Consider the following 56120-nt stretch of genomic DNA (forward strand, 5'->3'; position numbering starts at 1 on the left):
CAGGCCATCCTGGGTACCGCACTGGTGTTCATCACGATGCTGGTCGTCTACAAGACCGGCGCCATCAAGGTCACCCCGAAGCTCACCAAGTGGATCATCGGGGCCACCGTGGCCGCCGCCGGTCTGATGCTGGTCAACCTGCTGCTGTCGTTCATGGGTGTCGACTTGGGCATCCGCGGCAACGGCCCGCTGGCCATCGGCGTCAGCCTGCTGTTCATCGGCATCGCGGCGTTCAACTTCCTGCTCGACTTCGACATGGCGGACCAGATGATCCGCAGCGGCACCCCGTCGAAGTGGGCCTGGTACGTCGCGTTCGGCCTGATGACCACGTTGGTCTGGCTGTACCTGGAGATCCTGCGCCTGCTGTACATGCTCAACAGCAGCGACTGATCCAGACAGACAAAAGGGGCGCCCCGGCCAAAGCCGGGGCGCCCCTTTTCGTGTCTTAACTCAAGCGCTCCAGGACCATGGCCATGCCCTGGCCGCCGCCGACGCACATCGTCTCCAGGCCGAACTGCTTGTCGTGCCACTGCAGGGAGTTGATCAGCGTGGTGGCGATGCGGGCGCCGGTCATGCCGAACGGGTGGCCGATCGCGATGGCGCCGCCGTTGACGTTCAGCTTGTCCTCCGGGATGCCCAGGTCGCGGGCCGAGGGGAGGACCTGCGCGGCGAACGCCTCGTTGATCTCGAACAGGTCGATGTCATTGACCGTCAGACCCGCCAGCGCCAGCGCGCGCTTGGAGGCCTCGACCGGGCCCAGGCCCATGATCTCCGGCGACAGGCCGGACACGCCGGTGGACACGATCCGCGCCAGCGGGGTCAGGCCCAGCTGCTTCGCCTTCGTGTCGGACATGATCACCAGGGCCGCGGCTCCGTCGTTGAGCGGGCAGCAGTTGCCCGCGGTGACCCGGCCGTCGGGGCGGAAGACCGGCTTGAGGGTCGCGGTCTTCTCGTAGGTGATGCCGGGGCGGGGACCGTCGTCGGTGTCGACCACGCGGCCGTCGGGCAGGGTGACCGGGGTGATCTCGCGGGCCCAGAATCCCTCCTTGATCGCCTTCTCGGCCAGGTTCTGCGACCGCACGCCGAAGTGGTCCATGTCCTCGCGGGTGACGCCCTTGAGCAGGGCGAGGTTCTCCGCGGTCTGGCCCATCGCGATGTAGGCGTCGGGGACGATGCCGTCCTCGCGCGGGTCGTGCCACTCGCCCGCGCCGCTCTCGGCGACGGTCTTGGTGCGCGCGACCGCCTCGTCGAAGATCGGGTTGCGGGTGTCGGGCCAGGAGTCGGAACTGCCCTTCACGAACCGCGACACGGTCTCCACGCCCGCGGAGATGAACACGTCACCCTCGCCCGCCTTGATGGCGTGCAGCGCCATCCGCGTGGTCTGCAGCGACGAGGCGCAGTAGCGGGTCACGGTGCAGCCGGGCAGGTGGTCGTAGCCGAGCAGGACCGAGACGATGCGGCCCAGGTTGTTGCCCTGCTCGCCGCCGGGCAGGCCGCAGCCGAGCATCAGGTCGTCGATCTCGGTCGGGTCGAGCGCGGGCACCTTGTCCAGGGCGGCGCGCACCATCTGCGCGGTGAGGTCGTCCGGGCGGATGTCGACCAGCGACCCCTTTCCGGCGCGGCCGATGGGGGATCGGACCGCTGAGACGATGACTGCCTCTGGCATGGCGGGACTCCTTCGCGATAGCCGGTTCCACACCGAAGGTTACTCCTGGGTAACCACGGTGCCGGGCCGAGGCGCGAGGCGGAGCGCCCGCGCTCAGCCGCTTATCGCGAACTTTTCCACACACCACCCGCCGCGCACAGCGGGGCGAGCATCACGCCCGCGGCGAGCGCGTAGCCGTCGCCGTTGGGGTGGAAGCGGTCCGGGCTGAAGTATTCGTCGGGCCGGTCGCGAAACCACGGCCCCAGGATCGCCGCCATCGGCACCGACGTCGCCTCGGTGCGGTTGAGCTCGCGGGTCTGCGCCCGGGCCAGCGCCCGACTCCAGTGCTGCGCGAGCGTGCGCAGCGGCTGCGGGATCGGCCGGATCGTGCCCAGGTCGGGGCAGGTGCCCACGACGACAGCGGTGCCCGCGTCGGTCAGCCTGCGCACCTGCTCGGCGAGCAGCGCCGCCGACGTCCCGATCCGCATCCGGGCGGTCACGTCGTTGCCGCCGATCATGACCACCGCGACGTCCGGCGGGTCGACCAGCGCGGCGTCGATCTGCGGGATGAGGCCGGTGGTCCGCGACCCGCTCACCGCGTGCGTGACGAGACGTACCGGCCTGCCGGACTCCTCGGCGAGCGCCCTGGCCAGGACCACGCCCGGCAGCCGGTCGGGCGATTCCGCCCCGAGGCCCGCCGCGCTGGAGTCGCCGAACATCGCGAACCTGAGCACGTCGGTGCTGGACAGCGCCACCGGGCCGGTGCCGTCCGGGCGGTACACCCCGTCGGCGTTGAACGGCAGGTCGCGGGGGACGCCGATGATCGTTCTGGCCTGTCGTGACTGGGTGTTGAGCAGGGTGTAGGCCACACCGGACAGGCCGCCGACCGATCCGGCCGTCATCGCGGCCACGCGCAAAGCCCGAAGTCCCACCATCGCTGCCTCCTCCCGGTCCTTAAGAGACGTATCGCACAAGTCGGAAGTTCCTTACGCAAGCGCGGACCGCAACCTCGCGGATGGATGCACGCGGGCGGATAGGCTGGCGTGCGTAGTTTGAGTGAGACCCCACAAAGGAGCTCCGGTGCAGTACGTCGACCACATCATCGACCTCGTCGGCGACACGCCGCTGGTCAAGCTGAACTCACTGGCCAAGGGTCTGGCTCCCACGGTGCTGGCCAAGGTCGAGTACTTCAACCCCGGCGGCAGCGTGAAAGACCGCATCGCCGTGCGGATGATCGACGCGGCGGAGAAGTCCGGCGCGCTCAAGCCCGGCGGCACGATCGTCGAGCCCACCTCCGGCAACACCGGCATCGGCCTGGCCCTGGTCGCCCAGCGCCGCGGCTACAAGTGTGTCTTCGTCTGCCCGGACAAGGTCAGCGAGGACAAGCGCAACGTCCTCAAGGCCTACGGCGCCGAGGTCGTGGTCTGCCCCACGGCCGTCGCCCCCGAGCACCCGGACTCCTACTACAACGTCTCCGACCGCCTGGTGCGCGAGATCGAGGGCGCCTGGAAGCCGGACCAGTACTCCAACCAGGAGAACCCGCTCAGCCACTACTACTCGACCGGCCCCGAGCTGTGGACGCAGACCGAGGGCAAGATCACCCACTTCGTCGCGGGCGTCGGCACCGGCGGCACGATCTCCGGCACCGGCCGCTACCTCAAGGAGGTCAGCGACGGCCGGGTCCAGGTGATCGGCGCCGACCCCGAGGGCTCGGTGTACTCCGGCGGCACCGGCAGGCCGTACCTCGTCGAGGGCGTCGGCGAGGACTTCTGGCCGACCGCGTACGACCGCGACGTCGCCGACGAGATCATCGCCGTGTCCGACGCGGAGTCCTTCCACATCACCCGCAGGCTCGCCCGCGAGGAAGGCCTGCTGGTCGGCGGCTCGTGCGGCATGGCCGCCGCGGCCGCGCTGCGCCTGGCCGGCCGCCTCGGCCCGGACGACGTCGTCGTCGTGCTGCTGCCCGACGGCGGCCGCGGCTACCTGTCCAAGGTGTTCAACGACTCGTGGATGGCCCAGTACGGCTTCCTGCCGCCCGAGCATTCCGGCGCCACCGTCGGCGACGTGCTCCGCCGCAAGAGCGCGTCTGGCCACTCGGTTCCCGAGTTCATCCACGCCCACCCGGGCGAGACCGTGGCCGACGCGGTCGCCGTGCTGCGCGAGTTCGGCGTCAGCCAGATGCCCGTGGTCAACGCGGAGCCGCCGGTCATGGCCGCCGAGGTCGTGGGCGCGGTCAACGAGCGCGACCTGCTCGACGCCCTGTTCACCGGCAAGGCCGCGCTGGCCGACCGGGTCGAGCAGCACATGTCCCCGCCGCTGCCGACCATCGGCGCGGGCGAGCAGGTCAGCGCCGCGATGGGCGCGCTGTCCTCGGCCGACGGCGCGCTGGTACTCGTCGACGGCAAGCCCGCGGGCGTGGTGACCAGGCAGGACCTCTTGGGTTTCCTGGCAGGCCGTTAACCGATTGTGGACGTAACCGACGCACTTCCGGCGTATCCGATAGCGTTACCGGCGATGCAATCTGACATTCCAGGTCAAAAGGGGTGGGAAACCCGATGAGTGCTCCCCAGCCGCCGAACGAGCCTTGGCAGGGCCAGCAGTGGCCTGGGCAGCCCGGCCCGGATCAAGGCCAGGCCCAGCAGCCCGGGCAGGGCTTTCCGCCCCCGCCAGAGCCCGCCGAACAGTACTCGGCGCCACCCGGTGACAACACCGGTGCCGACGGCGTCGAGCGGACCCAGGCCATCCGTCCTGGCCAGCCCCTCCCGAGTGCGAGCGGCGACGACGACAGCAGCGACCGCACCCAGGTCGTGCGGCCCGGACAGGGTGCTCCGTCGGGCAACCCCAACCAGGCCGAGGCGACCCAGATGGTGCCGCCCGGCTCCGTCCCGCAGTCCCCGCCCTACGCCCAGCCCGGCGCCCAGCAGTCGCCTCCCGGCGGCTTCGGGCAGCCCGGTCAGCCGGGTCAGTTCGGTCAGCAGCAGGGCTTCCCGCCGCCGCAGCAGCAGCATGGCGGGTTCCCGGGGCAGCAGCAGGGCTTCCAGCCCGGCGGCTACCCGCCGCCCGGATTCGCCCAGCAGGGCGGACTCGGCGGCCAGCCGAACTTCGGCGGTCCCGGTGCCAACACGGCGATGATCTCGATGATCCTGCTCGGTGTCGTCGCGGTGCTCGGTCTGATCAGCGCGATCATCACGATCACGCTGTGGTCCGACATCGGCGGTGCGGCGTCGTCGGAGGTGAGCAGCGGCTGTTCGAGCCTGCCCGCAGACCTTCAGGCCGACTGCGAGCGGGCGGCGGAGCGGTTCGCAGAAGAAGTGAAGATCCCGTTCCGGTTCCACCTTTACATGATCATGTTCTTGCTGGGCTCGCTCGCGGCCATCGGTGGCGCGGCGCTGCTCTTCCTGAAGAAGAACCTCAACATCGCGCACTTCGTGGTGCTCGGCGGTGGTGCCCTCCTGGTCCTCACCTCGATCATCATCGCGATCGAGGGCGGCATGCCGGGTCGGGTCGTCACGCTCCTGATCTTCGGTCTGGCGATCGCGGGCGCGGGTGCGCTGGCGTTCTTCCCGCAGACCAAGGGCTACCTCTACGGCAGCGCGCCGCTGGGTGGTCCGGGCGGCGGATTCGGCGGTCCGCCGCAGGGTGGATTCGGCCAGCCGCAGCCTGGTTTCGGGCAGCCGCAGGGCTTCGGCCAGCCCCAGCAGGGCTTCGGCCAGCAGCCGCAGCAGGGTTTCGGTCAGCAGCAGCCGGGTGGCTACGGTCAGCCGCCGCAGACGCCGCCGCCCGGATTCCCGCCGCCGCACCAGCAGCAGCAGCCCGGTGGCTTCGGCGGTCCGCCGCCGCAGCAGGGATACGGCCAGCAGCCGCCTCCCGGTGGACAGCAGCAGCCGCCACAGCAGTGGTGAACTAGCGACGGCGGTGGTTTCGATTCGTTCGAAACCACCGCCGTTTTGCTGTCCGACGAACTGCGCGTGATCCAGACAGCCGCATCGTGGCCGGCCGTTTTCGGCCAGGCCCATCGTCATTTCCGATAAGGTCTCGCCCCAACCGACCGTTGGGGGAGTGCACATGACCTATTCGCCGGGATATCCGCAAGCACCGGGATATCCACCCGCACCGGGATATCCGCCCCAGCGAACCGCGCCGTCCGGCCTGGCGGTGTTCGCCGCGGTCAGCGCTCTCGTCAGCGGTGCCGTCCTGCTCTACCTGGTTGTGGACGCCGCCGTCCTCTTCGGCGACTACGGCTTCGGCAACCTGCCCACGGAGCTCTACGTGATCCTGGGCTGGCAGCTGCTGGCAGGCCTGCTCCTCGAACTCGGTGGCGTCCTGACTATCGCGCGCAAGAGTGCCGGGCCGACGCTCGTGATCATCGGGGCACTCGGCGCCCTCAGTGCGGTGGTGATGGAGCCCGTCCTCCTCCACCTCGACTTCGGTCGCTTCTTCGCCTCGCTCTTCAACTTCGGGCACCTGCGGTCGATTCTGGTCGTCATCGCGCTGGTCGAGGCCGCGTCCGCGCTGCTGTTCGCGATGATGCCCGCGACGAGGGAGTCGACCCGCGCCACGCCACCGGCGCCCGCCGGGTATGTGCCGGGCGGACACCAACCGGGATGGTGAACGGCGAGGTCGGACGGACAGGACGGGCGATGGACTACCCGCGGGGATTTTCGAGCGAACCCGCCATGGGGTATCCCCCTGTGCGGCCCGCCACCCCGGTGACCGCGGTGCTGGCGGGCGCGTGCGCGCTGGCCACCGCGGGCGCGCTGCTGGTGGAGACCGTCAACGTCACCTCGACGTTCGCCGAGATCGGGTTCCGCGATGTCCCGGTCAACGTGCTCGGCATCGTGGTCGGCCGGTTCCTGGCCGCGCTGTTCCTGGTCGTCGGCGCGGGCCTCATCTTCGCCCGCAAAGACGCCGGTCCGGTGCTGACGATCATCGGCGCACCCTGGGGTGTGGCGTCGATCCTGCTCGAGCCGCTGATCATCGAGGTGCCGCTCGACCTCTACCTCGGCGTCCTGTTCAGCTTCGAGCTGCTCGACCCGGGCCTGCTCGCCTTCTCGCTGATATCGGCTCCGATAGCACTGCTGCTCACGCTGCTGCCGTCGACGTCGCGGTGGGTCCGGGGTGGCGGGCCGCGCCCCCGGCGGTGAGTGGTCGTAGCCTGGACCCATGGCTGACGACTCTGCCCGCTGGGGCTTCGAAACCCGGGCTATCCACGCGGGGCAGGACCCCGACCCGCGCACCGGCGCGGTGATCGTGCCGATCTACCAGACCTCGACCTTCGCCCAGGACGGCGTGGGCGGTCTGCGGGAAGGCTACGAGTACTCGCGCACGGCGAACCCGACGCGCACCGCGCTGGAGACGGCGCTGGCGTCGCTGGAGGGCGGCGCGCACGGACTGGCGTTCGCCTCCGGCATGGCCGCCTCCGACGTCGCGCTGCGCAGCATGACGCGTCCCGGTGACCACGTGATCCTCGGCAACGACGCCTACGGCGGCACGTTCCGGCTGATCGACAAGGTCATGACCCTGTGGGGCGTGGAGTACTCCGCGGTCGACCTGTCCGACCTGGACGCGACCCGGGCGGCGCTGCGGCCGACCACGAAGGTCATCTGGTCGGAGACCCCGACCAACCCGCTGCTCGGCATCGCCGACATCGCCGCGCTGGCCGCGATCGCCACCGAGGGCGGCGCGAAGCTGGTCATCGACAACACCTTCGCCACCCCGTACCTGCAGGCGCCGCTGAGCCTGGGCGCCGACGTGGTGCTGCACTCGACGACGAAGTACCTCGGCGGCCACTCCGACGTGGTCGGCGGCGCCCTGGTCACCTCGGACTCCGAGCTCAACGACCAGTTCGCGTTCCTGCGCAACGCCGCGGGCGCGGTCCCCGGCCCGTTCGACTCGTGGCTGACCCTGCGCGGCGCGAAGACGCTGGCGCTGCGGATGGAGCGGCACAGCGACAACGCCGAGCGGATCGTCGAGACGCTGCTGCGCAGCGACAAGATCAGCAAGGTGTACTACCCGGGCCTGAGCGACCACCCGGGCCACGAGATCGCCGCCAAGCAGATGCGCCGCTTCGGCGGGATGATCTCGTTCTCGGTGGCCGGGGGCGAGCAGGCCGCGCTGGACCTGGTCTCGCGCACCAAGCTGTTCACCCTGGGCGAGTCCCTGGGCGGCATCGAGTCGCTGATCGAGCACCCGGGCCGGATGACCCACGCCAGCACCGCGGGCTCACCCCTGCAGGTCCCCGCCGACCTCGTCCGCCTCTCCGTAGGCATCGAGGACAGCACCGACCTAATCCAAGACCTCGTCTCCGCCCTCTAACCGGCCGCGAGTCGCCCCTTCCAGCAAACGAGTCGCCCCCTCCGGCAAGTGAGTTCAACACTCCGGCAACTGAGTTCAACCTTCAGGCAGGCGAACAGAGTTTCGGGGTCGCCGAAAGTGCGGCGAACCGCTGCGCGAAGGTTGAACTCACTTGCCGGAGTGTTGAACTCACTTGCCGGAGGGGGCGACTCGTTCGCCGGAAGGGGCGACTCGCGCGTTAGGGGGCTTGGCGGAAGGGGTCTACGCCGGGGGTGGCGGTCGGCGCGGGGGCCGGGGCGGCGGGGAGGTCGGCGGGGTTGAGGCAGCCGCCGACGAGTTCGACCTGGTCGCCGGTGGCGACGAAGTGCCCGGGCTCAGCGCAGGCGGCGGTGCTCACCGTGAACACGGCCACCCCGGCCAGTGCCGCGGCGGCGCCCATGGCGGCCGCGAGCGACGCGACACCCGTTAGCCGGGTTCCGAAGGCCATAGCGCTGTCTCCCCACTCATATTCCGCGCCCCGAGGGTACCTGCCTCAAGCGAGTGATACCTGAGGAGCAGCTGAGTGTGGCCCCCATCCGACGCCGTTGTCGGATGGGGGCCACAGTCTTCAGCGGGTTTTACAGGTTGCCCCGGCGCTCCTGCTCGCGCTCGATGGCCTCGAACAGGGCCTTGAAGTTGCCCTTGCCGAAGCCGAGCGAACCGTGCCGCTCGATCATCTCGTAGAAGACCGTCGGCCGGTCGCCGATCGGCTTGGTGAAGATCTGCAGGAGGTACCCGTCCTCGTCGCGGTCGACCAGGATCGCGTTCTCCTTGAGCAGCTCGATCGGCACCCGGACCTCGCCGATGCGGGCGCGCAGCTCGGGGTCCTCGTAGTAGGAGTCCGGGATGTCGAGGAACTCGACGCCCGCGGCGCGCATCGCGGTGACCGTGGCGATGATGTCGTTGGTGGCCAAGGCGATGTGCTGGCAGCCGGGGCCGCCGTAGAACTCGAGGTACTCGTCGATCTGCGACTTCTTCTTCGCGATCGCCGGCTCGTTGAGCGGGAACTTGACCCGGTGGTTGCCGTTGGAGACAACCTTGCTCATCAGCGCCGAGTACTCGGTGGCGATGTCGTCGCCGACGAACTCCGCCATGTTCACGAAGCCCATGACGCGGTTGTACCAGTCGACCCAGTAGTCCATCTTGCCGAGCTCGACGTTGCCGACACAGTGGTCGATGGCCTGGAACAGCCGCTTCGGCGCGTCGGCGGGCTTGCGGTAGGAGCCCGTCTTCGCGACGTATCCGGGCAGGTAGGGCCCGGTGTAGCGGGACCGGTCCACCAGGGTGTGGCGGGTCCGGCCGTAGGTGGCGATGGCGGCGGTGCGGATGGTGCCGTGCTCATCGGTGACGTCGTTGGGCTCTTCGAGGATGATCGCGCCTTCGGCCCGGGCGTGCTCGACGCACTTGTCGACGTCCGGCACGGCCAGGGCGAGGTCGACGACGCCATCGCCGTGCTCGCGGTGGTGGTCGAGCAGCGGGCTGCCGGGGCGCACGCCGCCCTTGATGACGAAGCGGGCCGATCCGGACTTCAGCACGAACGACTTGTGGTCGGTGTTGCCGGTCTCCGGGCCCGAGTAGGCGACGAGCTCCATGCCGAACGCGGCCTGATAGAACAGCGCGGTCTGCGTGGCGTTGCCGACGACGAACACGACGGCGTCCATCGCGTTCACGGGGAACGGATCACGGCTCTCGTCATAGTCGACGAGGCCGACGAGCTGGCGGAGCTGGTCGTAGCTCACCTCGTCCATGCCCAGTTCGCTGCGGCCGAGGGTCCCAGTCATCGCGTCCTCCTGCGTCTTCCTTCAGTGCGGTATTTCTGAGCATCATTCGACAAGACACCCTGCGCAACAGTCCCTTTGTTCACAGGGCAATCTGCTCAGTGTTGGAAGGGTCTAAGCTGGCAAAGTGGGCACTGTGACCAGGAGGTGACTGGGGTGTCGGATGATCACGGGGATGTGCTCGACGTCCTTGACGCCAGATTGCTCTTGCTGTTGACCGACGAACCGCGGCTGGGCGTGCTCGAATGCTCGCGCAGGCTCGGCGTCGCGCGGGGCACGGTGCAAGCCCGGATGGACCGCCTGGAGCGGCGCGGCGTGCTCGGCGGGTTTCCGCCGGCGCTCGACCTCGCGGCGATGGGCTACGGGCTGACGGCGTTCGCGGTGCTGGAGATCGCGCAGGGCAGGCGGATCGAGGTGGCCGAGCGGCTGCGGGCGATCCACGAGGTGTGCGAGGTGCACGCCACCACGGGCCAGGGCGACCTGCTCGTGCGGATGGTGGCCAGGGACAACGCCGACCTGCAGCGGGTCATCGACCGCGTGGTGAACGTCGAGTGGGTGCAGCGCACCTCGACTTCGATCGCTTTGTCCACCCCGGTGCCGATGCGCGTCCGGCCCTTACTCGAACGCATCGTGCGGTGATACGCGAGTCGCCCCTTCCAGCAAACGAGTCGCCCCTTCCGGCAAGTGAGTTCAACATTCAGGCGCGCGATTCAATCCAGGCGGCCGTGCGGGCACCTGGGGTCCGCGGCCTGAATGTTGAACTCACTTGCCGGAAGGGGCGACTCGTTTGCTGGAAGGGGCGACTCGCGGGTGGGTCAGGCGCGGTCAGCCGCTGTAGGGGACTGCCTTGGTCAGCGTGACTTTTTGGATCTTGCCGCTGGGCAGTGCGTACTCGCGGGTCTCGCCTTCCTTGGCACCGAGCAAGGCGCGACCCAGCGGCGACTCGGGGGAGTAGACCTCGAGCTCGCCCTCGCTGCCTTCCTCGCGGGTGGCGAGCAGGAACTGCTCCTCGTCGTCGTCGCCCTCGTAGCGGACCGTCAACACCATGCCCGGCTCGGCGACGCCGTCGTTGGACGGGGCTTCGCCGACCTTCGCTCCGCGAAGCAGCTCCTGCAGATGCCGGATCCGGGCCTCCTGCTGCCCCTGCTCTTCACGGGCCGCGTGGTAGCCCCCGTTTTCCTTGAGGTCACCCTCCTCGCGGCTGGTGTTGATCTTCTGCGCGATGACCGGGCGGTTCTCAATCAGCTCGTCGAGCTCGTGCTTGAGCCGGTTGTAGGCCTCCTGGGTCAACCAGGTCACCTGGGTGTCGCTCACGGTCACCAACTCCTCGTCGTACTCCGGGCCCGTGGTTACGGGCCGGCAGTCCCGGGCTTCGTCGAGCACCCGGAATGGAAAAACACGGCCCGCCTAGGGGCCGTGCAGGTAGACGAGAATAGCATGAACAGGCGTGCTAAACCGTCCGTTTTGTCCGATTTAGCACCGATAAGGACGCAGTTCACCCCGTTGGCGGCTGTCCTGTGGACAGGTATGCGGGCACCTGGTAGGAGCACCCGAACACGTCGGCTGTCACCGGTTCGGATGAGCTGGAGATCACTGTGGTCACGCGCACGGAAGAGGCCCCGGGGGCGATGTAGACCTCCTTGCGCCCGCCTTCGCCGCCGTCGATGCCGCGGGTACGCACGATGCACACCGCGGCCCGGTCGGGGGTCTGCCGCGTGACGTCGAAAACCAGCTGCATCCGGTTGTCCGGCTGGTTGCCGAACGAGATCCGCTCGGCCTCGATCGGGGCGCTCCCCAGATTCGTGTACGCGAGGTAGGCGGCGCCCCCACCTGCGAGAAGACCAAGGGCGATGAGGACCACCGTGGTCCGCCGGGACCGCTTGGCGCGCGGTTTCCCGTAGCGGCCTTCCGGCAGCGCGTGACCGGCCACGGTCATTCGAGGGGCCTCCTGTGACGACTGTCCGCCAGGCGGGAACAATGGACCCGCCGCGACGCGTTCGACTTACCGGGGTCGAGTATCCGCCTGGCGCGGTACCCCATACGACGAGGGGGCAGAGAGAGGTCATGGCCGAGAAGCTGCGTTTGATGGCGGTTCACGCCCATCCGGACGACGAGTCGAGCAAGGGCGCCGCCACGATGGCGAAGTACGTCGCCGACGGTCACGAGGTCATGGTCGTGACCTGCACCGGTGGCGAGCGTGGCGACATCCTGAACCCGGCCATGGACCGCCCGGAGGTCCTCGCCGACATCCCGGCCGTGCGCCGCGCGGAGATGGCCAAGGCCGCCGAGATCCTCGGTGTCCAGCACCGCTGGCTCGGCTTCGTCGACTCGGGCCTGCCCGAGGGCGACCCGCTGCCGCCGCTGCCCGAGGGCTGCTTCGCCCTGGTGCCGCTGGAGGAGTCGGTCCCGCCGCTGGTCCAGGCGATCCGCGAGTTCAAGCCGCACGTCGTGCTCACGTACGACGAGAACGGCGGCTACCCGCACCCCGACCACATCCGCTGCCACGAGGTCTCCGTCGCCGCGTTCGACGCCGCGGGCGACCCCGACCTGCACCCCGAAGCGGGTGACCCGTGGACGCCGCTGAAGCTGTACTACATGCACGGGTTCTCCCGCGCCCGGCTGGTGGCCATGCACGAGGCCCTGCTCGCGGCCGGGCTCGAGTCGCCCTACGGCGAGTGGCTGGAGAACTGGAGCGCCGACCGCGGCGACATCTCCCACCGGGTCACCACGAAGATCCACTGCTCGGAGTACTTCGAGGTCCGCGACGCCGCGCTCCTCGCCCACGCCACCCAGATCGACCCGGACAGCCGCTGGTTCGCCGTGCCGCTGGACATCCAGCGCAGCGTCTGGCCGTTCGAGGAGTACGAGCTGGTCCGGTCGCTGGTGGACAGCACCCTCCCGGAGGACGACTTGTTCTCCGGGGTCGCTGAGAAGGTGACACTGTGACTCTGCCCGGGATCCTGTCCGGCCCGGACCTGTCGGCCACCGTGCCGATGGTCCTCACGCAGACGGCCCCGCCGACGCCCGCCGACCCCGGCGGGCAGGGCGAGGACTTCGGCAAGTCCTCGCCGCTGGGCTTCCTGATCCTGATTTTGTTCTTCATCGCCGTGGCGTTCCTGATCCGCTCGATGACCAAACACCTCAAGCGCGTCCCGGAAAGCTTCGACGAGCCTGATACCAAGAGCGACTAGCGACGGTGACCGGGCGGCCCGCCGCCCGGTCACCGGTCAGGTCGCGGCGCGTTCGAGCTCGGCGATGTCGATCTTCTTCATCTTGAGCATGGCCTGCATCGCGCCCGGGTTCTCGACCAGTTCCATCAGCCGGGTGGGGATGACCTGCCAGGACAGACCGAACTTGTCCCGCAGCCACCCGCACTCACTCTCCTCGCCGCCGCCCTCGGTCAGCGCCGACCAGTAGTGGTCCACCTCGGCCTGGTCCTTGCAGAAGATCTGGAACGAGACGGCCTCGCTGAACTTGAATTCCGGCCCACCGTTGAGCGCGATGAACGGCTGGCCGTCGATCTCGAAGTCGACCGTCATCGCCTGGCCTTCGGGGCCTGGCATGTCCGGTCCGTAGCGCGTGACCTGCTTGATCTTGGAGTTGGGGAACACCGAGCAGTAGAACTCCGCGGCCTGCTCGCCCTGGGTGTCGAACCACAGGCACGGGGTGATGTTGAGTGACGCCATCGTCCTCTCCCTTTCGCGGTGGATGACCTCAACTCTCCCGCTCGGCCAAGGACTCCGCGAGGCGAAACGTGTGCCGGTTCAGCCGAGCCGGGCACGGACCACCAGGTCGTGCATCTGCTCGTCGACCGTGGGCCGCTCGGGCAGCGAGGTGGTCTCCTGGACCGCCGTCAGCTGCTCGTGCAGCCGCTCCACGTCGCCGGTCAACCGCGCGGCTTCGACGACGTGGGTGGTGTCGAGGCTGCGGTGCTCGCCCGTTCGCTTGGCCTCGATCAGTTCGGCGAGGTACGCCGGGCCGCCCAGGTTGGGCAGCGTCGCGTCCACGACGCCCGTGCGCATGAGGTTGATGCCGGTCAGCAGCGCGCGGAAGGTGTAAAGGAGTGGCTTGATCTCGTTGGTGTGTTGGAAAAGCGTCCACTGGCTGTTCGCGAACCCGCGGTAGTGGTGGGCGTGCCTGCTTGTCAGCAGCCCGGGCGCCATCGACAAGAGTTCGGCATGGATCTTGCCCGTCCGCACCACCAGCGGCGAGATGAGCTGCTCCAGCACGTAGCCGTTGGGCGTGAGCAACAGCCGGGCGAACTTGCGCAGGTCGTGGGTGACCAGGTCGATCTCGATTCCGTCGCGGAACCATGTCCGGTCCACCGTCTCTGGCCCCACGCGCAGGCCGACGACTTCCTCGGCCGCGAGCAGGTGCACGCCGCGCAGGTCGATGTCCGAGTCCTCCGACGGGAAGCCGTACAGGTGGGCGCCCGAGACTGTGGCGAACAGGGGTGGGTGGGCCTCGGCCGCCACCACCTCTGTGAGGTCAGGAAGGGTGATGGGCATCGAGATTCCTTCTTCGAACCGAGATCAACCAGTCCTCGACTCGTCGGGTGTCGGGTACCGCGGGCACTGCGCGAGGGGTGGTCGCGATGTCCGCGCGGAGGCGGTCGGCCCAGGTCAGGCACTCCGCCAGCGGGACCTCCCCGGAGCGGACCGCCAACAGTGCCGCCCGATTGGCGGTCATGTCGATAAGCAGCCCGCCGGTGGCCAACAGGTCGCGGCACACCATGAGCAGGCGCAAGGCGTGCATCACCTGTTTCCACTTCGGCTCCACGGCGCTCGTGGCGCGGGTGAGTTGTTGGGCGGTCGCCCGTTCATAGCTCACCGCGACTCGTTCCGAGAGGAAGGCGGGCAGCAGGTCACGCAGTTCGGCGCCGATCGCCGTGCATACCTCGATCCGGTCGCTCACCAGTACTTCCAGCACGGTCGGGTTGCCCTTGAGCGCGAGCAGGCAGAAGTGCTCGACCTCCCATGTCACCTGTTCATCCAGCGGCCCGTCCACACTGGACGGTGGTTTCTCGAAGCGCCAGAACGACTCCGTGGGTGCCACGTAGACACCGCGGCGGTCGGTGTCCGACGCCGCGGTGGCCAGGCCGTAGGCATGGGAGCCGACGACAGCGGAAAGGATCACAGGCGTGGGTCCACCGGTTCGGATTCCAACGCCAGCACCGCGAACACGCACTCGTGGACCCGCCACAGCGGTTCGCCGCGGGTGAGGCGGGCCAGGCCTTCCAAGCCGAGCGCGTACTCCCGCAGGGCCAGCGACCGCTTGTGGCCGAGGTTGCGGTCCCGCAGCCGCGAGAGGTTCGCCGGTTCGGTGTAGTCCGGGCCGTAGATGATGCGCAGGTACTCGCGGCCGCGCACCTTCACCCCGGGCTGCGTCTTCGGCAGGTGGTTCGCCGCCGGCTTGACGACCATCCCCTCGCCGCCCGCCGCGGTCAGCTCGGTCCACCACCGCACCCCCGCGTCGACCGATCCGGCGTCCTCGGTGTCCACGGCCAGGTTCCGCGTCTCCGCGAACAGGTCCGGGTCGGCCGCGCGTAGGCGGTCGGCGATCGCCAGGTGCCAGGAGTGCGGGCGCTCGTGGCACATCGTCCCCTCGGCGGCCAGGACCTGGAATGGCGCCAGCCGCACGCCGTCGAGGCCTTCGGTCGGCCAGCAGTACCGGCGGTAGGCCGCGCGGAAGTCGGTCGCGTTCACTTCCCGGGATCGGGTGCGCGCCAACAGGTCCGCGACATCCACGCCGCGTCCGGCCGCCTCGGCGAGAGCGTCGGCGGCCGCGGGCAGGGCGACCCCCGCCGCCGCTCCGACGGCGGCGTACTGGTTGGTGATCAGCGCGGACGCCTTGGCGCTCCAGGGCATCAGCTCCGCGTCGAGCAGCAGCCAGTCGGTGTCGAGTTCGGTCCACAGCCCGGCCTCGGTCGCCGCGGCCCGCACGCGCGCGAGCAGCCGGGCGGTGAGGTCCTCGTCGAAGAACGGCCTGCCCGTGCGCGTGTGCACCGCGCCGTTGCCGTCGATGCCGAACCGCGCGGGCGCCACCGACTCGTCCCTGGTGACCAGGACGACCGCGCGTGAGCCCATGTGCTTCTCCTCGCACAGGACTTCGCGCACGCCACGTCCGCGGAAGTCCGCGAACGCCTCGGCCGGGTGTTCGAGCAGGTCACCGTCGGGTCGGGTCGCCGTCGGCGCCATCGTCGGCGGCAGGTACAGCAGCCACCGCGGGTCGACGGCGAAGCGGCTCATGACCTCCAGCGCCGACGCCGCCTGCTCGCCGCGAACCGAGATCTGGCCCATGGTGCCGGTGTCGACCACGCGCCTGCCGACCACATCGGACAGTGCGAGCGTGCTCGGCTCACGACCGCCGAACGGATCCGGCGGGGCGAGCGGACGCGCGGGCTCGTACCAGACCTGGTGCGCCTTGACCGACACGATCTCGCGCTCCGGATAACGCAGCGCGGTGAGCTTGCCGCCGAACACGCAGCCGGTGTCCAGGCACATGGTTCCGTTGACCCACTCCGGGTCCAGCACCGGGGTGTGTCCATAAAGGACCATCGCACGGCCGCGGTACTCGTTCGCCCACGGGTAGCGCACCGGCAGGCCGAACTCGTCGGTCTCGCCCGTCGTGTCGCCGTAGAGCGCGAAGCTGCGCACCCGCCCGGAAGCGCGGCCGTGAAACGCCTGTGGCAGGCCGGCGTGCGCGACGACGAGGTTGCCGCCGTCGAGCCGGTAGTGCGAGATCAGCCCGTCGCAGAACGCCTCCACGCGGGCACGGTACTCCTCGGACTCCTCGCCGAGCTGGGCGAGCGACTCGGCCAGGCCGTGCGCCACCGTCACCTTGCGGCCACGCATGGCGCGGACCAGCTTCTGCTCGTGGTTGCCGCACACCGCCAGCGCGTCGCCCGCCTCGACCATGCCCATCACGAGCCGCAGCGCGCCCGGGGTGTCGGGGCCGCGATCGACGAGGTCGCCGACGAACACCGCGCGCCTGCCCTCGGGGTGGCGCGCACCGACCGCTCGGCCCTGGTCGTCACGGGTGATCGCGTAACCCAGTTCTCCCAGCAGTTCCTCCAGCTCCGCCCGGCAGCCGTGGATGTCGCCGATCACGTCGAACGGGCCGGTCTGGTCGCGCAGGTCGTTGTTCAGCCGCTCCGGCACGATCCGCGCCGCGTCCACTTCGGACTCGCCGCGCAGCACGTGCACCTTGCGGAAACCCTCACGCTGCAGCGATCCCAGCGCGCGCCGAAGGTCGGTTCGGTGCCGCTTCACCACGTGCGCGCCGAAGTCGCGGTCCGGCCGTTCCGCGTTGCGCCGAACGCACACCGCTTCGGGGAGGTCGAGCACGATCGCCACCGGCAGCACGTGGTGCTCGCGCGCCAGCTTGATCAGCTCCGCGCGCGGCTCACGCTGGACGTTGGTCGCGTCGATCACGGTGACCTTGCCCGCGCTCAGCCGCTTGCCCGCGATGTAGTGCAGCGCGTCGAAAGCGTCCGCCGACGCCGACTGGTCGTTCTCGTCATCGCTGACCAGGCCGCGGAAGTAGTCGCTGGAGAGCACCTGGGTGGGTGCGAAGTGCTTGCGGGCGAAGGTGGACTTGCCGGAGCCCGAGGCGCCGATGAGCACCACGAGCGCCATGTCGGGGATGGCGAGATCCATCAGGCTGCCTCCTTCCGGGAGAACACGGCGAGCTGGGTGGAGGGACCGTGCACTGGGTCTTCCAGGCCGACCGGGGCGTAGCGGACGGTGTAGCCGCAGCGGTCCGCGACGCCTTGGGCCCAGTCGTGGAACTGCGCGCGAGTCCATTCGAAACGGTGGTCGGTGTGCCGCATTTTGCCCGGGGGAAGGTTGGGGTACAGGACGTTGTACTCGGCGTTCGGTGTCGTGACGATGACGTGGCGCGGGTTGGCCGTGCCGAACACCGCGCGCTCCAGCGCGGGCAGCCTGCTCGCGTCGACGTGCTCGACGACCTCCATCAGCACCGCCGCGTCGTAGCCCGCCAGCGCCGGGTCCGTGTAGGTGACCGACGACTGACGCAGCACGACCCGGTCGCGGGTGCGGTCGGGCAGCTGGTCGAGCCGAAGCCGCCGCTGGGCCGCGTCGAGTGCGCCCGCGGAGACGTCGCAGCCGACGATCTCGGTGAACGTCGGATCCGCCAGCAGGTCACGCAGCAGGGCGCCGCCGCCGCAGCCGAGGTCGAGCACGCGGTGCGCCCGGACCTCGCGCAGCGCCTCGATCACCGCGCGCCGCCTGGTCGCCGACAGTGGCTCCGGCTTGTCTTCCAACTCAGGCAGCACGTCGACCGGCTCGACTTCCGCGCCGTCCAGCTCGGCCAGCCGGTCCAAGGCCGTGCGCTGGTAGCCGCGCCGGTGGGCCAGGTAGCGCAGGCTGATCAGGTCGCGCTCCGGGTGGCCGGAGAGCCAGCCGTCGCCCGCGCGCAGCAGCTTCTCGATCTCGTCCTCGCCCACCCAGTAGTGCTTGGCGCCGTCCATCACCGGCAGCAGCACATAGAGGTGCTTCAGGGCGTCGGACAGCTTCAGCTCGCCCTCGATCCGCAGGTCGAGGTAGCGCGAGTCGCCCCACTCGGGGAACTCCGGGTCGAGCGGCACCGGTCGGGCGTCGACCCGCCAGCCCAGCGGCGCGAACAGCCGCTCGGCGAGGGCGGGGCCGCCCGCGCAGGGCACAGCGGGCACCCGGACCCGCAGCGGGATCGGCGTGTCGGCCAGCTCGGGTCGCTGGTCGCAGCGGCCGTTCATCGCGCTGCGGAACACGCTCGACAGGGCCACGGCCAGCATCGACCCGGCCGCGTACGGACGGTCGTTGACGTACTGGCCCAAGGTGAACGAGTCGTTCTTGCGGCCGCGGACCAGGGCGATCGGGTCGACTTCCAGCAGCAGCGCCGCGGTGCACTCCTCCTCGTCGGCCCTGGGGTAGAACACGTGCGCGGTTCCGGACGCGGTCGAGAACGCCTGCGCCTTGCCTGGGTGCTTGAACAGCAGATATCCCAGGTCGGTCGCTGGCTTGTGGTTCGTGGTCAGGGTCAGCAGCACCCGCGAAGTGTCGCCTACTCGCTGCCGGATCTCATGTCATTTGAGAGGGTTGACCCATGGCGAACCGGCTTCACCTCTCGACCAGCCCGTATCTGCTCCAGCACGCCGACAACCCCGTCGACTGGTGGGAGTGGGGTCCGGAGGCGTTCGCCGAGGCCGAGCGCCGTGATGTGCCGGTCCTGCTGTCCATCGGCTACGCGGCGTGCCACTGGTGTCACGTGATGGCGCACGAGTCGTTCGAGGACGCCGAGACGGCCGCGCTGATGAACGAGAACTTCGTCAACGTGAAGGTCGACCGCGAGGAACGGCCCGACGTCGACGCCGTCTACATGACCGCGACGCAGGCGATGACCGGCCACGGCGGCTGGCCGATGACGTGTTTCCTCACCCCGGAGGCGAAGCCGTTCCACTGCGGCACCTACTTCCCGCCGCAGCCGCGGCACGGGATGCCGTCGTTCCGGCAGCTGCTCGCCGCCGTTCGGGACGCGTGGTCCGCGCAGGACAGCGAGGTCCGCGAGGCCGCCGACCGGATCGTCGAGGAACTGGGCAAGCAGACCGGGCCGATGGTCGAGTCGATCGTCGACGAGGAGGTCCTGGCCGGGGCGGCCGCGTCGCTGCTCGGCGACTACGACCGGATCAACGGCGGCTTCGGTGGCGCGCCGAAGTTCCCGCCGACGATGGTGCTGGAATTCCTGCTGCGCCACCACGAACGCACCGGCTCGGTCGAGTCGCTGTCCATTGTGGAGGGCTCGATGCGGGCCATGGCCGACGGCGGCCTCAACGACCAGCTCGCGGGCGGGTTCGCCCGCTACAGCGTCGACGCGGGCTGGGTGGTGCCGCACTTCGAGAAGATGCTCTACGACAACGCTTTGCTGCTGCGACTGGCCGCGCACCTGTTCCGGCGCACGGGAACGGAGCGCTACCGCGAGGTGGTCGTCGACACCGCCACGTTCCTGCTGCGCGACCTCGCCACCGCGGAAGGCGGATTCGCCTCGTCCCTCGACGCCGACACCGAGGGCGAGGAGGGGCTGACCTACGTGTGGTCGCCCGCGCAGCTCACGGAGGTGCTCGGCGCCGAGGACGGTGCCTGGGCAGCGGAACTGTTGAGCGTCACCGAGTCCGGCTCCTTCGAACACGGGACGTCCACCCTGCGCCTGAGCCGCGAGGTCGACGACGTGCCGCGCTGGCAGCGGGTCAAGGCGGCGCTGCTGGCCGCGCGGGACACCCGCCCGCAGCCGGGTCGCGACGACAAGGTCGTGACGGCGTGGAACGGGCTGGCGATCGCCGCACTCACCGAGGCCGGGCTGGCCCTGGGTGAACCCGCGTGGATCACCGCCGCCGAGCGGGCGGCGGATCTGGTGCTGCGCCTGCACTTCGTCGACGGCAGGCTCCGCCGCACCTCACGCGCGGGCGCGGTCGGCACCGCGGCGGGCGTCCTCGAGGACTACGCCTGCTTCGCCGACGCCCTTCTCGCGCTGCACCAGGCCACCGCAGACCAGCGCTGGCTCGACGCAGCGTGCGACCTGCTCGACACCGCCCTGGCCCACTTCGCCGACCCGACCATGCCCGGCGCCTTCCACGACACCGCCGACGACGCCGATGCCCTGGTGTGGCGCCCGGCGGACCCGGGCGACAACGCCTCGCCGTCGGGGGCGTCCGCGCTGGCAGGCGCGCTGCTGGCCGGTTCGGCGCTCGCCGGGCCGCACCGGGCCGACGCCTACCGGTCGGCGTGCGAGGAGGCGATCTACCGGGCGGGCATCCTGGCGTCGCGGGCGCCTCGGTTCGCGGGGCACTGGCTGACCGTCGCCGAGGCCGTCGCCCATGGTCCGGTCCAGGTGGCCGTCGTGGGCTCCCCGGCGGATCGCGCGGCCCTGGTTGAGGCCGCCCTCAAGCACGCGCCGGGTGGGGCCGTGGTGGTGGCGGGCGAACCGGACTCGGCGCCGCTGCTGGCCGACCGGCCGCTGGTGGAGGGGCAGGCAGCGGCGTACGTGTGCCGGGGTTACGTGTGCGACCGGCCGCGGACTTCGGTGGCGGAGCTGGTGTCGTCGCTGCGGGGCTGACCTATAGGGGGGTCATGGCCTGGAAGCCCGCCACCATCGGCTTGCCGACATGGCGGAAGCCCCAGCGGGTGTAGCGGACCGTGCGGCCGTCGGAGAAGGTCACGTGGGCGATCGTCCGGCGGAACCTCCGCTCGGCGCGGACGTGCGCGACCGCGCCGACCGGGATCACGCCGAGGGGTTGCGCCGGGGTGGCGTTGCGGTCGATCCAGCGGCCGAGCCAGCCCATGCCGGCCTCGCCGACGCCCAGGGTGAAGATGGCGATGACCAGCGCGATCAGCGCGTAGCCGAGCAGGCAGGCGAAGAGGACGCCACCCGGGGCGGCCAGGGCGATGGCCACCTCGCGGGGCGCGCCGGACCAGTGGGCGAGGGTGCCGATCCACGCCAGCGCGAGGGCGCCCAGGACCGACCACCAGAAGCGTCGGACCCAGTCCCGCGACCGGGTGGGCGAAGTGCTCACCGCGATGTGGTGCGGCGTGAAGGACAGCTGGACGCGCCCGCCTGGGCGTGAGTGCACGTAGTCGACCGAAGTCATGATCATCCCCCTGATGGTCGGCTCGGAGGATAGCGAAGTCCGCCGACGGCGAACGCGGCCCCAACTCGGCAGTATCGGCGTAATGTCAGTAGTAACGTAATCATGTAATCAAGGAGCTGACATGCGTAGGACCTGGAGCAACCGCGGTGGGCAGTCCGACCTACCCTCCGCCGACGACGCGGCAGGCTGGTTCTCCGGCAGGCTGCCCGACGGCTGGTACACCGGTGAGCCGACGGTGACCATCGACCGTGAGGAGATCCTCATCGTCGGCACCCTGCCCGACCTCGACGGCGACTACACCGACGACGCCGCCCGAGCCGCCGCCGAGTCCGGCCGAATTTCCCGCTGGCGCGAAGCCACCCGCGACGAACGCATCGAGATCGCTCGCCAGGCCGAACACCGGTATGCGCGGAAGGTGGCGTGGGGGGCGCGGCAGGGGTCGACGGAGGAGCTGTTCACGACGCTCTCGGTGCCGGTGATGACCCGACTGCGGCAGCCTGAGCGGCTGGTGTTGGACACGCTCGTCGACGCGGGGGTGGCGCGGTCGCGGTCGGAGGCTTTGGCTTGGGCTGTTCGGTTGGTTGGGGCTCATGCTGAGGAGTGGCTTGGGGAGCTTCGGGAGGCTATGACGAAGGTTGATGATCTTCGGGCTCGGGGGCCTGAGCTGTAGGGCTTGTCGTTGCTGGGCCGCTGGTTCGCTGGCTGGGCCTGCGTGGGTGGGCCTGTTTGGGTGGTTCGCCTTGATTTGGGGACCCCGGAAATGGACCTGCGCGGGTAAAGCGGGCAGGGTGAAGAAACTGCCCCGCGCCGGGCGAGTTTAGGTCCATTTCACCCCAAATCAAGGCGAACCACCCAAACAGGCAGGTGGTGCTGGCCCGTTGCGATCCGGGTGATTGGGCTTTGCCCGTGGGATCCGGGGTGGTTGGGGTTTGCCGCTCGCGAACCGGGGTCCTGGGGTGGTTGGCTCGCGGACTCGCGCCCGGCGCTTGAGCCTCCCCTTCCTGCCCGGTGGCCAGGATTGGCTCCACTCAACAGGCCGTTGGGATTGGCTCCACCGAACCCGGGTGGCGGGGATCGGCCCGACCATCAGGAGCGGCGGCACCTGATGGGTTCGGGCCCGGTCCAGACCCCACGTTCGGGCACGCGTGGGGCGTTGTGTCTCAGGTGCGGTCGCGGTCGGTTTCCAGCCTGCCGATGCGTTCCTCGTAGGAAGCCATCGCGGTCAGGCGGGCGCGTACCTTCGCGTGTTCATCGCGGATTTCGTCCACCAGGGCGCGGGCTTCGCCGTTGTCCGCGTCGGTTGTCGTGCTGATTTCCGCGGTTCGTTCGAGGATGGCGAGTCGTTCGTCCACTGCCGCTACCTGGGTGCCCATCGCGCGGACTTCGTGGGTGGCGGTGTCGGTGCGGGGGCGCAGCTCGTCGGCGATGTGGCGGAGGTCGTTCACCTCGCGGCGGAGGGCGTTGATCTCCTCGCGAATCGCCTGGGTGGTGCGGTCGGAGTGGGCGATGGCTTCCCGTTCGGCCTGCAGGGCGTAGCGGGCCGCGATTGTCTCGATGCGGGGGCGGATCCGCTGCCAGACCGGCGAGCCGATCTGCCGGGCCGCGGCGCGCAGCAGTTCCTTGGCCTTGTCGGTGTCGCTCATTTGGCCACCTCACAGGTTCGGTGGCTCCACTCGCGAAGGCACTGTGACCTTGATTCGCTCGCAAGCTCGCTCATGACAGCAGCTCGATCCTTCCTTCGGCGTCCCACTGCTTGAGCAGCTGCGATTCGAGCTGCAGGCGGTGTTCGGGGGTGACGTGGACCGGTTCGCCCCAGGCGTGCTGGAACGTCGTCTGGTCCGGGTTGTCCACAATGGACATGCCGGTGAGCCGGGTGGTGGCCTCGGGGAACAGCTCGGTGAACAAGTACGCCGCGAACGTGCCCGTGGTGGCCCACGCGGGCTCGTCGCGGTCCATCCCGAGCAACTCCAGCAGCGGCACGGTGAACTCGTAGTTCGACACCGGCACGAACCCGAGGTCCCGCGGCCACCAATGCGGCAACTCCTCCGGCTCCCAGTGCAGCCTGCCGGGCTCCACCAGCAGGTACAGCTTGTTCGTGTAGTCCGCGAACGTGAACGGACTGGCCAACACGCCGCGGTGCAGCACGACCACGTCGCAGCGCTTGCCCAGTGCCTGCTCGGTGTCCGGGGTGTCGAGGGCCAGGCTGGTCATCCGCACGACGAGGTCGCTGGAGTCGATCACCGCGGCCCGCTCGGCGTTCGGGCGGACAGGCGAGTTCCCGACCACGGTGATGGTCCTGGGTGGCGTCGCCTTGGCGTAGGCCGTGATCAGCTCGCGCAGCGCCGCGCGGCGCGGCGAAATGGCTGCCGGGTCAGCCGGAGTGGGGAGCATCGGCGAGTGCCCTTACAGTCGGATCGGCAATGGACGGACGCGACACGGGAAGTGAGGCCGCGGTGCGGCGGTTGGTGGTGGCGGTGGTGCCCGCGCGAGGCGGCTCGACCGGGTTTCCCGGCAAAAACCTCGCGCCCTTCCTGGGGCGTCCGCTGGTGGCCCACGCTGTGGCGACCGCGGCCGCGGCCCAGGGAGTGGACCGGGTCGTGCTCAGCACCGACGACCCGGACATCGCGGCCGCGGGCGCGGCGGCCGGAGCCGAGACGGTGCGCAGGCCCGACAGCCTGGCCACCTGGGACAGCCGGACCGTGGACGCCGTCACGCACGCGGCGGCCTCCCTCGACCTGGCGGACGACACGCTGATCGTGCTGATCCAGCCGACGTCGCCGCTGCGGACTTCGGCCGACATCGAGGAATGCCTTGCCCTGCACGGGAACCGGGCCGGCGGCTCGGTGGTGCAGATGACCACTTCGGACGAACACCACCCCTGGAAGGCGTGCGTGCTCGTCGACGGTGTGCTGCGGCCCGCCCGGGACTGGCCCGACCTGGAGGCGCCCAGGCAGGCGCTGCCGCCGGTGCTGCGGCCCACCGGCGGGGTGTACGTCGTCGGCGCGGGCGACCTGCGCGCGCACGGCCGGTTCTTCGTGCCCGAGGTGCTTGCCCAGGTCATCGACCCCGAGCGGGCGGTGGACATCGATCGGGAGGACGACCTCGTGGTGGCCCGCCGCCGCGCCGGGGAACTCGGCCGGGGCTGACCGAGGTCAGGCGGTGTCACTGGCGTCCTTCCAGCGGTCGACGAACACCTTGTACAGCGCGGGCTGCCAGATCTCGGTGCCTTCCAGCAGATCGATGATCCGCCCGCGGGCCCCCGGCTGACCGAAGCCGTGGAACGCCGACGGCCGCGGCAGGGCGGTCGCCTTGGCCAGCGCCTCGATGATCGCGTCGCGCTCCGGGACCGCGTGCAGCACACCGGTCGCGTCGGTGCGGCCGCGCTGCCTGCTCCCGACGTCGACGCTCGGAGTGCCGAGCACCGGCGCCTCCCGCGCGCCCGCCGAGGAGTTGCCGAGCATCACCTCGGCGTGGCGCATCAGCGAGACGAAGTACTCGAACCGCATCGACGGCAGCCGGACGAACCGCGGCCCGGTCAGCCGGTCGAGCTCGTGGCGGACGTCGGAGCAGCCCTCGTCGTTGTTCGGGTCGATGACGACCCAGTCGCCCTCGGTGGCGAGCACCGCGTCGACCACGGCGGCGGCGTGGCAGGCGTTGTGCTCAGGCTCGGTGGTGACCGGGTGCATGACCAGCACGCCGTAGCGGTCGAACGGGATCGTGTAGCGCTCGCGGACCGCGTCGATCGTGGGCAGGTCCGGCGAGGTCAGGATGTCGATCTCGGGGCTGCCGACGACGAAGACCCGGTCGGCTTCCTCGCCGAGCTGCAGCAGCCGGTCCCGGGCGCGGTCGTTGGCCACCAGGTGCACGTGGGCGTGCTTGGAGATCGAATGGCGCAAGGTGTCGTCGATGGTGCCGGACAGCTCGCCGCCCTCGACGTGGATGACCCGCACGTTCGTCAGCGACCCCACCAGCGCGCCCGCCAGCGCCTCGACGCGGTCGCCGTGCACGACGATCGCGTCCGGCCGCTCCTCGTGGACGAGCCGGGTCAGCGCCTGCACAGTGTTGGCGAGCACGAGCGCCATGGGCTCGCCGTCGATCTGGTTCGGGATCTGGTGCAGCTGCCGCAGCCCGGCCCGCTCCACCTCGTGCACCGTGTAGCCGTAGCGGCGCAACAGGTGCATGCCGGTGACCACCACGCGGGCGGACAGGTTGTCGCTGTCCTGCACCGCCAGCATGATGTCGCGCAGCTTGCTGAAGTCCGCCCTGGTGCCGGTGACGAACAGCACCTCGCGGTGGTGCTCAGTCATCCGCCAGGTCGTTCCAGCGGACCTGGTCGTCCGCGGCCAGGTCCCGGGTCGCGCGGCGGCCGAGGACGGTGGTGTAGTCGGCGGCCTTGATCTCACCGGTGCCGGGGCGCTTGACCCAGGTGTTGGCCTCGGTGAACGGCTCGCCCTTGGCGATCGGGGCGGTGGTGACCACGCTGGCGTAGGCGAAGTCGATCGTGGGCTGCTCGTCGCCGAGGATCTCCTTGCTGCCGCCCAGTGCCGCGTGGATCAGCTTCGACCCGACGACCAACTGCCCGAACTCCTCCGGCGTGGACGACACGGGGATGTCCGGGCCCGGCCACCCCATGTCCGAGGTGAAGTGCCGCTCCAGGACACGCGCGCCCAGCGGCACCGCGCCCAGGCACGGGTAGATCGACGTGGTGTGGTCGGACAGGCCGAGGACGGCCTCCGGGAACGCGGCGCCGAGTTCGGCCAGGGCGCCGAGCCGGACCATCTCCGGCGGCGTCGGGTAGAGCGAGGTGCAGTGCAGCAGCGCGAAGCCGACGCCCGCCTCGAGCAGGATGTCGACCGCGGGCCGGATGGACGCGACATCGTTCATGCCGGTGGACAGGATGACCGGCTTGCCCAGCGCGGCGATGTGCTTGACCAGCGGGTAGTTGTTGCACTCACCCGAGCCGATCTTGTACGCGGCGACGTCGAGCTCGGCCAGCCGGTCGGCGGCGGCGCGGGAGAACGGGGTCGACAGGAAGATCATCCCGCGGTCCTCGGCGTGCTGCTTCAGCTCGCGCTCGTCCTGCGGGGACAGCGCGCAGCGCTGCATCATCTGGTAGATCGGCTCGTCGGCGTTGCCGGGGACGACGTCGTTGGGGATCATCTCGTCCTCGACGACGTGCGTCTGGATCTTCACGCACTCCACACCGGCGTCGGCGGCGTCGTCGACCATCCGGTGCGCCTTCGCCGGATCACCCTCGTGGTTGATGCCGATCTCGGCGATCACCAGCGGGGCGTGTCCCAGCCCGACCAGACGGTCGCCGATGGCGAACTCCGGCGCGGTTGCGGGGGACTCAGACAAGATCTACTCCAGGGGTCGGGCCTTCGCGTCGCCGACCAGACTTCCGCACACGTCAGGCGGCCCCGCCCGGTGGCCGTGTCAGCGACGAGACGTTACCCGGCCCGGCCGTCGCCGTGTCAACAGGAGTGCCCGGTCGACACCGATCGGTTATCCGACTCAGGAGTAGGGCGTACCTTCTGGGATGACCCGTCCGTCCCTCAAGCGCGCGCCGGAAGGGGCAGCGGTCTATGAGCACACCATCCCACCAGTGGCCCACCGACAAGGTGGCCGCGTTGCGGCTCGGCCAGCGCCTGGTCACCGACGTGCCGGCTTCCCGGCCGGGCAGACGGGCATTCGTCGACATAACGCCGGTCATCACCGAGGCCGACGCCGAAGCCCGCAACCAGGGCTGGAAACGGGCCGACGACGCCCGCACCTTCACGCTGCGGCACTGGGACTACGACGCTGACCGGCTCGATGGCATGGACTACGACGTCGGATCAGTTCTGATCAAAGCCGCAACCGCCGCCGGTGAGCCCGAACTGGCCGCCATCCTCGAAACGTGGCACCTGCACCCCGAGCAATTCGTCTACCCATGGCAGACCGACGACCCGAAGTAGCCTCTCCATCGAGAGAGTGCCGAGCTAGGAGTAGAGAACCAGCCAGATCGCGACGTAGTGGCACAGCGCCGCGATGACGGTGGCGGCGTGGAAGAACTCGTGGTGGCCGAACACGCCCGGCCACGGGTTGGGCCACTTCGTCGCGTAGAAGACCGCGCCGACGGTGTAGAAGGCGCCGCCGATCAGGATCAGGACCAGGGCGGCTACACCGGCGCTGCGGAGCAGTTCGGGGAGTACGAACACCGCGACCCAGCCCAGGGCGATGTAGATGGGGGTGCCCAGCCAGCGCGGGGCGTGCGGCCACAGCAGCTTCAGCCCGACACCGAGCAGCGCACCGCCCCAGACGACGCCGAGGATCACGTACCCGGTCGGCTTGGTCATGCCGAGCAGGCAGAACGGGGTGTACGTGCCCGCGATGAACAGGAAGATCATCGAGTGGTCGAGCCGCTTCATCCACGTCCGCGCGCGCTCGGTCACCCACCAGCGGCGGTGGTAGAGCGCGCTCACGCCGAACAGGCCGAGCACGGTGATGACATACACAGACGTGGCGAGCGCGGCGACGCCGGACACCGTGGACGCGGCGAGCGCGATAAGGGTCGCGCCGGTCACCACGGACACGATGAACGACCAGAAATGGATGACACCGCGCATCCGCGGCTTGGTGGGCCGATCCGGTTCGGTCATCGTCTCTGCCGTCACGCCGCCAACGCTACGGGACCGTAAGTTGCGTCGCCGAAAACTTGTGGCCGGCCGCACATCACGACCAGCCGACGACCTCACGGTGTTCGACTTTGAGGCACCGGTCCATCACCACGTCGAGACCGCCGTCGGCCGCGATCCGCGCCGCCTGCTCGCTGATCACCCCGATCTGCAGCCACAGCGCGCCCGCCCCCACCGCGACGGCCTCCTCGGCGACACCGGGCGCGTGCTCGGGTCTGCGGAACACGTCGACGATGTCGATCGGCACATCGATGTCGGCCTGAGCGTCGGCCAGCGACTTGTACGCGGGCAGGCCCTCCCACTCGGTCAGCGCCGGATTCACCGGCAACACCCGAAGACCGCTCGCCACCAGGTACTTCGCCACGCCGTGACTGGGCCGTGCCGGATCGGCGCTGAGGCCGACCACGGCGACGGTCCGGGATTCGTGGACCAGTCGCTCGATGACCGTGAGGTCCTGCCATATCGGATCAATCCCAGTGCGGTGCACGGGCCCAGTGTGCCCGTTTCCGGGGCCGAACGGCGTACTCTTCACGCCCGTGAGTCTTCGCAGGCGGGTGGCCGACCTTGTGTACGGCCTCTACGAGAAGCGTCTCCTCCAGCAAGCAGGCGGTGAGATCCCCCGCCATGTCGGCGTGATGCTCGACGGCAACCGGCGCTGGGCGCGGGAGGCCGGGTTCACCGACGTCAACGACGGCCACCGGGTGGGCGCCCAGCGCATCGCCGACCTGCTCGGCTGGTGCAATGAGGCCGGTGTCGAGGTGGTCACCCTGTGGCTGCTCTCCACCGACAACCTGACCCGCCCGGAGTCCGAGCTGGCCCCGCTGCTGGAGATCATCGGCGACGTCGTCGACGAGCTCGCCGAGCCGGGCAGCCCGTGGCGGCTGCGGATCATCGGCGCCCTGGACATCCTGCCCACCGACACGGCCACGCGGCTTTCGGCGGCGGCGCGGCGGTCCGAGGGGCGGACCGGGATGGAAGTGAACATCGCCGTGGGCTACGGCGGCCGCCGCGAGATCGCCGACGCCGTGCGCAAACTGCTCCAGCAGCACGCCGAGGCGGGCAGCACGATCGAGGAGCTCGCCGAGGTCCTCGACGTCGACCACATCGCCGAACACCTCTACACCTCAGGCCAACCCGACCCGGACCTCGTCATCCGAACCTCCGGTGAACAGCGTCTCTCGGGATTCCTGCTGTGGCAGTCGGCGCATTCGGAGTTTCATTTCTGCGAGGCATACTGGCCCGATTTCCGGCGCACCGACTTTTTGCGAGCTTTGCGCGCCTACGGTATTCGGCACCGCCGATTCGGCTCGTAGCTCCAGGCAGCCGACGCCCCCGGGATTGCGCCGCGGTGTGTCCGGGTACTCACTCTGTGTCGAGTGATCACGTGTCGTGAGCGTGGCCACCCGGTGACAAAAAAGAAAATCACCTGTGTGGCAGCCAGCGAAGTGTCGGTCCACGCAGGTAGCTTTCGAAGTGTCGGATCGTGTCCATGGCGGTCCGGCCCGGGAGGTCCTGGTCGTGAGCATGACGATCGCGAGGGGGCCGGCACCCGGTCCTCGTGGACGGCGAGGTCGAAGTCGGTAACACCGACGACGACCCGGCCGACCAGCCAGGGCCAGTGCCCGGCCCACCGAGGAGCGGACGCGGTGCCGTGTCCGTGAGGGAGTTGCCGTGACTGCTTCGCGATCGTCCAGGCGCACTGCCAGCCTTTCCTCAGGCTCTTCTCGCACGTCTTCCAAGGAGGCCGACCCAGCTCCGCGCACGTATGTCCTCGACACCTCCGTCCTGCTCTCCGACCCCTGGGCATTGACCAGGTTCGCCGAGCATTCGGTCGTGATCCCGCTGGTCGTGATCAGCGAGCTGGAGGGCAAACGGCACCACCCCGAACTGGGCTGGTTCGCACGGGAGACCCTGCGACTGCTCGATGATCTACGGCTGGCCCACGGCAGGCTCGACAAGCCGATCCCGATCGGCGACTCCGGCGGCTCCCTCCATGTCGAGCTCAACCACTCCGATCCGTCGGTGCTCCCGGCCGGGTTCCGCACCGATTCCAACGACGCGCGCATCCTCGCGTGCGCGCTCAACCTGGCGGCCGAGGACCTCGCGGTCACGCTGGTCACCAAGGACATCCCGCTGCGGGTCAAAGCCGGTGCGGTCGGTCTCGACGCCGACGAATACCGCGCCGGTGAGGTGACCCCGTCCGGCTGGACGGGTATCGCCGACGTGGAGGTGGGCCAGGATCTCGTCGACGCGCTGTTCGCCGCCGACGACAACACGGTCGACCTGGCCGACTTCGGTCTCGACACCACCGAACACCCGGTCAACACCGGCCTGCGGCTCCTCGCGGGCACCAGCAGCGCGCTCGGCCGGGTCACCCCGGACAAGCAGGTCAAGCTCGTGCGCGGCGACCGTGAGGCCTTCGGGCTGCACGGCCGCTCAGCCGAGCAGCGGATCGCGCTGGACCTGCTCCTGGACCCGGACATCGGCATCGTCTCCCTGGGCGGCCGAGCCGGGACCGGCAAGTCCGCGCTGGCGCTGTGCGCCGGGCTGGAGGCCGTCATGGAACGCGGCCTCCACAAGCGGGTGGTCGTCTTCCGGCCGATGTACGCGGTCGGTGGGCAGGACCTCGGCTACCTGCCGGGTTCCGAGAGCGAGAAGATGCAGCCCTGGGCGCAGGCGGTCTTCGACACGCTCGAAGCGCTGGTCAGCAAGGCTGTGATCGAGGAAGTCCTCGACCGCGGGATGCTCGAGGTGCTGCCGCTGACCCACATCCGCGGCCGGTCGCTGCACGACTCGTTCGTGATCGTCGACGAGGCCCAGTCGCTGGAGCGCAACGTCTTGCTGACGGTGCTCTCCAGGCTGGGCTCAGGTTCCCGGGTCGTGCTCACCCACGACGTCGCCCAGCGCGACAACCTGCGCGTCGGCCGCTACGACGGGGTCGCGGCGGTGATCGAGAAGCTGAAGGGGCACCCGCTGTTCGCCCACGTCACGCTGACCCGGTCCGAGCGGTCCCCGATCGCCGCGCTGGTGACGGAGATGCTGGAAGACCACACCGGATAGTCCACTTTCACACCGGAATCCCCGTCCCGCGTCGCGGGGCGGGGATTCCGCTGTCACCAGCCGCCGGGAAGTGGGCGGCCCTCGGCGAAACCGGCCGCCGACTGCATGCCGACGACGGCCCGCTCGTGGAACTCGTCGAGGTCGTGCGCGCCCGCGTAGGTGCACGCGGACCGGACGCCAGAGCAGATCGAGTCGAGCAGGTCCTCGACGCTGGGGGCCGTGGGATCGAGCAGCATCCGGGACGTCGAGATGCCTTCCTCGAACAGCGCCTTGCGCGCCCGGTCGAAGCCGCTGTCGGACCGGGTCCGCGCCGACACCGCGCGCTTGGACGCCATGCCGAAGGACTCCTTGTAGAGCCTGCCCTGCTCATCGCGGCGCAGGTCGCCAGGAGACTCGTAGGTGCCCGCGAACCACGATCCGATCATCACACTCGCCGCCCCGGCCGCCAGGGCCAGAGCGACGTCCCTGGGGTGGCGCACGCCGCCGTCGGCCCACACGTGCTTGCCCAGGTCGCGCGCCGCGGCCGCGCACTCGGCGACGGCGGAGAACTGCGGGCGGCCGACCCCGGTCATCATCCGGGTCGTGCACATGGCGCCGGGGCCGACACCGACCTTGACGACGTCCGCGCCCGCCTCGATCAGGTCGCGCACGCCCTCCGGGGTGACCACGTTGCCCGCGACGACCGGCACGCCGGGGGAGACCGACCGGACCGCCGCCAGGGCGGTGAGCATCTTCTCCTGGTGGCCGTGCGCGGTGTCGACGACCAGCGTGTCCACGCCCGCCTCGAGCAGCGCCGCCGTCTTCGCGGCGACGTCGCCGTTCACGCCGACCGCGGCGGCCACGCGCAGCTTGCCCTCGGCGTCGACCGCGGGCTGGTAGAGGTCCGCTCGCAGCGCCCCGGCCTCGGTCAGGATGCCGGTGAGCCTGCCGTCGCGGTCGACCGCCAGCGCGACCCGCGCCGCGCGGCCGTGCAGCTGGTCGAACACGGTTCGCGGGGCGCTGTCGGTCGGCAGCATGGCGAAACCGGGGTCGGCGACCTCGATGACCCGGGTGAACTGGTCGACGCCCTGGCACGCGGCCTCGTCGACCACGCCGATCGGCTTGCCGTCGCCGTCGACGACGACCACCGCGCCGTGCGCCCGCTTCGGCAGCAGGTTGAGGGCGTCGGCGACCGAGTCGGCGGCGGTGAGCACCAGCGGGGTGTCCCACACGGTGTGGCGGGACTTCACCCAGGTCACGATGCCGCCGACGACCTTCGGGTCGACGTCCTGGGGCAGCACCACCAGCCCGCCGCGGCGGGCGACGGTCTCGGCCATCCGCCTGCCCGCGACGGCGGTCATGTTGGCCACCACGATCGGGATGGTCGCACCCGTGCCGTCCGATGTGGACAGGTCGACGTCGAACCGGCTGGCGACGGCCGAGCGGCCGGGCAGCAGGAAGACGTCGTCGTAGGTGAGGTCGTGGTCCGGCTTGCCGTGAGCGAAGTGCACGTGACCAACCTACTTCGTCAGTCCCAGTCCAGCGCGACTCCCGCGATGCCGGGTTCCACCGACGGGAAGAAGGCGTTGACCAGGTGGCCGCGGTCGCAGAACAGCTCGTCGCACACGCTCGGCGGGAGCGTGTCGTTGCCGCGCACGACCTGGGTGATCCGGGCGGGCAGGTTGTTCGGCGGCAGCTCGAGCTGCAGCAGGAACGGCCCGCACGGCACCCGGAACAACCGGGAGTAGCCGGGGCACTCGATGCCGGACTCGTCGTCGACGGTGTAGGTGAGCACCACCGTCTCGCCCTCGATCAGCCTGCGGTCGAACATCAGCTCGAAGACGACCCACGTGTCCAGCCTGCGCACCCGGCCCAGCCTGCAGCCCTCGTCCGCGCTGACCCGCACCTCGGCGATGTCGACGCCGGGCTCGCCGTTGTAGACCGCCATGTACCGGTCAACGCCGGCGCGGCGGGTGCGGCCGACGACGCGGGTCTGGATGCGGCCCTGCGAGCGGTCCTTGGCGATGGTGATGCGCTCGTGGACGAACATCAGCTCGAGGTCGGCGTTGGCCGCGTCGGCGTCCGCCCCGATCTGGGTGAACAGGTCGCGGGTGACCGGCCCGCTGAACACCAGCTCCGAGAACGACGTGGCGGCCCGGTGCGGCCTGCCGCCGCGCTGGCGGGGGCCGACCAGCACGACCAGCGAGTCGGGGGGCAGGCCGAGCACGGTCTCCAGGCCGCGTACCGCCGGAAGGGCGTGCTGGGCGTCCGGATGGCGTAGTCCGCGCTGCCAGTAACTCAGCGTGGACTCGGCGACCTGGATGTCGAGCCTGGCCAGGTGTGAGCGCAGCCGGGCCAGGGAGAGCCTGCGGTGGGCGATCGCGCTGCGCAGCGCCAGGTGGAAAGGGCCGCGACGCAGGGCCTCGGCCAGCTCTTCCGGGGTCAACCGGACCTCGCCTTCACCGCTGGGTGAACTGGTGTGAATGTTCACAGTAACGGTCTAATAGCAGCCAGTGAAGAAGCGAAACCGAGTGGGAACGCTCCGCTCAGCCAGACCGTGCCCTTGTCCGCTTGCCGGAATGGTCGCACCTTTGGGCCACTTCCTTATCGGAGCCTCAGGAGGTCTGATGATCAGGCCCGCCACCCGTTCGGCGCTCGCCGCCACCTTCGTGGCCGTGTTCGCCTGGCTGGTTTCCCAACCGCCCGCGGCGCTGGCCGCGACGGCTCAGGCCGAGTTCACGATGCAGGCACAGCAGAAGACCAACTGGTGCTGGTCGGCATCCGGGGTGTCGATCGCGGCGCACCACGGCAGCACGGTGACCCAGAACCAGTTCTGCGCCCTGGCCAAGAACCTCAACCCCGCGTACGCGTGTCCCAACGACCAGGCGGACCTCGCCCAGGTCCGCAACGGCTTCAGCAAGCTCGGCTTCACCCGGCCGGGCACGTACCTGTCGAACTACCTGACCTATTCGGCGGTGCGGACACAGCTCGACTACGGCCAACCGATCGAGACCCGGATCCTGTGGAAGTCCGGTGGCGGCCACATGCATGTGCTCTACGGCTACGACGCCGCCAAGAGCTGGGTGTACTGGGGCGATCCCTGGCCGGACAACTACCGCTACAACTGGGCGACTTACAACTACTACGTCAACAACTCCACCTTCGGCTGGACCCACACGCTCACTGGGATCGCGAGGTGAACGGCATGATGAAGGGCATTCTCGCGGCCGCGGTGGCCGTCCTGGCCGGGTTCGGCCTCGGCGGCACGGCGTCCGCCGATCCGTCCCAAGTGGACGGTTCGGTGACCGCCGCGGACCTCGACAGCGCACAGCGCGCCGCGGCGGCCCCCGAGGTTGCGGCGACCGTCGGCAAGTTCCTCGGCCAGGCGGGCGGCCGGTCGGCGGACGTGCGGGCCTCGGTCGGCGGGACCGCCGTCGGCATCTACGAGCTCTCGCCCGAGTTCGTGGCGGGCGGGTCGGACAAGGTCGGCAAGCTCAGCTACCTGGCAGTGCCCGCCACGGGAACCGACGGCAGCACGGCGTCGGTGTGGACGGTCAAGGACCCGGCGGGCCAGTGGGTGGTGGCCAACATCGCCTCCGGCGACCTCGAGTTCCGGCATGCCCGCAAGGTCCCGCAGGGCGGGGTTCTGCTGCGTGAGCCGCAGACCAACACCTGGTACGCGGTGGCGGGCGGCAGCGTCCACCCGCTGGCAGGCGGCAAGCCGATCACCCTGGCGGAGTACCAGCGCCAGGTCCAAGCCCGCTACGGCGACAAACTGCCCGGGTCGATCTATGACCGGTCCGGCCAGGCCGGCGGGTACGGCAATGCTCTTCCCCCAAGCGCGCAGATGAGCACACCCGACCGGGGCAGCGAAGGTTCGGGTGCGCCGTGGATCGTGCTCGGGGTCCTGGTGGTCGGCGTCGCGGCGGTGGCCTTCATGGCCGCCACTTCCCCTGCCTCGCGACGCCGCTGACCACCGTGACGGCTGCCCGGGCGGACCCTGCCCGCCCGGGCCACCGTCCTGGTTTCAGCCCTGTGCCACAGGGAGCAAGCCGCGGACGTCGGTGATCGTGTCGGCGTCCGCGGCCTGCTTGTCCGGCCGGTACCGCACCACCCGCGCGAAGCGCAGCGCCACGCCACCGGGGTAGCGGGTGCTGGCCTGGACTCCGTCCAAGGCGATCTCCACCACCAACTCGGGTCGCAAGTAGACAGCCCAGTCGTCGCGATCCCGTTGGTACTTGGGAAACTCTGTCGTCTGCCACCGCAGCAGCTCGTCGGTCAGGCCCTTGAACGTCTTGCCCACCATGATTGGCGGCCCGCCGTCTGGGTCGCGCGCGCCGAGGTGCAGGTTCGACAGGAACCCGGAACGCCTGCCGTGTCCCCACTCGGCGCCGATCACGACCAGGTCCAGGGTGTGCACGGGTTTGACCTTCTGCCAAGCCTTCCCGCGACGACCGGCCTGGTAGGCCGAGTCGAGGTCCTTCACCATCACACCCTCATGGCCCGCCGCCAACGCCGCCGCCCCGACCGCCTCGGCCTCCTCGGGCGTCGGGTCGATGGCGCCGGGGATCACGTGCGGGCCGACCGCGCGGTTGAGCGCCTCGTTGCGCGCCCGGAGCGGCTGGTCGATCAGGTCGACACCGTCGAGGTGCAGGCAGTCGAAGAAGTACGGCCGCAGCAACAGGGCCCGCACCTGTTCCTCGGTGGTGCTCCCGAACCGGCTCTGCGTCTCCTGGAACGGGCGCGGCCTGCCGTCGTCGGACAGGGCCAGCGTCTCCCCGTCGAGCACGACCGTGTGGCAGGGCAGCCCCCGCACCAACTCGACCAACTCCGGCACGCTGTCGGTGATCTCCCGCAGGGTCCTGGTGAACACCCGGATCTCGTCGTCGACCTTGTGCACCTGAATCCGCGCACCGTCCAGTTTGTACTCGACCAGACACGGGCTCAGGTCGGCGATCGCCGCCGCCACCGAGGTCCCGGGGGAGGCGAGCATCGGCCGGACCGGCCTGCCCGGCTCCAACCGCACCGCCGTGAGCGCGTCGACCCCGCCCGCCAAGGCCAGCGCCGCGGTCTCGGGGAGCCGCCCCGAGAGCATGAACGCCCGCCGGACGGCTTCGCCGGGGACGTCGGCGGCCTTCGCCACCGCGTCGAGCATGACCCCCTCAAGCGCGCCTTGGCGCAGCTCACCGGTGATCAGCGCGCGGAGGAACCGCTGCTCGGCGGCGGTGGCGGCGCCGAACAGCCCGGCGATGATCTCCGCCCGCCTGCCCACCGATCCGGCGCCGCGGGTGTCCACGAGCCGGTCGAAGGCGGCGTCGACGTCGGCCACGGCCAAGGTCGGCTCCGGCGCGGGCGCGGGGAGCTCGACCAGGGTCCGCCAGCCCGCGCCGATCCGGCCCTGCTGGATCGCGCCCGAGAGGAACGCGACCACCGCCTTGGCCTCGTCGGCGTCCTCGGCGAGCCGCAGCGCCCCGGCGATGGCGGCCACCTTGGCCAGCCGGGACCGGGTCGCGCCGACCTCCGCCGACACCGCCACCACGTCCGTCAGTCGCACCATGGCTCCATCCTGCCCCGAGCGCGCTCGATCGACACCCGCAACCTCGACGGGGGATGGCCGTCTTGTGGTGTGGGAGCAAGACGAACCAGGGAGCGGTCACATGGGAATCTTCAACCGGGTCGCGATCGCGGTGTGCGCGGTGGCCGTGGGCGTGTCGGGTTGCACGCCGGCGAAGTCCGCCGCCGCGCCGTCCCCGACGACGACGACGGGCGGTGCCGTCGCGACGCCTGCCGCCACACCGACTCCGCGTCCGTCCGAAGTGGAGACCGTGAAGAGCACGGCCAAGAAGCCGACCACCAAAGGGAAGCCCACCAAAGGCGGGAACGATGTGATCGGCCCGTTCGGCTGGCAGACGCTGCGGCTGGGCATGTCCGCCGACGCTGCCGAGGCGCTCGGGATGCTGACCCGTACCACCGAGGGCGACGGGCTCTGCGCGCCTTGGCCCGCGCTGCCGATCACCGCGCTCGACCAGGCGGTGGTCAGCGAAACGCATGGGGTGTGGGCGATCCACCCCAAGCAGGTCGACTGGATCCACACGCCTGAGGGGATGCGGATCGGCTGGACCGCGGGCCAGGTGCACGCGACGTACCCCGACTTCGATCCCGCGCACTTCGACTACGCCCACGGCCCGACCGTGGCCGTGCCCGGCAACCCGGCGGCCCTGTACCGCCTGCAGTTCAACTCCTCGCGAGTGCTGACGAAGATCATCCTTGAGTCCCGGGTGGACGTCTGCTCTGTCTGATCAGGACAGTCCGGCCAGCTCGCTGACGGCGGCGCGAAGCCGGTCGGGTGTGGTGGCCGCGTACCCGACGACGAGACCGGGAAACGGTGCCTCGCGTTCGACCAGGTAACCGGACAACGCGGGTGCGTTGATCCCGATGTCCGCCAGTTTCCCTTGCAGGGCAGCGTCATCGGTGCCGTCGGGCAGGCGCAACACGAGGTGCAGGCCCGCCGCGACACCGTGCGGGCGCCAGCCTGGCAGCTCAGCCGAGACCGCGTCGAGCAGCGCGTCGCGGCGCTGCCGGTAGAGCTGCCGGGTGCGCCGCAGGTGCCGGTCGTAGCCGCCGGAGCGCAGCAGGTGCGTGAACGCGGCCTGCGCGATCGGCGAGCACCCCAGGTCGGACAGGCGTTTGCGGTCCACCAGGCGGTCCCGCAGCGCGGTGGGCGCGACCAGCCAGCCGAGCCGGATCGCGGGAGCCAGCACCTTGCTCACACTGCCCACGTAGGCCACCCGCTCGGCGTCGAGCGCCTGGGTGGCGGCCACGGCGGGGCGGTCGTAGCGGTGTTCGGCGTCGTAGTCGTCTTCGACGACCAGCCCGTCGCGGTCGCGCGCCCAGGCCAGCAGTTCGCGCCTGCGGTCGGCGCTGAGCACGACCCCGAGTGGGAACTGGTGCGCGGCGGTCACCAGCACCACCCGGCATCCGGTGCGCGCCAACAGGTCCACCCGGATGCCCGCGTCGTCCACCGGGACGCCGACCGGGCGCAGGCCGTGCGCGGCGAACACCTCCGACATGCCCGGATGCGTCGGATCCTCGACGGCGACCTCCCGGTGTCCGTCGGCGTGCAGCACGGCGGCGAGCAGGGCGAGCGACTCCGCGACCCCGTGGGTGATCACCACGTCGCCCGCGTCGACCGCCCGCACCCGGCCGAGGTAGCCGACCAGTTCCCGGCGCAGGGTGGGGAGTCCGGCCGGGTTCGGGTAGCCGAGTTCGTCGTCGGACAGCGCGGCCAGCCCGGCGCGGGTCGCCGCCTGCCAGGCCGCGCGCGGGAACGCGCCCAGCGCGGGCAAACCGGGGCGCAGGTCGTAGCGCCAGCGGGGTTCCGCGCGGTCGGCGTCGGGACTTCGCGGGTCGGGCGGGACCAGCGTGCAGGCCACCGCCGTCCCGGAACCGTGGCGGGAGACCACGAATCCCTCGGCGGCGAGCTGGGTGTAGGCGGCGGTCACCGTCCCGCGGGAGACACCCAGCTGACCCGCCAGGTCGCGGCTTGACGGCAGGCGGGTGCTCAGCGGCAGTCTGCCTTCGCGGATCGCCGTCCGCAGCGCCGCCTCCAGCGTCCGCCCGCGGCTGCCGCGCTGCGTCTCCGCGAAGTCGGGCATCAGCAGCTCACGAAAAGTGGACCAATTCTTCGCCACGAAAGTGGAGCTTACGGGTGGACCAGTCGCCCGTGAAGCTGAATCCCGTGACGATCACCATCGCGAGACCCACCAGGCGGGGAGTGGCCGCGGGCGCGCTCGCCTGCGGCTTCATCGGCGGCAGCGTCCCCGTGTCGGGGCTGCTCACGCACTACCCGATCCTGGCGGGCCAGTCCGCCCGCTACGCCGTCGGCGCTGTCCTGATCGCGGTCTGGGCGATGGCCCGGCGCCTGCCGGTCACGGTCCCGAAGCTCAAGGACCTGCCCGCGTTGCTGGCCGTCGTCGGCGTCGGCATGATCGGGTTCAACATCTTCCTGCTCACCGCGCAGCACCACGCCGAACCGGGACTGGTGGCCGCGGTCATCGGCGGCAGCCCGCTGGTGATCGCGTTGGCGGCGCCGCTGATGTCCGGTGCGCGGCCCGCGGTCCGGGCGCTCGCCGGTGCGGCACTGGTCGTCGCGGGCATCGTCGTGCTTTCGGGCGGGGGGACGTGGAGCGGGCCGGGGTTGCTGCTCGCGGTCCTCACGATGCTGTGCGAGGCGTCGTTCACGTTGTTCGCCATCGGGGTCGTGCGCAGACTCGGCACGTTCTCGGTCGCGCTGTGGTGCCATGTCCTGGCGGCGGTGTGCGCGGGCCTCCTCGCGGTGCCTTTCGACGGGGTCTTCCGGTTGCCGACGACCGTGGAGCTGGTCGCGGTGCTGGCGGTCGCGGTGATCACCGTGGTGGCGTTTTGCCTTTGGTACCACAGTGTTTCGGTGCTTGGGGCCGGGCGGGCGGCGGTGTTGATCGGGGTGATGCCGGTGTCCGGGCTTGTGGTCGCGGTGGCCCTGGGGGCGCAGCCGCTGACGATCGTCGCGCTCGCGGGCGCCTCGATCGTCGCCGCGGGCTGTGCGGTCGGTCTGCGCGGCTAACGGCCGCCGCGGGCCATTCGCAGCACGTCCAGTGCCTCGTCGAGCTGTTCGACCGTGAGCTTCCCGGCGTCCACGTGACCACGGTCGAGGACGACGTCGCGGATCGTCCGGCGTTCTTTCAGCGACTGCTTCGCGATCGACGCCGCCTCTTCGTAGCCCAGGTACTTGTTGAGCGGGGTCACGATCGACGGTGACGATTCGGCCTGCTCGCGCAGCCGCTCCACGTCGGGCTCCATGCCCGTGATCACCTTGTCCGCGAGGAGCCTCGACACCGCCGCGATCAGGCGAGCCGACTCCAGGACGTTGCGGGCGATCACCGGCAGCATCACGTTGAGCTGGAAGTTGCCCTGGCTGCCCGCGAACGCCACCGCCGCGTCGTTGCCGATGACCTGGGCGACGACCATCATCGTCGCCTCCGAGATCACCGGGTTGACCTTGCCCGGCATGATCGACGAACCCGGCTGCAGGTCCGGCAGGGCCAGTTCGGCCAGGCCGGTGCGGGGGCCCGAGCCCAGCCAGCGCAGGTCGTTGGCGATCTTGAACAGGGACACCGCGACCGTGCGCAGTTGGCCCGATGCCTCGACCACCGAGTCCTGGGTGGCCTGGGCCTCGAAGTGGTCGCGGGCCTCGGTCACCGGCAGCCCGGTGACCCGCGCCAGCTCGCCCGACACCAGCCCGCCAAAGCCTTCGGGGGCGTTGAGGCCGCTGCCGACCGCGGTCCCGCCGATGGGCAGTTCGCCGAGCCGGGGGAGCACCGACTCCAGCCGTTCGACGCCGTAGCGGACCTGGGCGGCCCAGGCGCCCGCCTCCTGGGCGAGGGTCACCGGGACCGCGTCCATCAGGTGCGTGCGGCCGGACTTGACCACGCGGCCCCAATGCGAGGCGCGGGCTTCGATGGCCTCGGCCAGGTGCGTCAGCGCGGGGATCACGTCGTCGACCACTGCCTCGGTGGCGGCCAGGTGGATCGTCGTGGGGAAGGTGTCGTTGGAGGACTGGGAGGCGTTGACGTGATCGTTCGGGTGAACTTCGCGGCCGAGGGCGCGGGTGGCCAGGGTGGCGATCACCTCGTTGGCGTTCATGTTCGACGACGTGCCCGAGCCGGTCTGGAACACGTCGATGGGGAACTGGCCGTCGTGCCTGCCGTCTGCCACCTCGGCGGCGGCGTCGGCGATCGCGTCGGCCATGTCCGCATCGAGGACGCCCAGCTTGGCGTTCACCCGGGCTGCGGCGGCCTTCAGCAGCCCGAGGGCCCGGATCTGGGCCCGTTCGAGGGGACGGCCCGAGATCGGGAAGTTCTCCACCGCCCGCTGCGTCTGCGCCCGCCAGAGTGCGTCGGCGGGGACGCGGACCTCGCCCATGGTGTCGTGCTCGATGCGGTACTCGGCCATACGTCCAGTGTCACCCCGTTTTGGAAGCTGGGCATGGTCAGCTTCGGCACATAGGGTGGAGGGATGACGGCTCCTGTGGATGTCGACCTGCTGATCGTCGGCGCGGGCCCCACCGGCCTGTTCGCCGCCTACTACGCGGGGTTCCGCGAGCTGAGCACGGTCGTGGTCGACTCGCTGCCCGAGCCCGGCGGCCAGGTCACCGCGATGTACCCGGAGAAGATGATCTTCGACGTGGCCGGGTTCCCCGCCGTGCTCGGCCGCGACCTGGTCAACGCGCTCGTCGAGCAGGCCGAGCAGTACAAGCCGACCTACCTGCTGGGCAGGCGGGCCCGTGAGCTGTCCGAAGTGGACGGCAAGTTCGAGGTCACGCTGGACGGCGACACCGTCGTGCGTGCCGGGGCCGTGCTGATCACCGCCGGGATCGGCGAGTTCACCCCGCGCCCGCTGCCCGCTGGCGACGGCTGGCTCGGCCGCGGCATGGTCCACTTCGTGCCCGCCCTGGAAGTGCACCGCGACCAGGACGTCGTCATCGTCGGCGGCGGCGACTCCGCGTTCGACTGGGCGCTGGCCCTGCACCCGATCGCGTCGAGCGTCACCCTCGTCCACCGCCGCGCCAAGTTCCGCGCGATGCCCGCGACCGTGCGCCAGGTGGAGAACCTCGGCGTCCGCATCATCACCGACGCCCAGGTCACCGCGCTGCGCGGCGACGACGAAGGCCTCCACGAGATCGACGTGCTGGTCGGCGGCGAGGTCGAGGTGCTGCCCGCCCAGGCCGTCGTCGCCGCGCTCGGGTTCACCGCCGACCTCGGGCCGATCGAGTCATGGGGCCTGGAGATCGACCACCGCAGCATCTCCGTCGACTCCACCATGCGCACCGCGCGCGACCGGATCTACGCGGCGGGAGACGTGGCGGCGTACCCGGGCAAGGTCAAGCTGATCGCGACCGGTTTCGGTGAGGCGGCCACGGCGGTCAACAACATCGCCGTGGCCCTCAACCCCGAAGCGCACCTGTTCCCCGGCCACTCAAGCAACGCCGAATAGCTACGGAACAACCTGCACGATCGCCCCGACCGGCAGCGAGTTGTAGTACTGCTTCGCGGCGGCGTTCGACAGGTGGATGCAGCCGTGCGACTGCACGGTCAGGCTGCCCGCGTGGAAAGCGATGCCGCCGTTGAAGAACACCGAGTACGGCATCGGCGCGTTGTTGAAGATGCTGCTCTTGTGGTCGATGTCCTTCCAGCCCACCTTGAACGTGCCGACCGGCGTCCGGTAGCCCGGGCGGCCGTGGGTGATCGGGACCGGACCGTAGACGACCTTGCCGTCCTTGAGCAGCCACGACTTGTTGGCCGAGAGGTCGATGCACGCGTCTGCGGTCGCCTTGCACGGGCTGCCCTGCGTCTGCGGTGCGGGCGGCTTCGTCGTGGTCGGCTTGGGCTTCGGCTTCGTGGTCGTCGTGACCGGCGGCTTCGTCGTGGTGGTGGTCGTGGTCGTCGGCGCGGCCGTGGTGGTTAATGGCGTCGTCGTCGGCGCCTTGGACGTCGTCGTCGTGGTGGTGGTGCTTCCGACCTGGGCGGCGGGCTCCGGCGTGCTTCCACACGCGGTGAGCAGAGCCATCGCGACGATCGTCGCCCCCAACATCGTCTTGCTGACCCGCATGTCCAGCTCCTTGTCGGCTAAGTGGGACAAGCCCCTACCGACAAGACGCCCCTGGACCACGGAAAGTTGCTGTCCGCTACCAACCCGTTATCCCGCGACTTGGGCGGATCGACGCCCAAGTCGCGGGATCGCGGTCAGCGGAGCAGGTAATCGACCACCCGGTCCATGACCGTGTTGCGGGTGGCGGCATCGGAGACACCTTCGAATCCGAAGCCCAGGTAGACCGTGTCCGGGGTTCCGACAGCCGCCCCTTCCTTGATGCCGAGTCCGCCGCGGCGGACCCAGTCGTTGAAGTTGGGGCCCTCGATCCCCGCCTCGTCCTGCGGTGCGCCGGGAACGGTCCAGCCGTCCATCACGTCACCGTCGTCCTCGAACGAGGTGGATCCCTCGCCGGTCGACACCTCGATGTCGTCGATGAAGACACCCGGGAACTGCTGCACGCCCCAGTCGCTCAGGGCCGTGATGGACAGTTCGACCTGCTGGTTCGCGTACGCCCCAAGGTCGATCGTCCACTGCTGCCAGCCGGAGGAGGCTCCGTTCGCGGCGTTCCAACTCCCCGTCGTGCCCGTGTTGGAGCACGTCCCGGTCGCCGGGTCGAACGTCTGGTAGTGCGTCAGGAACGGGTGCAGCACGTTCGCCGCGTCAGCGGGGTTGCTCCAGCCGCCCGGGCACGACTCGTCACTGCTCAGATCCGACGAGGTGTGCCCGTTCAGGTCCGGCAGCGTCGTCCAGTTGTCCTGTCCGACCGTGTGCGCCTCGACGATCAGGTAGTCGAAGCTCAGCTCGAGGTTGTAGCTCGTCCAGAACGACAGCGTCGCGCCGCCCGCGGGCACCGTGATCGTGCGCGACAGGCGCTTGTACGCCTCATCGGCCCGGTCCGACCACATGAACTGCGTCCCGGTGTGCGGGTCGAACGGCCCCGCGAGGCCGCTCAGGTACTCGGCCGCCGGCCAGCTCTCGAACTGCGGGAAGCTGCCCTCCGGGTCGGTCACCTTGAGGAAGTCGCCGGTCGTGATGAACGACGAGTTGCTCGCCTGGTTCTGCGCGCTGTCGGCGCCGTTGATGGTCATCGCCAGCCCGGCCAGCGGGTCGTCGATCCCGTTGATCGGGAACGGCTCCCCGGTGTTGGGGTCGCTGCCGCCATCGGGAGAGGTGATCGCCGCACCGAAGAAGTACTCGATCGGGTCACCCTGCGAGTTGCCGGACCCGGACAGCGCGAGGCAGCGGGCCTCCACGACTGGGTCCGCGCGGCACTGCCGGTTCTCGAACGGGTCGTACAGCTGCGTGCCGAGACCGGTCGTGTACTGCTGGCCCGCGCGCTGCCCGGTGTAGAGCACGCGCCCGCCCTCGTTGAGGAAGTCACGCACTTCGAGCAACTCCTGCATCGCCAGCCGCGACGCGTTGCCCGGGCCCCACCCGAGCTCGCGGGTCACGACATCGTCGCCGGTGTACCAGACGACGGCGTCGTAGTGGCTGAGCACGCCGAGGTTGTCCGGCGCGGTGCGGCCGCGGGCGTCGACGTCGTAGACGTCGAAGGCGACGCCGTTGGCGGTCAGCGCGTCCGCGTAGTAGGACAGGTACTGCGGCGCGGTGACGCCCGGCTTCGGCGGGGACGCGCCCGTGTAGTCCTCGGCCGCGACGATCAGGACTCTGCGGTCGCTGTTGGACGCCACCTGGTAGGTGAACGAGCCGCTGACCTGGCCGCCGCCTTCGAACCACACCCTGACGCTGTCACCGGGCGACGTGCCTGTCACCTGCCCGCCGACGACGTGGAAGTGGGTGCCGTTGCCGGGGCCGTAGCGCTCGCCGCCGGTCCACTCCGCGGTCGGCTTCGACTGCACCGGGCCGGTCCCGACCTGGTACTTGAGCGTGACGGCGCCGAGGCTGCGCTTGGCCAGCACGCGAACCTCCTGCGGGTCGCCGTAGGAGACGGCGAACCGGAAGTCGAACACCGACGTCTGGCCGTTCTGCGGGTCGATGTCGTCCTGGTCGAGGTAGAACGGCTCGACCCCGATGCCGACCGGCGAGACCGGGTCGGCGGGGTTCCTCGCGGACTTCGCGAGACCGAGGTGGAAGGGGAGTGTCTTGACGAACTCCGCCTGCACGAGCGCCTCGTCGTCCGGGAACACGAAGCCCGCACCGGGGACGCCCTCACCCAACTCGGGGGTGAAGGCGACCGTGCCGCCGTTCGTGTCCGCGTAGTCGGTCGTCTCGCCGTTGGTGACATACAGCGTGTCGGCGGACTGGCCGGGGTTGAAGCCCGCGATGGCCGGGTTGGCGTCGGTGCCGCCGAGCGCGACATAGAGCGGGTTGTCCGCGTCGGCCGTGCCGACCTGCCAGCCCTGCGGGTACAGCAGCCACTCGCCGAAGGAGTGCAGGTTCGACTGGAACCGCGGCTTGACCTTGTCGATCAGTCCCTGCATCGCGATCGTCTCGGGCTCCGAAGCGGCGTTCGGACCGCGGTAGGTCTCGTCGGCTGGGTTCGGCGACGATCCCTCGTTGTCGTAGCCCCAGTGCTCGTCGAAGTTGCGGTTGGGGTCGACACCGTCGCCGATGGTGATCTGCCCGTCGTTGTTGTTGTCGCGCGCGTTCTTGCGCCACAGGCGCTCGTGGTCGAACGAGTACTGGTAGCCGTCCGGGTTCGCGACGACCACGAACCACAGCTCGGTGTTGCGGAGCACCGACTTGATCTCCGCGTCGTCTGCTTTCCAGCGGTTGATGACATGGTGGAGGGTGCGGCGGTTCACCTCGACGCTGATCCACTCGCGCGCGTGCTGCAGCGACGAGTAGAGCACCGCCGGTCGCGAGCCGTCGGGCACGCCGCGCGCGCCCTGCGTGACCTTCAGGGCGATGATGTCGCGCCCCTGGTGCGTCCGCCCGAGCGTGACGAGCTTGACCAGATTGCGGTTCGCGTTCGCCACGGCGACCAGTTCGTCCCTGATGCCGCCGGGTTCGTCCCAGGAGCGCCACACGGTGAAGCCGTTCGCCGCCTGCGCGGCGGCCTGCTGGCTCACGGTCTGGCCCTGCCCGTTGCGCTTGAGCGTGACCCGCACGCCGGAGGCGGCCAGCTTGTCGCGCTGGTCCTCGGTCAGCACGACGTCGGCCCGCACACCCGACTGCGTCTGACGCAGGGCGGCGAGTTCGAGCCCGGGGGCGGCCTCCGAGATCGTGTCGGCCTGGCCTTCGACCGTGTACATCTCGAGCGCCGGATCCGCCGGCCTCGCGACCGCGACCGGTGGCGCCATGGCCAGGGCGAGAATGAATGTGGCAAGGACTACCAGCACGCGACGCGTCGAGCGCATGATGCGCCTCCCCGTTGGGGTTCGAAGACGGCTTCCTGCGCCTAGTCCATCGCCCCTGGTCAGACGTTCGTTGCACCCTTTCGGCCGGGGTGACACTCCGCATCCGGTGGTGCCCGCTCCGCCGTCGGAGCGGGCACCCGGACGGGCTTACGGCAGCGGCGGGAGTTCCTGCTCGTCGTCCTCCGCCGAGCGGTCGAAGTCGACCGACGCGTACTCGCGCAGCTTGGTCAGCCGGTGGAAGCCGTCGATCATCCGGACCGTGCCCGACTTCGAGCGCATCACGATGGACTGCGTGGTGCAGCCGCCCGCCCGGTAGTGCACGCCGCGCAGCAGGTCGCCGTCGGTGACGCCGGTGGCGCAGAAGAACACGTTGTCGCCGCCGACCAGGTCGTCGGTGAGCAGCACGCGGTCGAGGTCGTGGCCCGCGGCGATCGCCTTCTCCCGCTCGGCGTCGTCCTTCGGCCACAGCTTGCCCTGGATCGCGCCGCCCATGCACTTGAGCGCGGCCGCGGCGATGATGCCCTCGGGGGTGCCGCCGATGCCGAGCAGCATGTCGACGCCGGTGTTCGGCCGGGCCGCGGAGATGGCGCCCGCGACGTCGCCGTCGGAGATGAAGTGGATGCGCGCGCCCGCCTCGCGGACCTCGTGCACCAGGGAGTCGTGGCGCGGGCGGTCGAGGATGCAGACCGTCACGTCGGACACGTCGCTGTGCTTGGCCTTCGCGACCCGGCGGATGTTCTCCGCGACCGGCGCGGTGATGTCGACGACGTCGGCCGCCTCGGGGCCGACGGCCAGCTTCTCCATGTAGAAGACCGCTGACGGGTCGAACATGGCGCCGCGCTCGGCGACCGCGAGGACCGCGAGGGCGTTGGGCATGCCCTTGGCCATCAGGGTGGTGCCGTCGATCGGGTCGACCGCGACGTCGCAGTCGGGGCCGTCGCCGTTGCCGACCAGCTCACCGTTGTAGAGCATGGGCGCTTCGTCCTTCTCGCCCTCGCCGATGACCACGATGCCGCGCATGGACACGGTGTGCACGAGCTTGCGCATGGCGTCGACCGCGGCCTGGTCGCCGCCGATCTTGTCGCCCCGGCCGACCCAGCGGCCCGCGGCCATCGCGGCGGCCTCGGTGACCCTGACCAGCTCCATCGCGAGGTTGCGGTCGGGTGCTTCCCGGCGGCGCGCGGGGGTAGCGCTGGTGGTCGAGGTGGTCATTCTGCCTCCCGGATCGGCGCGGCCTGCGGTGTGAGACCACCTCGCATCCTCCCAGATGGGAGGGGCCGGAGCGGAATCCCCGGGGGCGTGCCCCTCGTCACGACGCGCCGCCTGCGACGATGGGGCGGTGGCACCTCCCCAGCGCCCCGACCGGGCATCGCACACCCTGCGCGACATGCTGTTGTCGCTGCTGGCCCTGTTGTTGATCATCGGGTCGCTGCTCGTGTTCAACCGCGGCTGCTCGTTCAGCCCCGGCCCGCCGGAGGCCGACCCGGCCACGGCTCCCACGGTCGACGCCGCCGTGGACCTGGCCCGCTACGCCCGCACCGCCGACTTCGCCATCCGCCTCCCGGCCCTGCCGGGCGAGTGGCGGGCGAACTCGACCAGCTCCGGGCCGGTCGACCCGGTCTCGGTGGTCGTCCGGGTCGGGTGGATCACCCCCGGCCACTTCGTCCAGCTCAGCCAGTCCAGCGCCGTGCCCGCGGAGGTCGTGCGGGTCGAGACCGGCCAGGAGTCGGCGCCGACCGGCCAGGTCGAGGCGGGCGGCCGGTCGTGGCAGGTCTACCCGGGCCGCCGCGACGAACGCGCCTGGGCGACCGAGCTTGACGGGGTGACGCTGATGATCACCGGCAACGGCACCGAGGAGGAGTTCCGCACCCTCGCCACCGCCGTCCTCAAGGCCGAGCCGCTGCCTCGGTCGTAGGGATTCCGAACAACGGCAGGCAGCGGTCGAGACCCTCGATCGTGACCGGCACGGTGCGGTGCCGCTCCCAGTCGGCCTTGGTGAGGCGCAGTCGCTGGTCGATGGCCAGGGTTCCGTCGACCACCAGCCGCTCGATGCCGTCCGGCCGGTAACCGAGTTTGCGGGAGACGGCGTGCGAAGCGGTGTTGGTCGGGAAAGCGGCGGAGACAGCGTCCTGCGCGCCGAGGCCCGCGAAGGCCAGGTGCAGCACCGCGGCCCGCATCTCGGTGCCGATGCCCTGCCCATGGTGGCGTTTCCCGACCCACGAGCCGGTGGACACCTCCCGGGTCACCGCCAACTCGCGCGCCCGGATGTTCTGCCTACCGACTGGCACGCCGTCGCGGAACACGGCGAGGTCTAGTGACCACCTGTCCGGCGACCACTCACCCAACTGCTGCCAGTGGCGCTGGATGACCGACCGCGCCACCTCGGCGGGCGGACGGGTTGTCCACGGCACGATGAACGGCATCTCATCCGGATCATGGATGCCCGCGCCCGCCAGCTCGCCCAGCGCGCTGAGTTCCGCATCCGAAGGCAACCGCAACTCCAGGCGTGGCGTGGTCAGCCGAAGCCCGAGCACGGGGAAGTGGTCGACAAGCATGGCTCATCGTGACGGCAGGGCAGCCCTGGCGTCACGCCGTTTTCGACCCACCAACTGGCAAAACGGCCCGACGCCCCCAAAAGACAACCCCCACCCGCCCTGGGGGGCTGCCCTTTGCCAGTCTATCGGCGTAGGGGCGCGAAAGGACCAGGCTGCTCACGGGTGTGGATGGTCGCGCCGCGTTGTGGATAAATCGCCGGTTCGGGTTGCGCGTTAAGGACCGTCAGTCGGTTTCCGCCTCGACGGCGGCCAGCGCCGTCTCGACCCGCTCGCGGGCGCCCGCCAAGTGCCGGTCGCAGATCTTGGCCAAGGCCTCACCGCGTTCCCACAGGGTCAGTGAGTCCTCAAGGGACAGTCCGCCCGCTTCCAGCTTCGCCACGACGGACGCCAGCTCGTCGCGGGCCTGTTCGTATCCGGGCTCGGTCACCGTGCGGGACTCCTCATTCGGTTGTGCGCGCGCACCAGGGCGGTGGCGACCGCCTGGTCGAAGCCGACGAAGGCCTCAGCGAAGTCTGCACCATCACCGTCGGCCACCGCCTCCTCGATGCGGGTGCGGGCCCGATCGATGCGGCCCCGGTGGCACGCGCCGTCGCCGTTCCACCACGCGGCGCCCGCGTAGGTCGATGTGGCGTCGGCGAGTTCGCGGAGTCTGCCGGGCAGTGACCGGCCCGCCGTGTCGCAGCCCGCGAGCAGTGCGGTCCAGCACTCGGCGGCCGCGGCGTCGGCGCGGGTGGCCGACGGGTGCAGCGCCGGGACACCCGAAGCGGTGGCGACAGTGAGCGGGAGGAACGACGATTCCCGGTACGACACAGGGAGAACCGGCCTCGGCCGGTCGGTCTCGCTCACGGCTACCTCCCTTCGGCGGGCGCGTCCCGATCGCCGGTGACGACCGCGTGCAGTGCGCCGTCCGCGACCCGGATCCGCAGACGGGTGCCCTCCGGAGCGTCCTCGATGGAGCGGAGAACCCGGGGAGTCCCGTCGGTATCGGTGAGCTGGACGACCGCATACCCGCGAGCAAGCGTGGCGGCTGGCCCCAGGGTCGTCAAGCGGGCCCGCGTCGCGGCGAGCGCCGACTGCTCCGCCGCGAGCCTGCCCAGCAGCGCGCGCCTGCCGCGTTCGGCGAGCGCGTCGACCTGTTCCGCGCGCCTGGCCAGCGGAGTCAGGGGGTCGGCGAGCACCGGCCTGCTGCGCAGCGAGTCGAGCAGGCGGCGTTCGCGGTCCACCCACCCGTGCAGGGCGCGGCGGGCACGATCACGCAGATGGCGTATCCGCGTGGACTCCTCCGCGACATCGGGAACTACCCGTTTGCCCGCGTCGGTCGGCGTCGAGCAGCGCAGGTCGGCGACGTGGTCGAGCAGCGGGGTGTCCGGCTCGTGGCCGATCGCGCTGATCACCGGTGTGCGGCACGCGGACACCGCGCGGCACAGCGTCTCGTCCGAGAACGGCAGCAGATCCTCCACCGAGCCGCCGCCGCGGGCGATCACGATGACCTCGACCTCCGGGTCTTTGTCCAAAACGGACAGTGCGTCGAGAATCTGCGGCACGGACAGCGCCCCTTGCACGGCGACGTTCTCCACCCGGAAGTCGACAGCGGGCCAGCGGGCCTTCGCGTTCACCAGCACGTCGCGCTCCGCGGCGGACGCGCGACCGGTGATCAGGCCGATCTTGCGTGGCAGGAACGGCGGGCGCTTCTTGCGCTTCGGGTCGAAGAGCCCCTCGGCGGCCAACAGCTTGCGCAACCGCTCGATGCGCGCGAGCAACTCGCCGATACCGACCGCGCGGATCTCGTCCGCGCGCAGGCTCAGCGTGCCGCGGTTCATGAAGAACGTCGGCTTCGCGTGGACGACCACGCGGGTGCCGTCGGTCAGCGGCGGCTCATGCAGCCGCAGCAGGCCGGTCGGGCAGGTGACGGTCATGGACACGTCGGCGGCCGGGTCGCGCAGCGTCAGGAACGCCGTGCCGGTGCCCGGGCGGGCCGAGATCTGGGTGAGCTGGCCCTCGACCCACACGGTGCCCAGTCGGTTGATCCACTCGGAGATCTTGCGGGCGACCGTGCGGACCGGCCACGGCTCTTCGGCTGTCGACCCCGTCACGTCTGGTCGCGCACCGTCGCGATGCGGCGGGTGAGCATGCCGACGAACGACGGCCGGTTCTCACTCGCCCGCTCGTAGGCCAGCGCCTCTTCGAGGTCGGCCACCGAGAACGCCCGCAGCCGGGCGCGCAGCTGCGGCAGCGACAGCTCGTCGTAGTTCGGGATGGACGCCGGGGGAGACACGGCCGCGGTGATCGCCTGCTCCTCCTGCTCCCACGGGTCCGCCGCGGCGGGATCGTCGGGCACCTCGACGTCAGCCTGCTCGGCGGCGGGCTCGTCGTCGATGTCGTCGTCGGTGACCCGGTCGAACGCGGGGCGGCTCAGGTCGTAGTTGTCGACGTCCTCGTCGAAGGTCGCCCACTCCGGCGCCTCTTCGACCGGGCGCAGCGCCGCCAGGGCCTCATCGCCCTTGATGGCCAGCTCGGTGACGTGCTGCTGGACCCGCATCGTCGCCTGCAGGGCCTGGCTGACCACGGTCACCGGCAGGCCCGCGATCTGGGTGGGCAGCTCGCGGGCACGCTCGACCGCGGTGGCCGCGAGCCCAGCCGCGAGGCGCAACGGCAGGGGGAGAGACTTCATGGTCCTAGCCTGCCCGAATCCGGCGGATCTGCACAGCGAGGAGCGGTCGAGACACGGGCCACACCCGGGCTCGGCGGCACGCCCGTACCCTTGGAGTCATGAGTGCTCCGACCAAACGCGTCCTACTTGCCAATCCGCGCGGCTACTGCGCCGGGGTGGACCGTGCGGTCATCACCGTCGAGAAGGCGCTGGAGACCTACGGCCCGCCGGTGTACGTCCGCAAGGAGATCGTGCACAACCGCCACGTCGTGGAGACCTTGCGCGAACGCGGCGCGATCTTCGTCGACGAGGCCGACGAGGTGCCCGAGGGCGCGCTCGTGGTGTTCTCCGCCCACGGCGTGTCGCCCGCGGTCCACGAGCAGTCGGCCGCGCGGAACCTGCGCACCATCGACGCCACGTGCCCACTGGTGACCAAGGTCCACTTCGAAGCCAAGCGCTTCGCGAAGGAGGACTACGACATCCTGCTGATCGGCCACGAAGGCCACGAGGAAGTCGAAGGCACCGCGGGCGAGGCCCCCGAGCACGTGCAGCTCGTCGACGGCCCGGAGGACGTGGACAAGGTCGTCGTGCGCGACCCGTCGAAGGTCATCTGGCTGTCGCAGACCACCCTGTCGGTCGACGAGACAATGGAACGCGTCGACCAGCTCCGCGAGCGCTTCCCGGATCTGCAGAACCCGCCGAGCGACGACATCTGCTACGCCACCTCGAACCGTCAGGTCGCGGTCAAGGCGTTGGCGCCGGAGTGCGACCTGGTGCTCGTCGTCGGCTCGACCAACTCCTCCAACTCCAAGCGCCTCGTCGAGGTCGCGCTGCTGGCGGGGGCTCAGGCGTCTTACCTCGTCGACTACGCGCACGAAGTGGATGAGGCCTGGCTGGAGGGCGTCACCACGGTGGGCGTGACCAGCGGGGCGTCGGTGCCGGACAACCTGGTGATGGACCTGTTGGCGTGGCTGGCCGAGCGCGGGTATGGCGAGGTCGAAGAGGTGACGACGGCGAACGAGAAGATCGCTTTCGCGCTTCCGCCTGAGCTGCGTAAGGACCTCAAGCCGGCGAAGTGATCTTTGGTTGTGGGCGGGCGGTTCCCGATGGGGGCCGCCCGCTTTGTTCTCTCCGGCCTCGTTCTCTCCGGCCTCGCTCCGCGGGGGACGAGTCTCCCTCGGCCTCGATTGTTTAACTCTCGGGCGGCGGTATCAAGGGCGGCCGCAAGCGGCCGTCGCTGCGCGATCGGCAAGCCGACCCTTGACACCGCCGCCCGAGAGTTAAGTGCGGCCAGGACGAGGGTGCAGGGGGAAGTGCAGGGATTAGGTGCTCGATTCGAGCCTGCCTTGGGTGGTCTTGATGTCTCGGTCTCGCCCCGGGCTTGGTTCGGCTGAGCTGCTTCCAGCCCAGCCCAGCCCAGCCCAGCCCAGCCCAGCCCAGCCCAGTCGGCCCGGGCTCAGCTCAGCCCAGCTCGGCTTGGCCCGGCCCGCTCAGCGCAGCGCAGCTCGGCCGGTTCGGCCCGGCCCGGTCCGGCCCGGCTCAGCTCAGCCGGCCCAGCTCGGCTTAGCCCGGCCCGCTCAGCTCGGCCCAGGTCAGCTGGCTCAGCTCAGCTCAGCTCAGCTCAGCTCGGCTTGGCCCGGCCCGCTCAGCGCAGCGCAGCGCAGCTCGGCCGGTTCGGCCCGGCCCGGTCCGGCCCGGCCCGGCTCAGCTCAGCCGGCCCGGCTCAGCTCAGCCGGCCCAGCTCGGCTTAGCCCGGCCCGCTCAGCTCGGCCCAGGTCAGCTGGCTCAGCTCAGCTCAGCTCGGCCCGGTTCGGCTTGGCTCTGCCCAACTCGGCTTGGCCAGGCCCGGCCCAGCTCGGCCAGCTCAGCTCAGCCCGGTTCGGCTTGGCTCTGCCCGACTCGGCTTAGCCGGCCCGGCTAGCGCGCACCCCAGCTCGGCCCAGCCCAGCCAGCGCTGCCCTGCCCGGGTCGGCTCGGTCCGGCCTAGCCCAACTCGGCACCTGCTCGGCCTGGCGCGGCTGCCAGCCGCCCTCTGGTCGGGCCCAGTTCTAGATCCAGCCCAGTCCCGCGCGACCTTGGCCGGAGTCCGGCCAATCCTGATCGCGGACAGTGCCGAGCTCAAGCCGGCGCGAATGCCCAGAGCGCCGTCCGCGCCCGTGTGTTCGGGGCGGGGGATGGGCCTCCTGCGGTCAGCGCTCGGTGGGGCGGGGGCGGCGTGGGGGCTGGCGGTTGGGGTCGGGGCGTGGGGGTTTGCGGTCGGGCTGGGCTTCGCGGGGTTTGCCGGTGTCGCGGGCGCGGTTGGGGTCGCGGGTGCCTCGGGCGCGGGGATCCTCGCGCGGGGGGCGGGGGCGGCCTGCCGCCTCGTCCCTGACGGGGCGTCGGGGGCGGTCGTCGCGGGCGTCTCGGGCGGGCTTGTCGGCGGTGGGGCGGGCCGGCTTGCGTTCGTCTCGGGTGGGGCGGCCGCTTCGGGGTGCGTCTTCCCGGGGGGCGCGCGCACGGTCGTCGCGGGCGGGACGGCGGGGTGGCCTGCCCGCTTCCTCGTCGCGGGCTGGGCGGCGCCGGGGCGGGGCCGCGAACAGGTCCTCGTCGTCGCGGGACGGTTCCGGGCGGGGGCGGCGGGCGACGGCGGGCCTGGGGGCGTCGTCCTCGTCGGTGGCGCCCGGGTCGCGCTGGAGGAACAGGCGGCCCACGCCGATCGCGACGACGACGGCGGTGGTGATGCCCATCGTCGGGAAGTTGCTGGTCAGCGGCAGTGCCACGGAGAACAGCACGCTTTTGAGCCCCTCACCGGGCGCGTCCGGCCCCATGGTGAGAACGGTGCCGACCGCGGTGACGGCGAACACCAAGGGCGGCTGCACCATCGGCCCGAACAGGTTCGCTCGACGCACCAGGCAGATCGCCCCTACGCAGCCCAGGACATAAGCGCCCTGGTAGAGCTTGCCGAGGGTGGTCTGGGTCTGTAGGTCGATCACGGCGGCCACCAGGGCCAGCCCGAACGCCAACAGCACAGCGCCCCACCACGGCAGTCCACGTGAACTGCCGAAGATCGGGCGCTCATCCCACGCGGGCTCGGCGTGGTCATCATCAAGATCGCTGCGGCGATCGCGAGTCGCGGTCACGTCGGTACACGTTAGTCCGTCGGTGTGGGGTGGCTGTCATCGTTCGCCCGATAGCGGCCACGGATGACACCGCGAGTACGCCGTTCGGCTCAATCCTGGACGGGTTGCAAGCACGATCGGGGACTGACTCGCCGTCCTTCCAAGGCCGAGTCCGGCAGGACGCCCGGATCGACCTGCGCGAAGGCATGCTGACCTCTCGATCACCACACCATCGGCGACTTTCGCAGCGGGGTGACGGCCACGGGTGCGTTCAACGACTCAGTCGACGGGTAAGCCTTCGGACACCTCGTGCCCGTTCACCACCGCTTCCTCGGTTCGCCGGATGGCCGGGATCGGGGTCGGGCTCGCGGAGGCGTCGGTCAACGGGGTCACGGCGGTCCGGAACTGTTCCAGCGCGTCCAGTTCGCGTCGCCGTGCCGACAGGAAGCGTTGGAGGTGGGTGCTGGACAGGTTGACCGCGTCGACCGCCATGCCCGCGGACCGGTGGGCGGAGGCAGCTCGGGCACGGACGGTGGCGACGTCGTCGGCGATCGCGCGTTCGGTGGCGGCGAACAGGGCGGCGGAAGCGATCACGGCGAAGCCGGTGGGGCCGCACAGGAACACGCGGCGGTCCAGCAGCCAGCGCAGCAGCGTGGGGTCGGTGTCCAAGGCCGCGACGACGGCGGCGTCGGACGGGACGAACATGATCGTGCCGTAGATCGCGTCCGCCCACCGTTGGTAACCCTTGCCCGCCAGTTCGGCCGCGCGGGAGCGGATGTTGCGGACGTGCACGCGCAGGGCGTCGAGGCGTTCCTCGGCGTCGTCGGTGTCCACCGCCTCGGCCCAGCAGGCGAGGCTCATCTTCGAGTCGACCGGAACCCGCCGCTCGTCGCCCACCAGCAGCAGCAAGTCCGGGCGTGCCGCGCCGCCGCCCGCCACATCGGTCTGGACGGTGAAATGGATGCCCTCACGCAGCCCCAAGGCGCGCGCGGTCTCCACGAGAACCTGTTCGCCGAGTTCCCCGCGACCGCTGATCGACGCGAACGCCACCTCGTAGCGCCGTAACGCCGCCTGGTGCGAATCGGTCCGGCGCCGCTCGGCCTCGACTTCGGCGCGGGCGGCGTCGGTTCGGCGGACGCTGTCGGAGTACAGCCGCCAGAACAGCATCGCGGCGGCGGCGAGCAGCAGGACGAGCACCGCGGCGACGGTGCCGAGCACGGCGGTCACGGGTGAGTCCTCTCCGGTCGGAAACGGCGTGCAGGAAGATCTTTACCTCATACCACCGACAGAACCAGCGTCGAACGAGCGTTCGACCGGCGTGGCTCCCCCGATCGGGGGCATCGGGGCTCTACCTTGGCTGGCATGCGGGTGCTGCACACCTCCGACTGGCATGTGGGCCGCACATTCCACGGCCGAGACCTGCTCGCCGAGCAGGAGACGGTGCTCACCGGCCTGGCCGACATCGTGACGAACGACCGGGTCGACGTGGTCGTGGTGTCCGGCGACCTCTACGACCGCGCCGTCCCCTCCGCCGAAGCCGTCGGCGTCTGCGGTCGCGCCCTGCGCCGGATCGCCGACGCGGGCGCGCGCATCGTCGTCACCCCGGGCAACCACGACTCCGGGCCCCGGCTCGGCGCGTTCGGCGAGTTCGCGGCGGCGGGCGGGCTCTACCTCCGCACCGCGGTCTCCGATCTCGACCGGCCGGTGGTGATCGACGACCACCATGGCCCGGTCGCGTTCTACGGAATCCCCTACC

General features: G+C 70.4%; 55 protein-coding genes and 1 pseudogene (2 of these 56 running past the window's edge). 23 read left to right on the forward strand and 33 right to left on the reverse strand.

The genetic code is table 11. The annotated features are described in order from the left end of the window. Positions 1 to 390: the end of a Bax inhibitor-1/YccA family protein gene (locus C8E96_RS11975; protein WP_091378619.1), read on the forward strand. 423 nt of this gene lie to the left of the window's left edge; the window shows 390 of its 813 coding nt (coding positions 424-813); its start codon lies beyond the left edge, outside the window; its stop codon occupies positions 388 to 390. A gap of 55 nt (positions 391 to 445) precedes the next feature. Here C8E96_RS11975 and C8E96_RS11980 read toward each other — a convergent pair whose 3' ends face one another. Next, positions 446 to 1666, reverse strand: a complete 1221-nt coding sequence (locus C8E96_RS11980; protein WP_091378617.1) for an acetyl-CoA C-acetyltransferase — start codon at positions 1664 to 1666, stop codon at positions 446 to 448. Positions 1667 to 1767: 101 nt separating this feature from the next. Beyond that, positions 1768 to 2580, reverse strand: a complete 813-nt coding sequence (locus C8E96_RS11985; protein WP_228770034.1) for an SGNH/GDSL hydrolase family protein — start codon at positions 2578 to 2580, stop codon at positions 1768 to 1770. Positions 2581 to 2725: 145 nt separating this feature from the next. On the opposite strand from C8E96_RS11985, the gene C8E96_RS11990 reads away from it, so the two are divergent. The 5 genes from C8E96_RS11990 to C8E96_RS12010 all read left to right on the forward strand — a co-directional run bounded on the left by C8E96_RS11990 (position 2726) and on the right by C8E96_RS12010 (position 7960). Beyond that, positions 2726 to 4105 (forward strand): cystathionine beta-synthase, encoded by a 1380-nt coding sequence (locus tag C8E96_RS11990; RefSeq protein WP_091378614.1) that lies wholly within the window; start codon positions 2726 to 2728, stop codon positions 4103 to 4105. Positions 4106 to 4200: 95 nt separating this feature from the next. Then, complete coding sequence (locus C8E96_RS11995) at positions 4201 to 5547, forward strand: hypothetical protein (protein WP_091378611.1); 1347 nt, start codon at positions 4201 to 4203, stop codon at positions 5545 to 5547. Between the two features lie 163 nt (positions 5548 to 5710). Further along, the gene (locus C8E96_RS12000) at positions 5711 to 6256 is read left to right on the forward strand and encodes a hypothetical protein (protein ID WP_133794373.1); all 546 of its coding nucleotides are present in this window, start codon (positions 5711 to 5713) and stop codon (positions 6254 to 6256) included. A gap of 65 nt (positions 6257 to 6321) precedes the next feature. Continuing rightward, positions 6322 to 6789: a hypothetical protein gene (locus tag C8E96_RS12005; protein WP_091378605.1), complete on the forward strand. Its 468-nt coding sequence runs from the start codon at positions 6322 to 6324 to the stop codon at positions 6787 to 6789. 19 nt (positions 6790 to 6808) lie between these two features. Continuing rightward, positions 6809 to 7960, forward strand: coding sequence for a cystathionine gamma-synthase (locus C8E96_RS12010; RefSeq protein WP_091378602.1), 1152 nt, complete (start codon positions 6809 to 6811; stop codon positions 7958 to 7960). Between the two features lie 217 nt (positions 7961 to 8177). Here the strand turns inward: C8E96_RS12010 and C8E96_RS12015 are convergent, their stop codons facing one another. Then, a complete protein-coding gene (locus C8E96_RS12015; RefSeq protein ID WP_176926786.1) occupies positions 8178 to 8426 on the reverse strand; it encodes a hypothetical protein in 249 nt (82 codons plus the stop codon). A 130-nt stretch (positions 8427 to 8556) separates the two neighbouring features. After that, positions 8557 to 9759 (reverse strand): 4-hydroxyphenylpyruvate dioxygenase, encoded by a 1203-nt coding sequence (gene hppD, locus C8E96_RS12020; protein ID WP_091378600.1) that lies wholly within the window; start codon positions 9757 to 9759, stop codon positions 8557 to 8559. A gap of 153 nt (positions 9760 to 9912) precedes the next feature. On the opposite strand from hppD, the gene C8E96_RS12025 reads away from it, so the two are divergent. Continuing rightward, on the forward strand, positions 9913 to 10395 hold the full coding sequence (locus C8E96_RS12025) for an Lrp/AsnC family transcriptional regulator (protein WP_166657953.1): 483 nt from the start codon (positions 9913 to 9915) through the stop codon (positions 10393 to 10395). Between the two features lie 186 nt (positions 10396 to 10581). Here C8E96_RS12025 and greA read toward each other — a convergent pair whose 3' ends face one another. Together greA and C8E96_RS12035 are read right to left on the reverse strand one after the other, a co-directional pair. Beyond that, positions 10582 to 11076 (reverse strand): transcription elongation factor GreA, encoded by a 495-nt coding sequence (gene greA, locus C8E96_RS12030; protein ID WP_166657954.1) that lies wholly within the window; start codon positions 11074 to 11076, stop codon positions 10582 to 10584. A gap of 175 nt (positions 11077 to 11251) precedes the next feature. Continuing rightward, positions 11252 to 11692, reverse strand: coding sequence for a DUF4307 domain-containing protein (locus C8E96_RS12035; protein ID WP_091378593.1), 441 nt, complete (start codon positions 11690 to 11692; stop codon positions 11252 to 11254). A gap of 128 nt (positions 11693 to 11820) precedes the next feature. Here C8E96_RS12035 and mca point away from each other — a divergent pair, with 128 nt between their 5' ends. Then, positions 11821 to 12702 (forward strand): mycothiol conjugate amidase Mca, encoded by an 882-nt coding sequence (gene mca / locus C8E96_RS12040; protein ID WP_091378589.1) that lies wholly within the window; start codon positions 11821 to 11823, stop codon positions 12700 to 12702. 47 nt (positions 12703 to 12749) lie between these two features. Continuing rightward, positions 12750 to 12929: pseudogene (locus C8E96_RS12045) on the forward strand (hypothetical protein); the annotation flags it as partial. Positions 12930 to 12983: 54 nt separating this feature from the next. Here the strand turns inward: C8E96_RS12045 and C8E96_RS12050 are convergent. The 5 genes from C8E96_RS12050 to C8E96_RS12070 form a co-directional block, all read right to left on the reverse strand. Next, positions 12984 to 13442, reverse strand: a complete 459-nt coding sequence (locus C8E96_RS12050; RefSeq protein ID WP_091378585.1) for a VOC family protein — start codon at positions 13440 to 13442, stop codon at positions 12984 to 12986. A gap of 78 nt (positions 13443 to 13520) precedes the next feature. Beyond that, positions 13521 to 14264, reverse strand: coding sequence for a nucleotidyltransferase domain-containing protein (locus C8E96_RS12055; RefSeq protein WP_091378583.1), 744 nt, complete (start codon positions 14262 to 14264; stop codon positions 13521 to 13523). Continuing rightward, a complete protein-coding gene (locus C8E96_RS12060; RefSeq protein WP_228770033.1) occupies positions 14245 to 14892 on the reverse strand; it encodes a nucleotidyltransferase domain-containing protein in 648 nt (215 codons plus the stop codon). Before C8E96_RS12060 ends, C8E96_RS12055 begins: the two co-directional genes overlap by 20 nt. After that, positions 14889 to 17414 (reverse strand): polynucleotide kinase-phosphatase, encoded by a 2526-nt coding sequence (locus C8E96_RS12065; protein ID WP_091378580.1) that lies wholly within the window; start codon positions 17412 to 17414, stop codon positions 14889 to 14891. The genes C8E96_RS12060 and C8E96_RS12065 overlap by 4 nt, the downstream gene beginning before the upstream one ends. Then, entirely contained in the window at positions 17414 to 18805 is a 1392-nt protein-coding gene (locus C8E96_RS12070; protein ID WP_091378578.1) for a 3' terminal RNA ribose 2'-O-methyltransferase Hen1, read from the reverse strand. The genes C8E96_RS12065 and C8E96_RS12070 overlap by 1 nt, the downstream gene beginning before the upstream one ends. Before the next feature lie 56 nt (positions 18806 to 18861). Between C8E96_RS12070 and C8E96_RS12075 the strand changes: the two genes are divergently transcribed. Further along, on the forward strand, positions 18862 to 20865 hold the full coding sequence (locus C8E96_RS12075) for a thioredoxin domain-containing protein (protein ID WP_091378576.1): 2004 nt from the start codon (positions 18862 to 18864) through the stop codon (positions 20863 to 20865). 1 nt (position 20866) lies between these two features. Here the strand turns inward: C8E96_RS12075 and C8E96_RS12080 are convergent, their stop codons facing one another. Further along, positions 20867 to 21403: a hypothetical protein gene (locus C8E96_RS12080; protein ID WP_091378574.1), complete on the reverse strand. Its 537-nt coding sequence runs from the start codon at positions 21401 to 21403 to the stop codon at positions 20867 to 20869. A gap of 115 nt (positions 21404 to 21518) precedes the next feature. On the opposite strand from C8E96_RS12080, the gene C8E96_RS12085 reads away from it, so the two are divergent. Further along, complete coding sequence (locus C8E96_RS12085) at positions 21519 to 22067, forward strand: hypothetical protein (RefSeq protein WP_091378572.1); 549 nt, start codon at positions 21519 to 21521, stop codon at positions 22065 to 22067. 490 nt (positions 22068 to 22557) lie between these two features. On the opposite strand, the gene C8E96_RS12090 is transcribed toward C8E96_RS12085, so the two are convergent. Both C8E96_RS12090 and C8E96_RS12095 read right to left on the reverse strand, forming a co-directional pair. Beyond that, complete coding sequence (locus tag C8E96_RS12090) at positions 22558 to 23040, reverse strand: hypothetical protein (RefSeq protein WP_091378570.1); 483 nt, start codon at positions 23038 to 23040, stop codon at positions 22558 to 22560. Positions 23041 to 23110: 70 nt separating this feature from the next. After that, entirely contained in the window at positions 23111 to 23788 is a 678-nt protein-coding gene (locus C8E96_RS12095) for a hypothetical protein (RefSeq protein WP_228770032.1), read from the reverse strand. A gap of 29 nt (positions 23789 to 23817) precedes the next feature. On the opposite strand from C8E96_RS12095, the gene C8E96_RS12100 reads away from it, so the two are divergent. Continuing rightward, positions 23818 to 24543: an acylneuraminate cytidylyltransferase family protein gene (locus tag C8E96_RS12100; protein WP_091378569.1), complete on the forward strand. Its 726-nt coding sequence runs from the start codon at positions 23818 to 23820 to the stop codon at positions 24541 to 24543. Positions 24544 to 24549: 6 nt separating this feature from the next. On the opposite strand, the gene neuC is transcribed toward C8E96_RS12100, so the two are convergent. Then, positions 24550 to 25704, reverse strand: a complete 1155-nt coding sequence (neuC, locus tag C8E96_RS12105; RefSeq protein ID WP_091378568.1) for a UDP-N-acetylglucosamine 2-epimerase — start codon at positions 25702 to 25704, stop codon at positions 24550 to 24552. After that, positions 25697 to 26755 (reverse strand): N-acetylneuraminate synthase family protein, encoded by a 1059-nt coding sequence (locus C8E96_RS12110; protein ID WP_091378567.1) that lies wholly within the window; start codon positions 26753 to 26755, stop codon positions 25697 to 25699. Before C8E96_RS12110 ends, neuC begins: the two co-directional genes overlap by 8 nt. A gap of 227 nt (positions 26756 to 26982) precedes the next feature. Here C8E96_RS12110 and C8E96_RS12115 point away from each other — a divergent pair, with 227 nt between their 5' ends. Continuing rightward, on the forward strand, positions 26983 to 27354 hold the full coding sequence (locus tag C8E96_RS12115) for a hypothetical protein (RefSeq protein ID WP_228770031.1): 372 nt from the start codon (positions 26983 to 26985) through the stop codon (positions 27352 to 27354). Between the two features lie 24 nt (positions 27355 to 27378). Here C8E96_RS12115 and trhA read toward each other — a convergent pair whose 3' ends face one another. Both trhA and C8E96_RS12125 read right to left on the reverse strand, forming a co-directional pair. After that, positions 27379 to 28038, reverse strand: coding sequence for a PAQR family membrane homeostasis protein TrhA (gene trhA, locus C8E96_RS12120; protein WP_091378565.1), 660 nt, complete (start codon positions 28036 to 28038; stop codon positions 27379 to 27381). Positions 28039 to 28111: 73 nt separating this feature from the next. Beyond that, positions 28112 to 28561: a CoA-binding protein gene (locus tag C8E96_RS12125; RefSeq protein ID WP_091378562.1), complete on the reverse strand. Its 450-nt coding sequence runs from the start codon at positions 28559 to 28561 to the stop codon at positions 28112 to 28114. Between the two features lie 49 nt (positions 28562 to 28610). Between C8E96_RS12125 and C8E96_RS12130 the strand changes: the two genes are divergently transcribed. Both C8E96_RS12130 and C8E96_RS12135 read left to right on the forward strand, forming a co-directional pair. After that, positions 28611 to 29387, forward strand: a complete 777-nt coding sequence (locus C8E96_RS12130; RefSeq protein WP_166657955.1) for an isoprenyl transferase — start codon at positions 28611 to 28613, stop codon at positions 29385 to 29387. 358 nt (positions 29388 to 29745) lie between these two features. Further along, complete coding sequence (locus C8E96_RS12135; protein WP_091378554.1) at positions 29746 to 31134, forward strand: PhoH family protein; 1389 nt, start codon at positions 29746 to 29748, stop codon at positions 31132 to 31134. 53 nt (positions 31135 to 31187) lie between these two features. Here C8E96_RS12135 and C8E96_RS12140 read toward each other — a convergent pair whose 3' ends face one another. Together C8E96_RS12140 and C8E96_RS12145 are read right to left on the reverse strand one after the other, a co-directional pair. Further along, the gene (locus C8E96_RS12140; protein WP_091378550.1) at positions 31188 to 32624 is read right to left on the reverse strand and encodes a GuaB1 family IMP dehydrogenase-related protein; all 1437 of its coding nucleotides are present in this window, start codon (positions 32622 to 32624) and stop codon (positions 31188 to 31190) included. A gap of 17 nt (positions 32625 to 32641) precedes the next feature. Further along, positions 32642 to 33604 (reverse strand): hypothetical protein, encoded by a 963-nt coding sequence (locus C8E96_RS12145; RefSeq protein ID WP_228770030.1) that lies wholly within the window; start codon positions 33602 to 33604, stop codon positions 32642 to 32644. A gap of 136 nt (positions 33605 to 33740) precedes the next feature. On the opposite strand from C8E96_RS12145, the gene C8E96_RS12150 reads away from it, so the two are divergent. Then, positions 33741 to 34313, forward strand: a complete 573-nt coding sequence (locus tag C8E96_RS12150; protein ID WP_091378544.1) for a papain-like cysteine protease family protein — start codon at positions 33741 to 33743, stop codon at positions 34311 to 34313. A gap of 5 nt (positions 34314 to 34318) precedes the next feature. Continuing rightward, complete coding sequence (locus C8E96_RS12155) at positions 34319 to 35086, forward strand: hypothetical protein (protein ID WP_091378543.1); 768 nt, start codon at positions 34319 to 34321, stop codon at positions 35084 to 35086. 54 nt (positions 35087 to 35140) lie between these two features. Here the strand turns inward: C8E96_RS12155 and C8E96_RS12160 are convergent, their stop codons facing one another. Then, positions 35141 to 36670, reverse strand: a complete 1530-nt coding sequence (locus C8E96_RS12160) for an ATP-dependent DNA ligase (protein WP_407642618.1) — start codon at positions 36668 to 36670, stop codon at positions 35141 to 35143. A gap of 100 nt (positions 36671 to 36770) precedes the next feature. Between C8E96_RS12160 and C8E96_RS12165 the strand changes: the two genes are divergently transcribed. Next, positions 36771 to 37412 carry a hypothetical protein gene (locus C8E96_RS12165; protein ID WP_133794377.1) on the forward strand — a complete coding sequence of 214 codons (642 nt, stop codon included), beginning with the start codon at positions 36771 to 36773 and terminating at the stop codon, positions 37410 to 37412. Here C8E96_RS12165 and pdxR read toward each other — a convergent pair whose 3' ends face one another. After that, positions 37413 to 38804, reverse strand: coding sequence for a MocR-like pyridoxine biosynthesis transcription factor PdxR (gene pdxR / locus C8E96_RS12170; RefSeq protein WP_091378536.1), 1392 nt, complete (start codon positions 38802 to 38804; stop codon positions 37413 to 37415). Between the two features lie 47 nt (positions 38805 to 38851). Between pdxR and C8E96_RS12175 the strand changes: the two genes are divergently transcribed. Next, the gene (locus C8E96_RS12175; protein WP_091379430.1) at positions 38852 to 39715 is read left to right on the forward strand and encodes a DMT family transporter; all 864 of its coding nucleotides are present in this window, start codon (positions 38852 to 38854) and stop codon (positions 39713 to 39715) included. On the opposite strand, the gene C8E96_RS12180 is transcribed toward C8E96_RS12175, so the two are convergent. Further along, positions 39712 to 41103, reverse strand: a complete 1392-nt coding sequence (locus tag C8E96_RS12180) for a class II fumarate hydratase (protein ID WP_091378533.1) — start codon at positions 41101 to 41103, stop codon at positions 39712 to 39714. The two genes, C8E96_RS12175 and C8E96_RS12180, sit on opposite strands and share 4 nt — an antisense overlap. A 63-nt stretch (positions 41104 to 41166) precedes the next feature. Here C8E96_RS12180 and C8E96_RS12185 point away from each other — a divergent pair, with 63 nt between their 5' ends. Continuing rightward, positions 41167 to 42144 (forward strand): NAD(P)/FAD-dependent oxidoreductase, encoded by a 978-nt coding sequence (locus tag C8E96_RS12185; protein ID WP_091378530.1) that lies wholly within the window; start codon positions 41167 to 41169, stop codon positions 42142 to 42144. Here the strand turns inward: C8E96_RS12185 and C8E96_RS12190 are convergent, their stop codons facing one another. The 3 genes from C8E96_RS12190 to glpX form a co-directional block, all read right to left on the reverse strand. Then, on the reverse strand, positions 42145 to 42759 hold the full coding sequence (locus C8E96_RS12190; RefSeq protein WP_091378528.1) for a L,D-transpeptidase: 615 nt from the start codon (positions 42757 to 42759) through the stop codon (positions 42145 to 42147). Positions 42760 to 42893: 134 nt separating this feature from the next. Next, entirely contained in the window at positions 42894 to 46061 is a 3168-nt protein-coding gene (locus tag C8E96_RS12195) for a M14 family metallopeptidase (protein WP_091378526.1), read from the reverse strand. Positions 46062 to 46208: 147 nt separating this feature from the next. After that, positions 46209 to 47273, reverse strand: a complete 1065-nt coding sequence (glpX, locus tag C8E96_RS12200; RefSeq protein WP_091378523.1) for a class II fructose-bisphosphatase — start codon at positions 47271 to 47273, stop codon at positions 46209 to 46211. A 127-nt stretch (positions 47274 to 47400) separates the two neighbouring features. Between glpX and C8E96_RS12205 the strand changes: the two genes are divergently transcribed. Beyond that, positions 47401 to 47976 carry a DUF4245 domain-containing protein gene (locus C8E96_RS12205; protein ID WP_166657956.1) on the forward strand — a complete coding sequence of 192 codons (576 nt, stop codon included), beginning with the start codon at positions 47401 to 47403 and terminating at the stop codon, positions 47974 to 47976. On the opposite strand, the gene C8E96_RS12210 is transcribed toward C8E96_RS12205, so the two are convergent. The 5 genes from C8E96_RS12210 to C8E96_RS12230 all read right to left on the reverse strand — a co-directional run bounded on the left by C8E96_RS12210 (position 47948) and on the right by C8E96_RS12230 (position 51287). Continuing rightward, positions 47948 to 48616 (reverse strand): GNAT family N-acetyltransferase, encoded by a 669-nt coding sequence (locus C8E96_RS12210; RefSeq protein ID WP_091378518.1) that lies wholly within the window; start codon positions 48614 to 48616, stop codon positions 47948 to 47950. The two genes, C8E96_RS12205 and C8E96_RS12210, sit on opposite strands and share 29 nt — an antisense overlap. A gap of 223 nt (positions 48617 to 48839) precedes the next feature. Next, positions 48840 to 49043, reverse strand: a complete 204-nt coding sequence (locus C8E96_RS12215; protein WP_091378514.1) for an exodeoxyribonuclease VII small subunit — start codon at positions 49041 to 49043, stop codon at positions 48840 to 48842. Continuing rightward, entirely contained in the window at positions 49040 to 49462 is a 423-nt protein-coding gene (locus C8E96_RS12220; protein WP_228770029.1) for a sugar ABC transporter substrate-binding protein, read from the reverse strand. The genes C8E96_RS12215 and C8E96_RS12220 overlap by 4 nt, the downstream gene beginning before the upstream one ends. Before the next feature lie 2 nt (positions 49463 to 49464). Then, positions 49465 to 50709 (reverse strand): exodeoxyribonuclease VII large subunit, encoded by a 1245-nt coding sequence (gene xseA / locus C8E96_RS12225; RefSeq protein WP_091378511.1) that lies wholly within the window; start codon positions 50707 to 50709, stop codon positions 49465 to 49467. Continuing rightward, entirely contained in the window at positions 50706 to 51287 is a 582-nt protein-coding gene (locus C8E96_RS12230) for a lipid droplet-associated protein (RefSeq protein ID WP_091378508.1), read from the reverse strand. Before C8E96_RS12230 ends, xseA begins: the two co-directional genes overlap by 4 nt. Positions 51288 to 51385: 98 nt before the next feature. Between C8E96_RS12230 and C8E96_RS12235 the strand changes: the two genes are divergently transcribed. Continuing rightward, on the forward strand, positions 51386 to 52345 hold the full coding sequence (locus C8E96_RS12235) for a 4-hydroxy-3-methylbut-2-enyl diphosphate reductase (RefSeq protein ID WP_091378505.1): 960 nt from the start codon (positions 51386 to 51388) through the stop codon (positions 52343 to 52345). A 1110-nt stretch (positions 52346 to 53455) separates the two neighbouring features. Here the strand turns inward: C8E96_RS12235 and C8E96_RS12240 are convergent. Together C8E96_RS12240 and rmuC are read right to left on the reverse strand one after the other, a co-directional pair. Next, complete coding sequence (locus C8E96_RS12240; protein WP_091378502.1) at positions 53456 to 54385, reverse strand: DUF6542 domain-containing protein; 930 nt, start codon at positions 54383 to 54385, stop codon at positions 53456 to 53458. A gap of 258 nt (positions 54386 to 54643) precedes the next feature. Next, positions 54644 to 55531 carry a DNA recombination protein RmuC gene (rmuC, locus tag C8E96_RS12245; RefSeq protein WP_091379424.1) on the reverse strand — a complete coding sequence of 296 codons (888 nt, stop codon included), beginning with the start codon at positions 55529 to 55531 and terminating at the stop codon, positions 54644 to 54646. Positions 55532 to 55726: 195 nt separating this feature from the next. Between rmuC and C8E96_RS12250 the strand changes: the two genes are divergently transcribed. Next, positions 55727 to 56120, forward strand: the 5' end (the start) of a protein-coding gene (locus C8E96_RS12250; RefSeq protein WP_091378500.1) for an exonuclease SbcCD subunit D. It continues 752 nt past the right edge of the window; only the first 394 of its 1146 coding nucleotides appear in the window; its start codon is at positions 55727 to 55729; its stop codon lies beyond the right edge, outside the window.

Source organism: Actinokineospora alba, from assembly GCF_004362515.1.
GTDB classification, from domain to species: domain Bacteria; phylum Actinomycetota; class Actinomycetes; order Mycobacteriales; family Pseudonocardiaceae; genus Actinokineospora; species Actinokineospora alba.

Coding starts and splice junctions, on each gene's coding strand:
- C8E96_RS11980 (WP_091378617.1), bottom strand. CDS start 1,666: ATGCCAGAGGCAGTCATCGTCTCAGCGGTCCGATCCCCCATCGGCCGC.
- C8E96_RS11985 (WP_228770034.1), bottom strand. CDS start 2,580: ATGGTGGGACTTCGGGCTTTGCGCGTGGCCGCGATGACGGCCGGATCG.
- C8E96_RS11995 (WP_091378611.1), top strand. CDS start 4,201: ATGAGTGCTCCCCAGCCGCCGAACGAGCCTTGGCAGGGCCAGCAGTGG.
- C8E96_RS12000 (WP_133794373.1), top strand. CDS start 5,711: ATGACCTATTCGCCGGGATATCCGCAAGCACCGGGATATCCACCCGCA.
- C8E96_RS12005 (WP_091378605.1), top strand. CDS start 6,322: ATGGGGTATCCCCCTGTGCGGCCCGCCACCCCGGTGACCGCGGTGCTG.
- C8E96_RS12010 (WP_091378602.1), top strand. CDS start 6,809: ATGGCTGACGACTCTGCCCGCTGGGGCTTCGAAACCCGGGCTATCCAC.
- C8E96_RS12015 (WP_176926786.1), bottom strand. CDS start 8,426: ATGGCCTTCGGAACCCGGCTAACGGGTGTCGCGTCGCTCGCGGCCGCC.
- hppD (WP_091378600.1), bottom strand. CDS start 9,759: ATGACTGGGACCCTCGGCCGCAGCGAACTGGGCATGGACGAGGTGAGC.
- C8E96_RS12035 (WP_091378593.1), bottom strand. CDS start 11,692: ATGACCGTGGCCGGTCACGCGCTGCCGGAAGGCCGCTACGGGAAACCG.
- mca (WP_091378589.1), top strand. CDS start 11,821: ATGGCCGAGAAGCTGCGTTTGATGGCGGTTCACGCCCATCCGGACGAC.
- C8E96_RS12050 (WP_091378585.1), bottom strand. CDS start 13,442: ATGGCGTCACTCAACATCACCCCGTGCCTGTGGTTCGACACCCAGGGC.
- C8E96_RS12055 (WP_091378583.1), bottom strand. CDS start 14,264: ATGCCCATCACCCTTCCTGACCTCACAGAGGTGGTGGCGGCCGAGGCC.
- C8E96_RS12065 (WP_091378580.1), bottom strand. CDS start 17,414: ATGGATCTCGCCATCCCCGACATGGCGCTCGTGGTGCTCATCGGCGCC.
- C8E96_RS12075 (WP_091378576.1), top strand. CDS start 18,862: ATGGCGAACCGGCTTCACCTCTCGACCAGCCCGTATCTGCTCCAGCAC.
- C8E96_RS12080 (WP_091378574.1), bottom strand. CDS start 21,403: ATGATCATGACTTCGGTCGACTACGTGCACTCACGCCCAGGCGGGCGC.
- C8E96_RS12085 (WP_091378572.1), top strand. CDS start 21,519: ATGCGTAGGACCTGGAGCAACCGCGGTGGGCAGTCCGACCTACCCTCC.
- C8E96_RS12090 (WP_091378570.1), bottom strand. CDS start 23,040: ATGAGCGACACCGACAAGGCCAAGGAACTGCTGCGCGCCGCGGCCCGG.
- C8E96_RS12095 (WP_228770032.1), bottom strand. CDS start 23,788: ATGCTCCCCACTCCGGCTGACCCGGCAGCCATTTCGCCGCGCCGCGCG.
- C8E96_RS12100 (WP_091378569.1), top strand. CDS start 23,818: ATGGACGGACGCGACACGGGAAGTGAGGCCGCGGTGCGGCGGTTGGTG.
- neuC (WP_091378568.1), bottom strand. CDS start 25,704: ATGACTGAGCACCACCGCGAGGTGCTGTTCGTCACCGGCACCAGGGCG.
- C8E96_RS12115 (WP_228770031.1), top strand. CDS start 26,983: ATGAGCACACCATCCCACCAGTGGCCCACCGACAAGGTGGCCGCGTTG.
- trhA (WP_091378565.1), bottom strand. CDS start 28,038: ATGACCGAACCGGATCGGCCCACCAAGCCGCGGATGCGCGGTGTCATC.
- C8E96_RS12150 (WP_091378544.1), top strand. CDS start 33,741: ATGATCAGGCCCGCCACCCGTTCGGCGCTCGCCGCCACCTTCGTGGCC.
- C8E96_RS12155 (WP_091378543.1), top strand. CDS start 34,319: ATGATGAAGGGCATTCTCGCGGCCGCGGTGGCCGTCCTGGCCGGGTTC.
- C8E96_RS12160 (WP_407642618.1), bottom strand. CDS start 36,670: ATGGTGCGACTGACGGACGTGGTGGCGGTGTCGGCGGAGGTCGGCGCG.
- C8E96_RS12165 (WP_133794377.1), top strand. CDS start 36,771: ATGGGAATCTTCAACCGGGTCGCGATCGCGGTGTGCGCGGTGGCCGTG.
- C8E96_RS12180 (WP_091378533.1), bottom strand. CDS start 41,103: ATGGCCGAGTACCGCATCGAGCACGACACCATGGGCGAGGTCCGCGTC.
- C8E96_RS12185 (WP_091378530.1), top strand. CDS start 41,167: ATGACGGCTCCTGTGGATGTCGACCTGCTGATCGTCGGCGCGGGCCCC.
- C8E96_RS12190 (WP_091378528.1), bottom strand. CDS start 42,759: ATGCGGGTCAGCAAGACGATGTTGGGGGCGACGATCGTCGCGATGGCT.
- C8E96_RS12195 (WP_091378526.1), bottom strand. CDS start 46,061: ATGCGCTCGACGCGTCGCGTGCTGGTAGTCCTTGCCACATTCATTCTC.
- glpX (WP_091378523.1), bottom strand. CDS start 47,273: ATGACCACCTCGACCACCAGCGCTACCCCCGCGCGCCGCCGGGAAGCA.
- C8E96_RS12210 (WP_091378518.1), bottom strand. CDS start 48,616: ATGCTTGTCGACCACTTCCCCGTGCTCGGGCTTCGGCTGACCACGCCA.
- C8E96_RS12230 (WP_091378508.1), bottom strand. CDS start 51,287: ATGAAGTCTCTCCCCCTGCCGTTGCGCCTCGCGGCTGGGCTCGCGGCC.
- C8E96_RS12235 (WP_091378505.1), top strand. CDS start 51,386: ATGAGTGCTCCGACCAAACGCGTCCTACTTGCCAATCCGCGCGGCTAC.
- rmuC (WP_091379424.1), bottom strand. CDS start 55,531: ATGCTGTTCTGGCGGCTGTACTCCGACAGCGTCCGCCGAACCGACGCC.